Here is a 57,671-nt window from a genome sequence, read left to right as displayed (position 1 = left end):
GTGAAACATACACGCCAAGCTTTGCGTAAGCATTTTATTGAAACCGTGCTACATGAATTTGATGTGGACTGTATGGGACTAAGTGAGGCACAGCGGCAAGCAAAGTATGACAAGATGCAGGAGAGTGCGTACCGATTTTTTAGAGGGAGTGCCTATTTATTTTACTATGATGTGACGAAGATTCCATCGCTTTATCATACGCCTGAGCATAGACCCGTATGGATTCAAGGAGATATGCATATGGATAATTTCGGATGCTTCCAAAATGAAGCGGGACAAATCGTTTTTGATGCCAATGATTTTGATGAAGGCTATGTTGGCTCGTATTTATACGATATTTTGCGCATGAGTACGAGCATTGCGCTTTATGCCGATGAGCAAGGACGCACAGCTGAAGAGCAGCGGACATTCATTCGGACATTTACGGAAAGCTATTATAAGCAACTAGCACGTTTTGTGGCGAACGAACAAGATCCGCTAACGCTTGTATTCACAGTAGACAATACGAAAAAAACGATAAAAACAGTATTAAAGAAATTAGAAAAGCGTAAGCGCAATCATCTCTTAGCCGACATTACGTACAGTAATGAGCGAGGCGAACGCGTATTTCATTTTGACGAAGAGGTGCAGCCAGTAACGGGACATGAGGCGATGCAAATTGGGGCGGTTATGCAGGACTATATAAAGACGCTTGAGAAAAAACATGTGCCCAATGCACAGCATTTTCGCATTAAAGATATTGCGCGTAAATACGGCTCAGGGACGGCTTCTATTGGCCTAAGCCGCTATTATATTTTGATTGAGGGCGGGCTAGAAGCGGGAGGTCATGATGATTTGGTGCTTGAAATGAAAGAAGCACGTCCGCCAGTGCCAGCTTATTTTCTACCCTACAACGAAACATTTTGGCAGAAACATCCGCATCAAGGCGAACGCATTGTAGCGACACAAAAAGCGATGCATCATTTAAATGATCCGTATGTTGGCTATATGACTATTGGCGATAAGGAGTTTTATATTCGTGAACGGTCCCCATATAAAAAGAAAGTGAAGCCGAACGATTTAGTGACGGAGAAGGATTATAAGCGGACGGTTGAGACGATGGGCTGTGTCGCGGCGAAAATCCATACGCGTGCAGATATCGAAGGGGCATATCGTAGCGCAGAAGAAATTTTAGAGGCGATTACTGACAAAGAGCAGTTTATTCACTATGTATCGTATGCGACATTTATGTATAAGGAGCAAGTGAAGAGAGATTATGAAACATTTAAGACGGCCATAATTCTCCGATAAAGGAATGAGGGGGGATTATATGCCAATACCATTTGAAAAAGAAGTACGTTGTAAAAAATGTGGAGTAGTCATTAAAACAATAAGACTTGGGGATGCGATAAAGCCAGAGGAACTGCTTATTTTAGTAAATAGCTATTGTAAAAAATGTCGTCATCAAAAATAAATAACCGGGAGATTTCAATTTCCTGCTTGTTCAATTTTTAAGCGCTATTGTAGGATTGAAATCAATATTTTAAAAGCAGTATGATAAGTGTAGAAAAGGGGCGTGAACAAATATGATTAATACGGATATTTATACGATGTGTATTGTGAAGAAAGAAGAGCGTATTTTATTACTAAATCGTCCACCAGAACGAGGCTTTCCAGGGTATCTAGGGCCGGGTGGTAAAGTGGATTTTCCCGAGAGCATTGCAGAAGGTGCAGCTCGTGAAGTTTTTGAAGAAACAGGGCTCAAGGTGAAAAATCTCATCTATAAAGGTGTGGATGGCTATGCGGATACGAAAAATAATTATCGCTATATGGTATTTAATTATGTCGCAACAGATTTTGAAGGTACATTACTCGAACATCCACCAGAAGGCGAATTGTGCTGGGTTACATTAGATGAAGCAATGTCATTACCAATGCAGCCATGGTTTAAACGTCGATTTCCATTGTTTTTTGAAGAGGGGGTGTTTGAAATTCACGGAGAATGGAACGAAAGTAGGCAAGAGGTGGAAGGATATAGAATCCATAAAATGTAATTTTGTGTAAAAACCAATTCCTTTTGGCGCCTTTTTTAAAGTACGCGAAATTTCTCTCGAAAATTCATTTATTTTGTCGCTAAATTAGATGTTGGCAATCTTGAAGGAGGAATTTTTGTGGGAGTAGACGAAGAACGTTTAGTTATTGAAGAAACGTTTCACATCCCAGTAACTGTTGTGCATAATGCAACAAAAGAAATTTTACATACAATGGCTTATATAGGGGCTCAACCTTTTATTGCACAAGTTATTAAAAAAACATTTCCTAAAGAATGGGCATCTTATCAAAAATGGCGTGTTAATAATATCGAATGCTATTATCTTTTTAAGCGACAGACAACTACGATTATTGTTTGACCTGTCGTACATTTTCGCTTTTCATTAGCACATTTTACTGATGAAATACGCGTTACATATGCAATGATTGATGAAGGAAAGGTCAATCACTCTATTGCGAAGTTGCTTCACTTTCATGATCAAAGCCATTTTACAAAAGTTTTAAAAAAATTCACAAACTGTACACCAAAGCAGTTTCGCAGTATTTATAGTTAGCGGCATCCTGTTTTCTTTAAAAACTTAAGTATTCATTTCGGCGATTTATAACGATTTATGTTATGATAGTGAAGGTGTTAAATATTTTAACGTTAAAATATTTAAAGATTCATAGAAGTTTTGAAAAAATTCTATGAAAAAAAGTTATTGAAAGAATTTTCAGTTAATCACTATAGGAATTATCGTTAGACAGGTGTATAATCCTTTGTGAAAGGCTTCACGAAATCGTAAAAAGAAAGTTTTCCGAATGCGTGCAAATCTCGATAAACAACTGTTTTTCAAAGTAATCTATGTTAAAATTGATTTGAGATTTGTTGACAACACCTATTTGAACAGTCTTGAACATTCGCATTATGTTACTTGTTATTTGTCGTTTCTTCACTTCATTGAATGGAAGTTTGATGAAGTAATGGAAAGTTGCACCGCGACGATGGGCGATGCCTGAAAGATCATTTAGAAGCGCATTACACTAGAGCAAAATGCTCTTAGACACAAATTTCACGTTTGTGAAGTCACAGAAATAGTTATTGTAAAGGAGAATTGGATATGTCAGAACAGACTACTCAATCACAACAACCAGCAGTAAACCAACAACAATTAGACGTACTTGACCAATTATTAGATCCACAAGTACAAGCTTCATTAACAGCTTTAGTGAACGAATTACCAAAACTTGCAGAAATGGTGACAACTCTTACACAAGTGTATGATGTGGCACAAGGTCTTGCTACAGATACGGTATTCAAAAATGATATGGTCAACGCGACTTCTGAAATCGTAGGACCCGTCGTAAAATCTGCAAAAGGTTTAGCTGCAACTGCAATTGAAGCAAAAGACCGCGCAGATGTAAGCCACGAACAAATCGGCTTATTCGGCATTTTAAAATTAATGAAAGACCCACAAGTACAAAGCGTATTCCGTTTTGCAAATGCTTTCTTAGAAGTTTCAAAAGAAAAACAAAACCACTAATATTCCACAACACTTAGTAACATGGAGGTTTAACCAATGAAAAAAATCGTCATTTTAGGTGCAGGTTACGGCGGCGTATTATCTGCATTAACAGTTCGTCAATATTTAGATGGCAACGAAGCCGAAGTAACTGTTGTTAACAAATACCCAACACACCAAATCATCACGGAATTACACCGTCTAGCAGGTGGCACAGTAAACGAAAAAGCAGTTGCTTTTGACTTAGGAAAATTATTCCGCGGCAAAGACATCAAGCTAAAAATCGCGACTGTTGAATCATTCTCAGTAGACAACAAATCAGTAAAATTAGATAACGGTGAAAACTTATCATACGACGCATTAGTTGTCGCATTAGGTTCAAAAACAGGCTACTTCGGTATTCCGGGACTTGAAGAAAATTCATTCGTTCTAAAATCAGTTGAAGATGCGAACACAATCCGTGAACACATCATCTCTAAAATCAAATCATTCGCTGAAACAGGCAACAAAGCTGATGCCACAATCGTTATCGGTGGCGGTGGTCTAACAGGTGTTGAACTTGTTGGTGAAATCGTTGATAATATGCCGAAAATCGCAGCAAAATACGGCGTAAAAGCATCTGATTTAGACATTAAATTAGTGGAAGCTGGCCCACGTATTTTACCAGTACTTCCTCAAGAATTAATCGAACGCGCGACAAAATCACTTGCAGACCGCGGCGTTGAATTCTTAACGGGTCTTCCTGTAACAGGCGTTGAAGGCAATGTTGTGTCACTTAAAGATGGCCAAAAAATCGAAGCGAACACAGTCGTTTGGACAGGTGGCGTAGCCCAATATCCAATCGTAGAAGAATCAGGTTTAGTTTGTAACCGCGGGAAAGCCGTAGTAAATGACTTCTTACAATCAGATTCTCACCAAGATGTATTCGTTGTAGGGGATGCAGCAGCAGCTTACGCACCAGGTGCAAACAAAGAAACAGATCGTCCATATGCGCCAACAGCTCAAAATGCTTGGCAAATGGGTGAATTAGTTGGGTACAACTTATTCGCTTACTTAACAGGCAAAGAAATGAACGAATTCGCACCAGTAGATTCTGGTACACTTGCGTCACTAGGTCGTAAAGACGGCGTCGCAACAGTTGGTGGCAACAGCACACAACTAAAAGGTTTACCAGCATCATTAATGAAAGAAGCGTCTAACATTCGCTACTTATCTCACATTAAAGCACTTTACGGTTTAGCTTACTAAGCCATATAGATTTTGAAGAGGCTTTGCATAGTGCAAAGCCTTTTTTTAATGCACACAAAAAAGGTGTTAAAATTTGTAATCAAAAAGTAATATAAATTTGTTATTGTTTGCACCTATAATAAAACGAGAGAGGGGCGAATGACGTGAATAAAATGAAACGTGTATCGTTCGCAAGTGCTTTAGCAGGGCTATTTCTATTTAGTCCCGTTATGGAATCACAGGCGGCAACAACTAATACGACACAAAAAGAAATTTTAACAAATTCGACAATAAAAACATTAAATAAAACATTAGAAGCTTCAACATTAACAACAGGTATTAGCGTACGAGATGCAAAAACGGGTAAAAGTTTGTATACATATAATGCCAAAAATTTAATGTCGACGGCATCGAATATGAAATTATTAACAGGTTCTGCAGCACTTAGTACATTAGGTGAAAATTATCGCTTTACAACAACGGTAAAAACGACCGGGAAATTAAAGGAAAATGGCACACTAATGGGGGACATTTATTTAGTTGGACAAGGGGACCCGACGCTGCATAAATCAGATTTGACGCATTTCGCGAAAGTATTAAAAGCAAAAGGAATCAAAAAAATTAGTGGTCATGTGTACGGTGATGAGAGCTGGTTTGATAATAAATATTTAGCGCCAGGCATTAATAAAGCCGATTCATTAACGTATTACGGTGCACCCGTATCTGCACTCGCAACATCACCAAACAAAGAATATGATACCGGCACAGTCGTTGTTTATGTGAAGGGCGATAAAGAGGGGAAGGAACCAAAAGTAGCCTTTAGCGCAAAAGGTCACTTAAAAGTTGTGAATAAAGCAAAGACCGTCAAAAAAGGCGATACAACAGCAATTAAAATTTCACGTAAATATGGAACAAATAAAGTATATGTAATAGGGAAAATTGCAGAAGGTTCAAAAACCGATAAATGGATTTCAGTGGATGATCCATCCAAACATACGATGACAATTTTTACGACGGAATTAACAAAAGCCGGCATTACACTAAAAAATCCTGCGTATAAATTAGCAGTTACACCGAAAAAAGGTACGACTACACGTATTACAGATAAATCTGTCCCACTTAAATCGATTATGGTGCCATTTATGAAATTAAGTAATAATGGGATTGCAGATACATTAACAAAAACAATGGGTAAAAAAGTATTCAATAAAGGGACAAATGCAAGCGGCGTGAAAGCAATTCAAACATATGCGACAGCGCATTCTGTGTCAGCGGCAAATTGGACGTATATTGATGGTTCGGGCTTATCACATCAAGATAAAGTAACCGCAAATCAAATGACGAAATTTTTATACCATGCACAAAAGGAAAAATACTATAAAACATTGTACACAAGCTTACCAGTCGCAGGAAATGATGAACGTATGGTAGGCGGCACATTACGTTACCGCTTTACAACAGCTGATATGGCCAATCGTATTGTGGCAAAAACAGGTTCAATTAATAATGTACGCACACTAAGTGGCTATATGACCCAAAAAGACGGGGATCCACTAATTGTGAGTGTCTTAACAAGCGGGTCATCTTCAACGGCCTTGATTGACTCCGTTGTTACAACAATTATTAATGATGATGTAGTTGTCACAGCTAAGAAAACAAAGTAGTAGGCTAAATAAAGCAGGAATCCTCGTCATATAGAGGGTTTCTGCTTTTTATTTTGCTTTTGTTGCAAGCATTTTGTTCTCTCGTCAGAATGTGTATACTTAGAAGTAACGAAACTATCAACGAATGAGGGAATGTTATGAACGGGTTAATCGTCATGCAAGGTGAAACATATGAAGAGGAGCGCAAACAATCGCTTCTTCAAACAGCTATTTTTGACCGATCAGGCGCGCGCAATTTTTCATGGGAATATATGAATGATTTAGTGCCGGGGGATTTAGTGATGCATTATGTGAAAGGGCAAATTAAAGCACTTAGTGTTGTAAAAGAGCCGACGCATATTGTGACAGATGAGGCAGGGCAAAAAAAATACCGGGCAAAGGTGACGTATACTGATTTAGAACGACCACTAGACATTGCGCCTTTATTTGAAAACATTCGTCCATTGTTACCTGAAAAATATGCGCCATTCCAACAAGATGGTAGTGGCAATAGCGGCTATTTATTTCCGATTCATGTAGAATTAACGCTTTATTTAATTAAGCAATTGCGAATTGTTGTCGAGGATCAATTGATTCAGCCGACTTTATTAGAGGAAACAAGTAATTTGACGGTGTCGTTGTTAGGAAAACTCCGTGATTGGCAAACAGCATTTATCGCACAACGTGATGAATTCTTACAACAACGACGTCTTGATGCACTAACAGAGCATACGAACTGTGCCATTTGTGGGGCGGCATTTGCACCTTTATTAGATGTGCCGTTTATAAAAGCACCTGAAAAATGTACACAAGAAGAGCGACTTGATAAATATAATGCGCTTGTACTTTGTCATAATCATCATATGTTGTTTAAGGAAGGGCTTGTGACGATGAATGATAAAGGGCAGCTACTCGTATCCGAGCGTTTAGTGGATGAGCAGTATGCACTTGGTTTGTATGAGGGACAACAAGTTATGCTTGTAAAAGAGCAGAAAAAGTATGTGAAATGGCATAGGAATCAAGTGTTTCAGTCAATATAATATGATATGATTTTGCAAAAGGAGCGTCCGAGCATGCCAAAGAAAAAATACATTACAAAAGAGAACGTTATTATGTTTCCAGGTACGCTGGAACGTTTTAAGACGCAAGCGCATCATTATGCGGAAAATTATCAATATGACTTAGCTATTGAAGCGTTTGAAAAAGTGTTGGCGTATGAAGAGGGTGATGAGCAATTACTCAGTGCCTATGCTTTTTCATTATTTGAAGTGAAGCGTTTTGAAGAAGCCCGTGCCATTTGCGAAGAATTATTCGCGATGGGTACAGATATGTATATTGAAGTGATGGAGCTTTATTTATCAACTTGTATGGAATTACGTGAATTTCAACATGTGGAAGCTATTATTTCACAATTGATGACGGAAAATGTTATTCCACCGCAATCATTCGAGCAATTTGAACATATTCGTGCCTTGAATGGTCGCATCGCGGCTTCTGAGCGTAACAAAGAAGAGCAAACGCATGTTGAAGAGCAACTAGATGAATCTAATTATTTACTCGATGCTTTTTTTGAACAATCTTTATTAAAACAAGTTCAATTACTACGTACACTGCAACAAACGAATGTGCGTCCGATTGCGAAACGTTTAAAAAACATTATTGAATCAGAAGATGTTCATCCGATGGTGCAATCGATTGCGCTTTATATTTTGGTAGAGCAAGAAGTATCGATTTATGTAGAAGTATCAAAATTTGGTCACACAGAACTTGTTAATACGGCGACGCTTGTACTGCCTGAAAATATGGAAATTGTCGCTCGTGTACTAGAACTTGTCGAAAATAAGCTAGAACAAGAAGTTTCAACGTGTGACATGGTACAATATTTAATAGCGCGTCACGTGCTTGTTACGTATCCGTTTGCATGGTTTGACTATGAGGCGGAAGAGCTCGTAGAAGGCTATATTGATTATGTACATCAGATGTTTGGCCACCCTGCACAAAGCAATTCCGAATTGCAAAACTTTTTTGCAGAACTCGAAAAATTTTCAGAGCTCCCTGAAGCGTGAAAATGAGTTGAAAGTGAACGGAACTATGATATACTAAAACAGTTATCAAATGAGCGGTAAAACACAATTTTAAGCTCTTTGAATTTAATTTTGGAGGTTATACACATGTCAGCAAAATGGGAAAAACAAGAAGGCAACAACGGTTTATTAACAGTTGAAGTGCCAGCTGAAGAAGTAAATGCAGCATTAGATGCAGCATTCAAAAAAGTAGTAAAACAAATCAACGTACCAGGCTTCCGTAAAGGTAAAATGCCTCGCCAATTATTCGAGAAAAAATTCGGCGTAGAATCTTTATACCAAGATGCACTTGATATCTTACTACAAGCTAACTACACAAAAGCAATCGATGAAACAGGTATCTCTCCAGTAGATCAACCAGAAATCGACTTCGCTCCAGATGCTCTAGGCAAAAACCAACCTTTCACTTTCACAGCGAAAGTTGTTGTTATTCCTGAAGTAAAACTAGGCGACTACAAAGGCTTAGAAGTTTCTAAAGAATCTGTAGAAGTAACAGACGAAGAAGTTGAAGCAATCCTTGTTGAAAACCAAAAACGTCTTGCTGAATTAGTAGTAAAAGAAGATGGCGCTGTTGAAAACGGTGACACTGCTGTAATCGACTTCGAAGGCTTCCAAGATGGCGAAGCATTCGACGGTGGTAAAGGCGAAGATTACGCTTTAGAAATCGGTTCTAACTCATTCATCCCAGGCTTCGAAGAACAATTAATCGGTGCTAAAACTGGCGAAGAAAAAGAAGTAGAAGTTACTTTCCCAGAAGAATACCACGCTGCTGAATTAGCTGGTAAACCTGCTGTATTCAAAGTAACAGTTAAAGAAATCAAAGCTAAAGAACTTCCAGAATTAAACGATGACTTAGCTTCTGAAATCGATAGCGAAGTTGACACTTTAGACGCTTTACGCGCTAAATTAAAAGAAACTACTGCTAAACAAAAAGAAGAAGCTGTAGAAGGCAAATTACGTGACGATTTAGTAGAAGCTGCTGCTGCAAACGCTACAATCGACGTACCAGAAGCTATGGTTGAAACTGAATTAAACCGTATGTTACAAGAGTTCAACCAACAACTTCAAATGCAAGGTTTAAACCTTGACTTCTACTACCAAATCTCAGGTACTGATGAAGCTTCATTCCGCGCTGAACGTAAAGAAGAAGCTGCACAACGCGTAAGCGTATCATTAGTATTAGATGCAATCGCTGAAGCTGAAGGCATCGAAGCTACTGAAGCTGACATTGAAGCAGAACTTGCTAAAATGGCTGAACAATTCAAAATGACAGCTGACCAAATCACAGCTGCTCTAGGTGGTACTTCAATCATCACGCATGATGTAAAAGTACAAAAAACTGTTGAGTTCTTAGTTGAAAACGCTAAAATTGCTTAATCTTTCTTCTATAGAAGAATAAACATCAAAGACAAGGTGCGGTTTTTTTCCGTACCTTGTTTTGTCATACATAGACGTATAAAGAGGAGTCATGGGCATTATAGTTGCTAAAACAGTAACTATCTTGTAACATTGGCTTGAATAGGGGTGAAATAATTGTTCAAATTTAATGATGAAACAGGCAATTTAAAATGTTCTTTCTGTGGGAAACCGCAAGAACAAGTGCGCAAGCTTGTGGCAGGTCCTGGTGTTTACATTTGTGATGAATGTATCGATCTTTGCTCTGAAATCGTAGTAGAAGAACTAGGCACAGAAGAAGAAGTAGAAATCAAAGATGTTCCAAAACCACAAGAAATTCGTACCATTTTGGATGATTATGTCATCGGTCAAGATCGTGCGAAAAAAGCCCTTTCTGTAGCAGTATATAACCACTACAAACGTGTTAATTCAAATAGTAAAATTGATGATGTCGAATTGGCAAAATCAAACATCGTTTTAATCGGACCAACAGGTAGCGGTAAAACGTTATTAGCACAAACATTGGCTCGCATTATTGATGTACCGTTCGCTATCGCAGACGCCACTTCATTAACTGAAGCTGGGTATGTTGGTGAAGACGTAGAAAATATTTTATTAAAATTAATTCAATCAGCTGATTATGATATTGAACGTGCACAAAAAGGGATTATCTATATTGATGAAATCGATAAAGTCGCACGTAAGTCTGAGAACCCATCCATTACACGTGATGTTTCTGGTGAAGGTGTACAACAAGCACTTCTAAAAATCTTAGAAGGTACAACAGCAAGCGTTCCACCACAAGGCGGCCGTAAGCATCCACATCAAGAATTTTTACAAATTGATACGACGAATATTTTATTCATCGTTGGTGGTGCATTTGATGGTATTGAACAAATCATCAAACGCCGCTTAGGTTCAAAAGTAATTGGCTTTGGTTCTGAACAGAAAAAAGTAGATGACGATAAGTTCATGCAATACTTGATTCCAGAAGACTTATTAAAATTCGGTTTAATTCCTGAATTTATTGGTCGTCTACCAGTATTGGCTAGTCTTGAACAACTTGACGAGGCAGCGCTTGTTCAAATTTTAACAGAGCCTAAAAACTCGCTAACGAAGCAATATGTCAAAATGCTTGAGTTAGATGGTGTTGAGCTTGTATTTGAAAAAGAAGCGTTATTTGAAATCGCCAAAGAAGCAATCGAACGTAAAACAGGTGCTCGTGGTCTTCGTTCAATTATTGAAGATACGATGCTTGATGTCATGTTCGAATTACCTTCTCGTGAAGATGTTGTAAAATGCATTATCACAAAAGAAACACTACAAGATAAAGCACGTCCGAAACTTATTTTAGAAGACGGAACTGAAGTTCAAGACGATGAAAAAACATCGGCATAAACTTTAACAGCTTTTGCTGGCTTCGATTGTCTCAATGAACGGTCGCAGCCAGCTTTTTTTCTGTTTATATAACAAAAATGCAGTTCGATTTGCGGGTAAATTGAATATGCAATGATGGAGGTGGGCCCCGCATGGTAGTTACACAACATATCCCAATGATTCCGCTACGTGGTCTCGTTGTATTCCCAAAAATGTCTTTACATATTGATGTAGGTCGTGAACGTTCGATGGCTGCTGTTGATGATGCAATGAAAGCAGATCAACTTGTTTTTTTAGTAACGCAAAAGCAAGCAGCTACTGAAAACCCAACACGCGAAGATTTTTACGCGATGGGCGTTGTTGCATACGTGAAGCAACTCGTAAAATTGCCCAATGATTCAATGCGTTTAATCGTTGAGGCAAAGTACCGTGCTTCTGTCACAGAAATGATTGAAGAGAATAGCGCAACTTTTGTAAATGTCGAAGCTTTTGAAGATGACGCACAAGTAGATGTATTAGTCGAATCTTTTATGCGTCTTGTAACCGATCAATTTTCTCGTTATGTGAAAATGAACGGTCGTATGTCTCCAGATTTAATCGATCATGCACAAGAGATTGATGAGCCGGGCCATTTAGCCGATTACATCGCGACACAATTACCATTGAAAATGAAGGCGAAACAAGAGATTTTACGTATTGCAGATGTGCGTGAACGCTTAGAGACGTTAATGAATCGTTTGCAAAATGAGCAAGAAATTTTAGTTGTTGAAAAACGGATTAATAGTACGGTGAAGCGCGCGATGGAAAAAACACAAAAAGAGTTTTATCTACGTGAGCAAATGAAGGCAATTCAAAAAGAACTTGGCGATAAAGACGGCAAACAAAAAGATAGTGAAGCATTACGCGAAAAAATTCTTAATGCGGGTATGCCAGACGAAACTTTGAAAGTGGTTTTAAAGGAACTAGCACGCTATGAGGCGGTTCCTGTCCAAGCTGCAGAGAGCAGTGTTATCCGAAATTATTTAGATTGGATGGTTGCAATTCCGTGGTCAAAAGCAACGAAAGACCGCCACAACCTGAAAAAAGCGGAGCAAATTTTGAATAAAGATCATGAAGGTCTTGAAAAAGTAAAAGAGCGTATTTTAGAATTCTTAGCGGTACAGCAATTAAAAGGCTCCTTAAAAGGCCCGATTCTATGCTTAGTTGGTCCACCCGGTGTTGGTAAAACATCACTAGCACAATCAATTGCAAAATCATTAAATCGTGAATTTGTCCGCATGTCACTAGGTGGTGTACGTGATGAATCTGAAATTCGTGGTCATCGCCGTACGTATGTAGGCGCGATGCCGGGACGTATTATTCAAGGTATGAAAAAAGCTGGCACAACAAATCCTGTCTTCTTATTAGATGAAATTGATAAAATGGCGAATGACTTCCGCGGCGATCCTGCGGCGGCAATGCTTGAAGTATTAGATCCCGAGCAAAATGGTACATTTAGTGATCACTTCATTGAAGAACCATACAATTTATCAAATGTGTTATTCGTTGCGACAGCAAATGATTTAGGTGGCATTCCTGGTCCTTTACGTGACCGTATGGAAATCATTCAAATTGCTGGCTATACGGAGCTTGAAAAATTGGCGATTGCGAAAAATCATTTAACACCTCGTCAAATCGAGGACCATGGTTTAACAAAATCACAAGTCCAAGTAAAAGAAGATGTGTTAAAAGATTTAATTCGTTATTATACACGCGAGGCAGGTGTAAGGGGCTTGAACCGCGTCATTGCAACGCTTTGTCGTAAGGCAGCAGGTACCATTGTGCGCGGCGATAAGAAAAAAGTCGTCTTTACAGCGAAAACATTAGAGGATATACTCGGAAAGCACCGTTTCCATTACGGACAAGCGAACGAAGAAAACCTTGTTGGTGTTGCAACAGGTCTTGCGTATACAACAGCTGGTGGCGATACGCTTCAAATTGAAGTGTCGATTTCACCAGGAGCAGGGAAAATTCAGTTAACAGGGAAACTTGGCGACGTTATGAAAGAGTCTGCACAAACGGCGTTATCGTATGTGCGTTCACAACAAGAAAAGTATGATATTGCCGACGATTTCTTTGCGAAGCATGATGTGCATATTCACGTTCCAGAAGGTGCCGTACCAAAAGATGGTCCATCTGCTGGGGTGACGATGGTAACAGCATTAACATCTGCTATCACAAACACACCGATTCGTAAGGAAGTTGGTATGACCGGGGAAGTAACACTTCGCGGTCGCGTGCTACCAATTGGTGGCTTAAAGGAAAAATCGTTAAGTGCACACCGCGCTGGTTTAACAACGATTATTATTCCAAAACAAAACGAACGCGATTTAGACGATATTCCACAAAGCGTGCGTGATGAATTAACATTCCACGCCGTATCGAACGTGGAGGACGTACTAGCAATCGCTTTAGACGGAGGAAACAATTAAATGAAAGTCCATAATGTAGATATGATAATGAGTGCGGTTCGACCTGAGCAGTACCCAGAGGAAGGCTACCCAGAATTTGCGCTAGCAGGACGTTCAAATGTAGGGAAATCTTCATTTATTAACCGCATGATTGGTCGTAAAGCATTGGCGCGTATTTCAGCGAAACCTGGTAAAACGCAAACGCTTAATTTCTATAAAATCGAAGAGCAATTATTTTTTGTCGATGTACCAGGATATGGCTATGCGAAAGTATCAAAAAGCGAGCGTGAAGCATGGGGTAAAATGATTGAGACGTATTTAACAGCGCGTCGTCAATTAAAAGCCGTTGTGCAAATCATTGACTTGCGCCATGAACCAACAGATGATGACTGTATGATGTATGATTTCTTAAAACATTATGAAATCCCAACAATTATCATTGCCACAAAAGCGGATAAAGTGAAAAAAGGGAAATGGGAACACAATAAAAAAGTGATCAAAGAAGTACTTGATATGGACCCACGTGACCCAATTATCTTATTCTCTTCTGAAACAGGTAAAGGGTATGACCAAGCATGGGAAGAAATTGAAAAATATCTAGGTGAAGATTTAGAAGATGTTGATTTAGATACAACAAATATGAAAAAGTAACAAAGAGCAGGGGTATCCAATAAGGATGCATCCTGCTTTTTTGTTGTCAAATGTTTTTTGAAAGTGGAATTGGGAAGTGAAGGGAAGAGAGGTATAATTGTGACGGCTTCGTGAAGTTCCCTTCATTTCAAGACAATAAGGTTGAAATTTTAGGTGATAACGAGTATATTCTTAATTAGAATAATTATAATTAAACAATAGAACAATGCACATAGGACATAAAAAAAGAAGCAGTTTCTCAAGATGGACTATGCTATAATAGAGAAGTTAATTTGAACGTGAGAGGTGTATTATTCATGCATACCCTAGTAGTAGGCTTGAACTATAAAACAGCTCCCGTCGAAATCCGTGAAAAATTTTCGTTTGCTGATGGTACGTTAGCGGATGCGATGAGAGCATTACAAGGACAAAAAAGCATTTTAGAAAACGTAATCGTATCGACATGCAATCGCACAGAAATCTATGCAGTTGTCGACCAAGTACATACAGGTCGCCATTTTGTGAAGCAATTTTTAGCTACGTGGTTCCGTATGCCAGTGGAAAGCTTCGAACCACATTTATATATTCGCGAAGACGATGCATCGCTAAATCATTTATTTAAAGTGACAGCGGGAATTGATTCGATGGTACTTGGCGAAACACAAATTTTAGGCCAAGTAAAAAGCAGCTTTTTAGAAGCGCAACAAATTGGTACAACAGGTACGATTTTTAATCATGTCTTCAAACAGAGCGTGACATTTGCGAAGAAAGCGCATGACGAAACAAGCATTGGTGAAAATGCTGTGTCTGTATCGTATGCAGCAGTAGAGCTTGCAAAAAAAATCTTCGGTTCATTAAAGAAAAAACATATCGCGATTTTAGGCGCTGGTAAAATGGGCGAGCTTGCGATGGAAAACTTATATGGCAGTGGTGTCGGTCAAGTAACGGTTATTAACCGTACATTTGAAAAAGCAGAATCACTTGCAGCAAAGTTCCATGGTGAAGCGAAATCGATGCAGGAATTACAATGTACGCTATTAGATGCGGATATTTTAATTACTTCAACAGGTGCTACGAGCTATGTTATTGACCGTGAGTTAATGGAATTTGTGGATAGTATGCGTAAAGGTAAACCGCTATTTATGGTAGATATCGCCGTACCACGTGATATCGATCCAACTGTAGGCGAGCTTGAAAATATTTTCTTATACGACATTGATGATTTACATGGTATCGTAGAGGCGAACTTAGCAGAGCGTGAACGTGCAGCTATGCAAATTACAAACATGATTGATGGCGAGCTAGATGAAATTAATGAATGGGTTGGTCAACTTGGTGTTGTACCAGTCATTTCAGCATTGCGTGCAAAGGCGAATATCATTCAACAAGAAACGATGAAGAGCATTGAAAATAAAATGCCTGATTTAACAGATCGCGAGCGTAAAGTATTGAGCAAACATACAAAATCAATCGTCAATCAGTTGTTGAAAGAACCAATTCTTCAAGCAAAAGAGCTTGCAGGTGAAGCAAATGCAAAAGAGCAATTGGCATTATTCGAGCGTATTTTTGGGATTGAAGAGGCTGTCGAACTAGAAAAAGAAAAGCATCAATTAGCGGAAAAAGAACGCTGTGTTAAAGCGACAATTGACCAAACAAATTTACTATTTAATTAAATCTTTTTGCGAGCGTTTTCGTATCTATATGTTAAACTTGTAGATATGAGGGCGCTTTTTTGTGCAATTTAGTTAAGTAGCAGAAGGAGATCTTATGACGGATATGACGATGACAAGGCTACATGAAATAATGGTCATCATCTATGCCATTAGCCTTGTCTTTTATTTCATTGATTATTGGAAAAAGAACAGGCGGTTATACCGTTATGCCTTTTGGGGTGTCTCAATTGTGTGGTTGCTGCAAACTGCTTTTTTAGCGCTTTATATTTGGGAAACACATCGCTTCCCCGTACTGACGTTATTTGAGGGCATTTATTTTTATGCTTGGTTGCTTGTAGCTATCTCCATTGCGATGCATTGTATATTTAAATTAGATTTACCGGTTATTTTAATTAATGTCGTTGGTTTTTGCTTTATGGTTGTGCATACATTTGCACCAAACGAACTTGCACCGTCACCTGTAAGTGACACACTTGTGTCAGAACTACTTGTGATTCATATTATGTTTGCGATTATGTCATATGGTGCTTTTACAATTGGTTTTGTTTTTGCGATGTTGTATATTGTTTTGCATAATGTATTAAAAAGTAAAAAATGGCCAAAACAATTTTCACGCTTACCATCGTTAGCGCAGGCAGAGAGCGGTATGAGCTACACGATTTATTGTGGCATTCCATTGCTTGGCATCAGTCTGATTTTAGGGATGATGTGGGCATATATTGCATTACCAGATTTGAAGTTCTGGGATATTAAAATTCTAGGCTCTTTCATTTCATTATTTATGTATTCGATTATTATTTATAGAAACCAAAAAGGAAAGCTATATGCGACGAAATATGCGTGGGCAAATGTGTATGCGTTTTTATTTATACTCATCAATTTCTTCCTGGGCAGTCGTTTTTCAGCATTCCATTTTTGGTATTAAGAGAGGTTGAATTATTTTGCGTAAAATTATCGTAGGTTCAAGAAGAAGTAAATTAGCATTAACTCAAACAAATTGGTTTATCGAGCAATTGAAACAAGCAGGTGTGCCATTTGAATTTGAAGTGAAAGAAATTGTCACAAAAGGGGATCGCATTTTAGATGTGCAATTATCTAAAGTAGGCGGCAAAGGCTTATTCGTAAAAGAAATCGAACAAGCTTTATACGACAAAGAAATTGACTTTGCTGTACACAGCATGAAAGATATGCCGGCTGTATTGCCAGAAGGCTTAGTCATTGGTTGTATTCCAAAACGTGAAGATCCACGCGATGCATTTATTTCTGTCGGTCACGTAAAATTCGCAGACTTACCACAAGGAGCGGTAGTCGGAACGTCAAGCTTACGTCGTAGTTCACAGCTTTTAAAAGCACGTCCTGACTTAAAGATTAAATGGATTCGTGGGAATGTTGATACTCGTTTACAAAAGCTTGAAACAGAAGAGTACGATGCGATTATTTTAGCGGCCTCTGGTTTAAACCGTCTAGGCTGGTCAAATGATGTTGTTACAGAATATTTAGAGCCAGAAATTTGTCTTCCAGCAGTCGCACAGGGCTCACTTGGTATTGAGTGCCGTGGGGATGATACGGAATTATTACAAGAGCTTGCGAAATTAACCGACAAAGCAACATGGGAAACAGCACACGCTGAACGCGCCTTCCTTGCAGCAATGGATGGCGGCTGCCAAGTGCCAATCGCTGGCTATGCAACGTATGAAAATGAAGAGATTCATTTTACAGGTCTTGTAGCGGCACCGGATGCTTCTGAGTTTTACGAGGATTCTGCGACATCTAAAAATGCAGAAGAAGCAGGAAAAGCAGTAGCGAAAATTTTAACAGAGCAAGGTGCTTACGAGTTAATTGAACGCGTAAAGGCTGAGCAAAATGAACAACACTAATCCTCTTGCTGGCGACACGCTTGTACTCACGGGGACAAGTGTGACAAAAGCGATTGCTGAGTATATTCAAAAACTCGGTGGTCAAGCAGTACATCTACCGCTCATTGAAGTTGTAGAGCGTACGGCAGAGGATCATGAAAAATTTATTGCAAGTATGGATGCAGAGTGGCTTATTTTTACGAGTCAGTCTGCTGTCCGTTTTTTTAAGCAAAAATTGATTCGTTACGGCTATACAGCAGCACATTGGCACGGCAAGGTAGCTGTTGTCGGAGAAAAGACAGCAGCAGCTCTTAGCGCAATCGGTTTTACAATTGATTTTATGCCAAGCATTTATAGCGCAGATGTTTTCATTAAGGAATTTCAGCCAGCAATTGTGGAGAAATGTGTGTTTTTCCGTGGTAATTTAGCGAAATCTACAATCCCCGATGGTCTCAACTGTGATGTAGAGTGCTATACTGTGTATGACACAGTTCAGACTGCTCGGCATATGCCAGCACTTAATGAACTGTTAACGGAGCGAGTCACGATTATTTTTGCCAGTCCATCTGCGGTCGAGGTGTTTGAAGCACATAAAGCATCAAAACCTTATCATGTCGCAGCAATTGGACATATTACAAAAACGGCACTCGAAAATGCGGGAGAAATGAATATTATCATGCCTCATACGTATACGATGCGCGCCGTAATTGATGAACTCGTCAAACAGAAAGGAACGAATTAAACATGACACAATTAACATTCAAACGCCACCGTCGCTTACGTCAAACAGCCGTACTGCGCAAAATGGTTCAAGAAACACATTTACACAAGGAAGATTTCATTTACCCAATCTTTGTTCAAGATGGTGAAAACATTAAAAATGAAGTGTCTTCAATGCCAGGTGTGTTCCAATTTTCAATTGACCGCTTAGGTGAAGAAATGGATGAAGTTGTTGCGCTAGGCATTCCAGCTGTTATTTTATTCGGTTTACCGGCTGAAAAAGATGAAACAGGCTCACAAGCTTATCACGATCATGGCATCGTTCAAGAAGCGACACGCTTTATTAAAAAGAATTATCCAAACGTTTTAGTTATAGCAGATACATGCTTATGTGAATTCACCTCTCATGGTCACTGCGGCGTTGTATCGGCTGATGAAAAAATATTAAATGACCCATCTCTTGATTTATTAGCAAAAACAGCGGTATCTCAAGCAGAAGCGGGCGCAGACATTATCGCGCCATCAAATATGATGGACGGCTTTGTTGCAGCAATCCGCGAAGGCTTAGATGCAGCAGGCTTTGAAGATGTGCCAATCATGTCCTATGCAGTAAAATACGCTTCAGCTTACTATGGACCATTCCGCGATGCAGCAGACGGCGCACCACAGTTTGGTGACCGTAAAACGTATCAAATGGACCCAGCAAATCGTATGGAAGCAATGCGTGAAGCAACATCTGATATTGAAGAGGGTGCAGACTTCTTAATCGTTAAACCCGCATTAGCTTATTTAGATATCGTACGCGATATGCGTAATAATTATGATGTACCTGTTGTTGCGTACAATGTATCTGGTGAGTATGCGATGGTTAAAGCAGCTGCGCTAAATGGATGGATTGATGAAAAACAAGTAGTACTTGAAACATTATTAGGAATGAAACGCGCAGGCGCTGATTTAATTATTACGTATCATGCAAAAGATGCGATTCGTTTTATGGAGGGTAAATAAACATGACTCGTTCGTTCGATAAATCAAAAGCTATTTATGAAGAAGCCGTTAATTTAATGCCAGGTGGCGTTAACTCACCTGTCCGTGCTTTTAAAGCTGTAAACCAAGCACCAATCGTTATGGACCATGGTAAAGGCGCTATCATCACAGACGTTGATGGCAATGACTATATCGACTATGTATTATCATGGGGCCCGCTTATTTTAGGCCACGCAGAACCAAATGTTATTAAAGCTATTCAAGACGTTGCGTTGCAAGGTACAAGCTTTGGTGCATCAACTGCTGTTGAAAATGAATTAGCAAAAAAAGTAATCAAACGTGTACCATCTGTTGAAATGGTGCGTATGGTGAACTCTGGTACAGAGGCAACCTTATCAGCGATTCGTCTAGCGCGTGGTTTCACAGGTCGCGATAAAATCTTGAAATTTGAAGGTTCTTACCACGGTCACAGTGATTCATTATTAATTAAAGCAGGCTCAGGTGTTGCGACACTTGGCTTACCAGATAGCCCTGGGGTACCAATGGGAATTGCTCAAAATACATTAACGGTGCCATATAATGATTTAGAATCGGTTAAATTAGTATTCGAACATTACGGTGAAGACATCGCAGCGATTATCGTTGAACCTGTAGCAGGGAATATGGGCTGTGTGCCACCACTACCTGGTTTTTTAGAAGGTTTACGTGATATTACAACGAAAGCGGGCACATTATTAATCTTTGATGAAGTAATGACAGGCTTCCGTGTAGGCTTTAACTCAGCGCAAGGTTACTACGGTGTGACACCAGACCTTACTTGTTTAGGCAAAGTAATCGGTGGTGGTCTACCAGTTGGTGCGTTCGGTGGCCGTCGTGACATTATGGAGCAAATTGCGCCAGCAGGTCCAGTTTACCAAGCAGGTACTTTGTCAGGGAATCCATTAGCGATGACAGCTGGTTTAGAAACAATTAATCACCTAACACCTGAATCCTATGCTTACTTTGAAAAATTAGGCGACCGTTTAGAGCAAGGTTTCCGTGAAGCGGCAGAAACATACAATATTCCGCACACTGTAAACCGCGCAGGCTCAATGATTGGTTACTTCTTAACAAATGAACAAGTTATTAACTTTGATACAGCAAAAACAGCGGATCTTGATTTATTCGCTGAATACTACGGCTTAATGGCACAAGAAGGCGTATTCCTTCCACCATCACAATTTGAAGGGGTTTTCATGTCAACAGCTCATACAGAAGCGCATATTGACCAAACGGTTGCTGCATTCCAAAAAGTATTTAAACAATTACGTCGCTAAGACGAAAAAAGAGGACTTCGTACAATTTGTACGGAGTCCTCTTTTATTTAAAATGAATCACGTAATTCAATAATTGTTCCTTCTGGGGCAACAACTTTTGCTAGATGGCTACCTTCAACGTCATAGAGTACTTGACCGTTCTTTTTCGCAAATGGTAGTCCGAGCACTTGTAAGCGAGCCACTTCTTTTTGTAAGTCTTCGATATAGAGACAGAAGTGCACAGGTCCGGCAGAATGCTTCGAAAAATCACGAAGTAACTCACCTTGCTTTGCTGTTTGTAGCTCGATATAAAAGTGGTCCATCTTCAACCAGCTATTATAATCGCGCGAATGAAAGCCCTGCGATTCCTTGGCAAGCGTGAAGCCGAGTGTCTCATAGAAATTTTTCGATGCTGCATAATCATTTGTCTGAATACAAATATGATGAATAAATCGTTTCATGCTTATCACCTCTTGATTCCAACATAACAGAAATACTTGAAAAAGGGAAATAAATTAGATACAATGAGTTGAAGCTAAATACAATGCGATGAAGGGGAGGATTAGAGCACTCCTACTTGTTTAGAGAGGGAACGGTTGGTGAAAGTTCCTCGAGTAGATGCTTGAAGGTAGCCCCAGAGCAGTTTTTGTGAACTAATAGTAGCAAGAACCGGTGCCGACCCGTTATGTCGAATGAAGCTGCTAGCAAGTTGCTAGAAGTAAGGTGGTACCGCGAAGTTCTCTCGTCCTTATGTTAAGGATTGATGGGGATTTTTTTTATGCACAAAATTAGGAGGCGTACTCATGACAGAACAACAAAACATTTCAATGCCAACGAAATACGACCCAAAAGCTATCGAAGACGGTCGTTATGAATGGTGGCTACAAAAAGATTGTTTTAAAGCACAACCAGAAAGTGGTAAAGAGCCTTATTCAATCGTCATTCCACCACCAAACGTAACTGGTAAATTACACTTAGGTCACGCTTGGGATACAACATTACAAGATATTTTAATTCGTATGAAACGTATGCAAGGTTACGATGCATTATGGTTACCAGGTATGGACCATGCTGGTATCGCAACACAAGCAAAAGTTGAAGCGAAATTACGCGAACAAGGCATTTCACGTTATGACCTTGGACGTGAAAAATTCCTAGAAAAAACATGGGAATGGAAAGAAGAATATGCGTCTACAATCCGTTCACAATGGTCTAAATTAGGCTTAGCACTTGATTACTCACGTGAACGCTTCACATTAGATGATGGGTTATCAGATGCGGTTAAAGAAGTATTCGTAAAACTTTACGAAAAAGGCTTAATCTACCGCGGCGAACGCATCATCAACTGGGACCCAGCAGCACAAACAGCATTATCTGACATCGAAGTAATTTACAAAGATGTTCAAGGTGCTTTCTACCACATGGAATATCAAATTAAAGATAGCGACGAAAAAGTTGAAATCGCGACAACTCGTCCAGAAACAATGCTTGGTGACTCAGGTATCGCTGTAAACCCTAACGACGAACGCTATGCACACTTAGTTGGTAAAACAGCTATCCTACCAATCGTAGGCCGCGAATTACCAATCGTTGCAGATGACTATGTAGATATGGAATTCGGTACAGGTGTTGTAAAAATGACACCAGCGCATGACCCGAATGACTTTGAAGTAGGTAACCGCCATGACTTAGAACGCATCATGGTTATGAATGGCGACGGTACAATGAATGAAAAAGCGGGCAAATATGCTGGTATGGATCGTTTTGAATGCCGTAAAGAAATCGTAAAAGATTTACAAGAACAAGGCGTATTAATTAAAATCGTAGACCACTTACACTCAGTAGGTCACTCAGAACGTTCTGGCGCAGTAGTTGAGCCTTATCTTTCTAAACAATGGTTCGTAAAAATGGAACCACTTGCGAAAGAAGCATTAGCGCTTCAACAAAAAGAAAATGAAAAAGTAAACTTCGTACCACAACGTTTTGAAAACACGTATACACGTTGGATGGAAAATGTTCATGACTGGTGTATTTCTCGTCAATTATGGTGGGGTCACCAAATTCCAGCTTGGTATCATAACGAAACAGGCGAATTGTATGTAGGGAAAGAAGCACCTGCAGACGAAGAAAACTGGACACGCGACCAAGACGTATTAGATACATGGTTCTCATCTGCATTATGGCCATTCTCTACAATGGGCTGGCCTGATGAGGAAGCAGATGATTTCAAACGCTACTTCCCAACAGGTGCACTTGTAACAGGTTATGACATTATTTTCTTCTGGGTTTCTCGTATGATTTTCCAATCACTTGAATTCACAGGCGAACGTCCATTTGAAGATGTGTTAATCCACGGTTTAGTACGTGATGGCGAAGGACGCAAAATGTCAAAATCACTTGGTAACGGTGTTGACCCAATGGACGTTATTGCTGAGTACGGTGCGGATTCATTACGTTTCTTCTTAGCAACTGGTTCATCTCCAGGTCAAGATTTACGTTACACAACTGAAAAAGTAGAAGCTATTTGGAACTTCTCAAATAAAATTTGGAATGCCTCTCGTTTCGCATTAATGAACATGGATGGCATGACTTATGACGAAATCGATTTAACAGGTGAAAAATCAGTAGCAGATAAATGGATTTTAACACGCTTAAATGACACAATCGAAAAAGTAACAGAGCTTGCTGATAAATACGAATTTGGTGAAGTAGGCCGTTACTTAAACAACTTCATCTGGGATGACTTCTGTTCATGGTACATCGAAATGGCGAAATTACCATTATACGGTGAAGATGAAGCAGCGAAGAAAACAACGCGTTCCGTATTAGCATACGTATTAGACAATACAATGCGTCTATTACACCCATTAATGCCATTTATCACAGAAGAAATTTGGCAACACTTACCACACGAAGGCGAAACAATCGTCAATGCAGCATGGCCAACAGTTCGTGAAGATCTTCACTTCGAAGAAGAAGCGAAAAACATGCAACTGCTAATGGACATTATCCACGCAGTACGTAACATTCGTGCGGAAGTAAATACACCAATGAGCAAACAAGTACCAATGTTCATCTCTGCTAAAACAGAAGCAGAGCTTGCTGTACTTGAAGCGAATAAATCGTATATTGAAAAATTCTGTAACCCAGAAACATTAACAGTAGGCTTAAATGTAGAGCCAGAAGGTAAAACAATGTCAGCTGTTGTTTCAGGCGCAGAGCTATTCTTACCATTAAAAGGTTTAATTAATATTGAAGATGAGGTTGCTCGTCTTGAAAAAGAATTAGACAAATGGAATAAAGAAGTAAAACGTGTTCAAGGTAAATTAAACAATGAAAAATTCGTAGCAAGTGCACCAGATGCAGTTGTGGCGAAAGAGCGCGAAAAAGAAGCTGATTACTTGGAAAAACAAGCAACGGTTCAAAAACGTATCGCTGAATTAAAAGAAATGTAAGACAAAAAAAGCGGGCACCCGTTAAAGGTGTCCGCTTTTTTTATTTTAATAAATGTTGCCATAACAGCTCAGTTAAATCTTTATCAAAGAGCTCGTAGTATGACCTTGCACCAACAGGGTCTTCCATTTCATTGAATAATAACTGATCATGCGTCACATGTAAAAAGTCGATGCCGATATAATCACTCTTAATCGCTTTTTGAATACGCTGCACGTACGTACGCTGTTCAGCTGTTAAGTCAAATTTTTCAATCGAGCCGCCAAGTGTATAGTTCGAACGAAAATCCCCTGGGGCACCGATGCGCTTTACAGCACCAATAATATCTTCGCCAATCATCCAAACACGTACATCACTAGCATTTGTTTCGATATAAGGTTCAATTAAATAGGTTGTCAGCTTTTCTTTTGCCGTTTTAAATTGTTCCAGGGTATCGCATTTAAAGACCTCGTTACCACCATGACCACCGGTTGATTTGACGATAATAGGGAAGTCATCTGCTGTCAGACGTTGCTCAAGAACACGTGGTACGGTCGGAATACCTTGTAAGATGGCTAGTTGCATCGCGCGTAGCTTATCATTTGCAATATGGTTGACCTCGCTACGATTGACGACACGACGCCCAAGCTGCTCTAATTGCTTTGCAAGCTCAGCATTTCGTGTGCGGTTCCAAATAAATAAGGCATCCTTTGTAGCTTTGATAATATCATGCTGTTCTTCAATTAGTAATGTGAGCGTTACATCATGTTGCAATCCAGTTTGTTGCAGATGTTCAATAAACGACTGATTTTTTGCTGCATCAGATTCACTATAAAGAAGATACGCCTGCTTCATGGCTAGCCTCCAGTTCATGTAAGATGTATTCAACGAAGCGGTCACCTACATTGATGCCCGTTACGTTGTAAATATTGCGGATATGACTTGCGGCATTTACTTCACAAACAATCGGTTCTTCGTGTGGACCGAATAATAAATCGACCCCAGCGAAGGCTGCACCAACGGCTTTTGCAGCACGTAATGCAAGGTCTTTTTGCGCAGTAGTTAAGACGACCGTTTCTGCGGTGCCACCGTTTGTAACATTTGCACGGAAATCCGTTTCAGAATGACGATACATTGCGGCTACGACCTCATTTCCAATCGTATTGACACGAATGTCGCGTCCTTTACTTGATGCAATAAATTCTTGGAATACGAAATCAACACCGCGCAGGCTCTCGACTTTTTCAAAAAATTGCTCGGCCGTTTCAATTAAATAAACCTTCATGCCAAATGAGCCATGACCTTCTTTAATAATCATTGGTAGACCAAGTGTATTAAGTACGCCTTCAAAATAACCACTATCACGGATTGTGAATTTAGGATACACTTTTGGCGCCACGATTGTTTTTGGCATCGGGATATGTGCCTGTGCTAATTGAATGTATTGTTTGGCTTTGTTGTCGCATGTTTCAATCACATCCGGGTCATTAAATATCGGGATACCCTGATTTTTCAAATAAGTAGCTAATAAAATGTCCTTATCTAAAAAAATAACAAAATCAGGTTTGACCTCCAGTGGCGCATGTAACGTCATCGGGATTTCATAGTTTTTATAAATAATGGGTTCGACATTGTGGTGTGTACAAGCTTCTGCCATTAAGCGAGCTTGGTCAAGAAATTTATCGGCCACAAGACTACCATTGTAAATAATCCAGCAAGTTTTTTTCACGATTAAAGCCTCCAACGAGAAATGGTATATAATAGAGTGTAGCATGAATAAATTGAATTGAATAGCAAGGGGGAGAGCTTATGATACCAGCTTTTGATAGCTATAAAGAACGTTTTAATGTAGAGAGTAGTGACGAGATTAAACCGGGGCTCGAAGCAATTGAACAGGCGATGGAGATGCTCGGTCATCCAGAACTAAGTGTGCCAGTAGTCCATGTGGCAGGGACGAATGGGAAAGGTTCAACAATTGCGATGCTAGAAGCGATTTGCCGTGCACATGATTTGAAAACGATGACGTTTACATCACCTTGCATAGAAGATGTACATGACCAAATTAAAATTAATAATGGCCCACTTGCGCCGTTTCAAATGGATGCTATTTTTAAGGAATTAAAAGCAGCAGGTGTTAGTGGATTGCTCACAGACTTTGAATTATTGACAGCAGCTGCTTTTATAGCGTGTAAAATGTACAAGCCAGATATTGCGATTATTGAAGCGGGTATGGGTGGCCGCTTTGATAGTACAAATGTGGTTCGTCCGATTGTTTCGATCATTCCAAGCATTGCGCTTGAACATACGAATTTCCTCGGGGATACGCTCGCAAAAATTGCGTACCATAAAGCCGGCATTTTGAAACCAAATGCCGTCGCAGTCATCGGTGAATTGCCACAAGAGGCTTTTAATGTTGTACAAGAAGAAGCCATTAAGCAAGAGGTGATACTGCGTGTCGATGGAGAAGATTTTGAAGCGCTGATTGGCGACACATATGTACAAGGCTTATTAGAAATAAATGATTTAACACGTAATTTAAAAGGGGCACATCAACGTCATAATATGGCATTAGCGATTACAGCCTTTATCGAAATCGCGCAAAAATTATCACGCACGATTCATGAAGACTTAGTGCGCCAAGCGATTGCGAAAGCAACCGTGGCTGGACGTTTCGAGCAATTAAGTAAAAATGTATTTTTAGACGGCGCACATAACCCAGCAAGTGCAGCGTCCCTGCGTAAAACAATTACTGATTTATATCCAAATACACCAATTCACATTGTTATGGGGATTTTAAGAGATAAAGATGTAGACGGAGTATTACGTGAGCTCGAGCAAGTATGTGATGACTTTACGTTTGTTGAAGTAGAACGTGAACAACATCGTCTAATGCCTGCTGAGCAACTTTTAGCACATAGCCAAGCAACGAATAAGCATGTATCCGGCAATGCACTCGAAGCAGTACTTGAGAAACGTAAAGAGCCAGGCATTGTCATTATGACGGGCTCACTTTATTTATTAGCACAGTGGCGACATACACTGCAAGAAGTATTTCGTGCACAGTAAATCAATATCAAAAAGACATAGCCAATTGGGGAAATGAGCATAAAAAAAGAGGGAGTCGTGTTTTAGCACGATTCCCTCTTTTTGTTGCGAACTTTATTTTGTGGCTACATTGCCAACTTGTACAAGCTGAATTGGTGTATCAAATTGTTCAACTGCTAATGGAATGGGAATCTGATCTTCCGGTTTGGCAAAAATCAGTGTGGATTCCTCCATATAAACATTTTTTGCAATAATGGCGCCGTTAAACACCGTATTATTTTTTAATGACACGGTTGCTTTAGGTGCTAAAATAAGTTGTTTTGTTTTATTGTCGACACCATTTAATGTTAAGCGTTTCGCACCTGTAATAATATTACCTTCAAATCCACCAGTTGTAGGTAATGTTACGTGAGCTGCGCGCACATACAATAAACCAGGCGCTTTGAATGTATCGTCAAAGGTAATGGCTTCTTTGCCATCAAGATATGTTTCAATCGACGCTTTATCCGCTGCGGTGATTTCACCGTTTGTCATGCCGAAGTTTTTCGTATACAGCTTGAATGAACCAGCACCTTTAATTGTTAGCGTTGCACCGTTTTGAAGATTTACACGATCTGCGCGAACAACTTGGTCACTATCACCAATATCAATGACTGCATTAATACCGTCCACTGTTAGTTCGCGAATATGCACTTCTGATTCACTAAAACTAAATGGTTCAGTTGGTGTAAACATTTCTTGTGTCATGCTATTCATCGTTAACACGCCATCTTTATAATAATATTTCTTCAGTAGCTCTAACTCAGCCTCGGTTTTCTTCACTTTACGAATCGTTCCATCCTCTTCTGTCACTTCATTGTATTGATCTGCTTCAGGAATTGGTAAGTATAAGTTTTCAGCTGGAATTGGAAGTGCGTCAAATGCTTCTAAATCTTTTTTAGGGAATGATGGTAAATACGTTTTGAAGCTTTGTGCATTACGCATTTTCAGCGGGGAAGCATCTGTATTCCCGTCGTTATAACATTCATCATAATAGCCACTGCCATTTTGTAAGTATTGGCAGCTCGCGCTATCCACCGTAATATCACTTGTTTTAGCTGTTGCTAAATTGCCGACCACTTTTGACCCTTTTTGTACAACAATTTGATTTGTGGCATGTACGGCATATTGATAATGATAACGATCTGTCGTTTTAGAAACGGGTACTTTTAACGACAATGTGTAGTCTTGTGTAACGGTTGCGGTTGTTTGTGCAATTTTACCTGTAGCCGTTAATGTGTAGTGCTCGCCGTCTACATGACTTAAAATGGTTTCAGCTGTTGGTTGTTCACCGCGTACTAAATCAAAATCAGTAGATGTGATCGTTTGATTTACATGATCAGCTAATAATGCTTCTGCGCGTGCATAAAACATTTTATCGACTTCAAATCCTTTTTTATCTGTAGCGGATAAAGCGTCGTAGCGTGTCATCGTTTCATCATAGGCTTGTTCAACGAGCTGTTGCAGCTCTGCACGCGTTGTTTTAAGCCCAGCCTCTGCAATATTTCGTGAAGCCGTATCGAGAGCTTCCATTTTTTTTGCTTGTTCTTTCGCATTGGATTGCTCAATAAATAAAAAGGCAATAGCACAAATAATAATGGCGGTTGCCGCTATAAGCAAAGCGAGAGAACTTTTTTTCATATTCTTCATGTTCTTGTAGTCACCTCTTACCGCATATTAATAACCGTTTTTCCAAGAAATCACGGTTTCAATCTTTGTTTTTTCAGTTAATTTTGTTAGATTTAATGTGTTACTTTGGCCATCGTAAACCGTCACAATTGCACGAGATAACCCTTCAGCATTACTCGGTTTTAATGTTACGGCATATGTGCGGTCCTTTGCTGCTTCAATGCGCGCCATTGTCACTTCATTATTAGCATAATCAAGGACACGCTCATAACCAAGTGCCTGCAATGCTTCTAATTGGTAGACCGCGTGATACTGTGTTGCTTTTTTGTTCATAGTTGTAAGCTCACGGTCAGCATCAGCCGTTGCATCAGCATAGCTAGCCACTTCTTTATCGTGTGCCGAAATCGTTTGATTATGATGGACAACAACGAATACAAAGACCAGTGCTAGTAGGATAACCGCTAGTATTCTAGTCATTTTTCCTTCCATTTATGTACCCTTCTTTCTATTGCGAAAGTAGCCTGACGTTAACGCTTTAATGATAAGCGTTTTTAAAGCGTTAAACAACTTATTTTGTTATTTCTGAACCAACAAAACGATTCTAAACTACTATGATAAGTGATTAAGGTAAAATTTGAAAAGGAAAAATTTATTTTTTTGTTGTGAGATAGTGTATAAAGCAGTATTATCAAAGTTGGCAATTATCTCGTGGAAACCTAAACGTAAACAGGAAAACATTTGAAAAACGGCTGTGTTATTTGTATTATTAACAAATGTAGTTAACGTATGTGTAACACGCCTGAGAAGAATATTGAAAAGGAAGGGATTCGTCATGGCTCAAGAAGAAGCACAGCAAAGAGCTGAGAAGCCGAAAAAGAAAAATCCGGTACTCGGTCTGAGTATTTTTGTTGTAGTAGTAATCGCATTGTTCTTTGGTATCAATTATTTTTTAGTACATAATGATATTCAAGATGCCGAAAAACAAAGTCAAAAGCTTGCAACAGAAATCGATCATGCATCAGAAAAAATTGAAGAAGAACAACGCAAATCAGAAGTTATCTTAAAAGAAGCAGTAGCATTTGCGAAAGAAGAAAAATTATCATTAACACCAGTATTTACCGCTTTGCTAAAAGACGGTGGTAGCAGTGCAGCACTTACTGGTATCACATACGATGAAAAGGGTATGCAACTAAAAATGAACTTTTCAACTTTACAAGATGCTACAAAATATCAAAAAACATTAGCACAAAACACAGATGTATTTACTGCTGTTGACATGGAAAAAGTAGCAGCTTATACACCAGTAGCAGAAGATGATTTAGCATCAAAACCCGAAATTTCATCTACTGCACGCTATCAAGCAGTGTTTAATATCACGCTTAATAAAGAAAAGCTACAACAAGCACAACAAAATAAGGAGGGGTCTAACTAATGGAAAATACAAAGACATCTAAACAACCCCTACTTTATGCACTTATCGTTATCGTAGCTGCTGTTATCGCATTGTCGTTATATTACTACATGTTAAAGCCACAAATGGATAAACGTGATGCAATAAATGAGAAGGTTGCTGTTCAAAAAACCGAATTACAAACAGCTAAAACACAATTAGCAGATTTACAACAACCTATCAAACCATCTGATACAACAGAAGCAGGTAAAAAAATTCCGAATGGTGCCAATATGGATACATTAGTTGATGATTTACAAGCTGCTGAATCAGCAAGTGCAACACAAATTACGAACTTTAACTTCAATGCCTATGATGCACAAAGTGAAGTAGCTAAACAAGCGCAAGTAACAACAGCGCTAACAGAAGCAGAGGAAAAATCAGCTTATGCAGTGGAAGAAAAACCTGTATCTTCAGTTCCTGAGAGCACATTACCAAAATATACGAAAATGATTACGATGCAATTAGCAGTTAGTGGCTACTCAGAATCAGATGTCCGCAATTTTATCGATCAACTTGAAAATGCAAACCGTGTTTATAATGTTGAAAAAGTAAAATTTGAAGCACCTGATACAGAAGATGCAACATCTGAAGATATTGTTGCAGCTAAAATTCAAGTAACAACATTTTATTATGAAGTGCCTGTTGATGAAGCGGCACAAACAACAAATGAAGAACCGAAAGATGAAGCAACAGAAGATACAACAAAAGATACAACAAAATAAATATCACCAAAAGGAATCATTCAAATGGACGATTCCTTTTTTTATGGAATTTTATAGAACAGCTGAACAACTTGTTTTTTTAGTAGATTTTTAAGAAATGTTTTGAAATCGCTGTCTTTATTGACTGATGACGCACTTTTAAAAGCGATTGATTAGTATAAGGTTTTTTCATGACAGCCAATCTTTTCGTATGATAACGAAAAGGAGGCGTTAAATATGTTGTACTTAATCAATCCCCAGCCATTTAGTGAAACCATATTACGTACACTAGCTTATCGATTTGAACCAGTATATGGACGCTATATTCGATTTTCGGATATTACATTTGAGGATGCTTATACGAGAGCTGTGCATCAACTTGTACAGCTTGCACCAACAAGGAAAAAAGGAGAGGTTGCTTTGTCGATCATTTCAGCGGTAGAGCAATCCGTGAAATGCAATAAAATCACAGTCGCCTTAGCTATTTGGAGTGCAGAAATATTCAAAACTGTTGAATTAATATTCTATACACAAGAAGATTCAAAAAATATTACAAAATATATTCGTTATCGGAAACCTTTTTTATATAATATTGGTTATAATATATTAGGAGAATCAACGTCATTTATAATTGATGGAGTGCAAGATATAAATGAAGTGTTAAAACATACGCAATATTACGTGAAGAACTTGCTTGATGTGGGGGTTACGCAATGATGATTCGTGATGCTCATGCAATCGATCGTCCGCGCGAACGGCTACGTCAAAATGGCGCGCAACAGCTTACAAATCAAGAGCTGTTAGCGATTATTTTTCGCGTAGGTATTAAAAATCTTTCGGTAACTCAGCTTGCGGCCAATGTGTTGACACATTTTGAACACCTTCACGATATAAAAGAGGCAACAATTGAAGAATTAATTGAAATCAATGGTATTGGAGAAGTAAAAGCAATCGAACTTTTAGCGGCGATTGAACTGGGAAGACGTGTTTCGGCAAAGCAAGTACAGAATCGCTGGACGATTCGTACACCCGATGATGCGGCCACACTTTTAATGTCCGATATGACGAATTTAAAGCAGGAACACTTTGTGGTGCTTTATTTAAACGTTAAAAATCAGGTGATTCATAAACAAACAATTTTTATGGGCAGCTTAAATGCGAGTATTGTCCATCCACGTGAAATTTTTCGTGAAGCAGTGAAACGTTCCGCAGCATCGATTATTTGTGCGCACAATCATCCATCAGGAAACCCAACTCCTAGCTCCGAAGACATCGACGTTACCAAAAGGATTCAGCATGCCGGCGAAGTGTTAGGAATTGAGCTTTTAGACCACGTGATTATAGGTGATCATCAATTTATTAGCTTAAAAGAGAAAGGTTTTATGTAAAGACTGTAATTTTTCAGCATTTTTCGTTATAATGAAACGTATGATTTTAAGATAGCTAGTTAAAAGTAACAGCTTTAGAGAAAGGAAGAACAAAAGTGTTTGGATTAGGTGGAAAAGATGTCGGTATTGACCTCGGCACAGCGAATACATTGGTATTTATTAAAGGAAAAGGGATCGTTTTACGCGAACCATCAGTAGTAGCAAAGAATACACAAACAGGTGAAATCGTAGCAGTTGGTAACGATGCAAAAAATATGATTGGTCGTACACCAGGATCAATCGTAGCAATTCGCCCAATGAAAGATGGCGTTATTGCAGATTTTGAAATTACAACAACAATGATTAGTTATTATTTAAAAGAGGCAATGAAAGCTTCAGGTAGTAACTTCAAAAAACCAAATGTAATGATTTGTGTACCTTATGGAATTACATCAGTTGAACAACGTGCGGTTATCGATGCAGCTCGTCAAGCGGGTGCAAAAGATGCATTCACAATCGAAGAGCCATTTGCAGCGTCAATTGGTGCGAACTTACCCGTTTGGGAACCTACTGGCTCAATGGTAGTTGATATCGGTGGTGGTACGACAGAAGTAGCTGTTATTTCATTAGGTGGTATCGTAACAAGTGAATCTGTGCGTGTTGCTGGTGACGCAATGGACCAAGCAATCGTTGCATACATTCGCAAACAATATAACTTAACAATTGGTGAACGTACTTCTGAAGCTATCAAAATGGAAATCGGTTCTGCATCTTCAGAAGGTATGCCAGAAGAAAAAATGGATATCCGTGGTCGCGATTTAGTGACAGGTCTTCCAAAAACAATCGAAATTTCTTCAATTGAAATCGTTGATGCATTACGTGAATCAATTTTAGCAATTATTGATGGCGTTAAGAAAACATTAGAACAAACTCCACCAGAATTATCTGCTGACGTTATGGAACGTGGTATCGTCTTAACAGGCGGTGGCGCACTTCTTAAAAACTTAGATAAAGTCATTAGTGACGAAACAAACATGCCAGTATTTATCGCAGAAGATCCTTTAGATTGTGTAGCAACAGGTACAGGTATGGCATTAGAGCATATTGACTTAATGAAGCGTCATCAAACGAAATAAGGAGGTTTAAGTAATGCCACAATTTTTAAACAGAAAAAAAGTTATTTTTCTAATAATTGGTGTAATCTTACTCGTGGCATTAATCGGCTTATCCTTACGCGATCGACAAAACGCATCGCTACCTGAAAAAATCGTAAAAGATACTGTTGGCTTTGCGCAATCAATTGTTGCAAAGCCAACTAATTATGTTACAGGATTTATTAAAGATATCGATGCGATGATTAACACTTATGAAGAAAATAAACGTTTAAAATCGCGCTTGGAAGAATTCGGCTCATTACAAGCAGAGGTGAAAGAATTAAATGTTGAAAACAAGCGATTACAAAAGCTTGCTGGTAAACAAACGAGCCTCCGCAAATATGATCCAATTCAAGCAAATGTTATTGCTCGTAATCCGGACCAATGGGAAGAAAAATTGATTTTAAACCAAGGTTCTACGGATGGTGTTAAAGTAAACATGGCCGTTATTACTTCCCAAGGTTTAATTGGTAAAGTTGTTCAAACAACACCACAAACATCAGAAGTTGAGTTATTGTCTACAAGCAATACGAATTATCGTGTTTCAGCAACGATTGCAAATAAGAAAAAAGAAACAAATGGTTTAATTGAAGGCTATGATCGTAAGCGTGGCGAACTTATTTTAAAACGTGTTGATTCAGAGCTTTCAGTGAAAAAAGGCGATAAAGTCACAACATCTGGACTTGGTGGCATTTTCCCTAAAGGTGTTTTAATTGGGGAAGTAACAAAAGTAACAACAGATGACTTTGGCTTAACGAAATTAGCCTATGTTAAACCAGCTGCAGACTTCTCAATGATTGATCATGTTGTTATTGCGAAACGTGCTACAACTACTGTTGATGGTGTCGATGGTAACAATACAAACAAAGCAGAAGATGCAACAATAGATAACACAGCAGGAGCTGGGAACTAATGGTACGTTATCTCATTCCAGCTGTCGTTATCGTGCTTTTCTTTGCTGAAACCGAGTTTTCTCTATTTTCACCAATTGAGTGGCAAGGTCATTTGATTTATTTAGTGCCACGTTTTCTAATTTTGTTTTTAATTTTTATGGCTATTTATTATGACCGTAAAAAAGCGATGATTTACGGGCTCATTTTTGGTCTGATTAATGATATTGTTTATATCGATATCATAGGGCTTTATACGTTTTTATATCCATTTATTTGTTTTATTGCTGGTTCTACAGTAAAATATATACATCAACATCTAGTAGTGACAACAACTTTGTCATTGGTGTTAATTGCGATTATAGAAGTAGCGCTGTATCAATTCTTTGCATTGATTGGCTTTACAGATATATCATTTGCACAGTTTTTAAATACGCGTCTAATCCCAACGATGATTGCGAATGTAATCTTCCTTGCCTTATTAGGTGGCGGCTTTAAATATTTACTAGAATATCGTTCTTATCAGCGAGCAAATCGCTCCATTTTATAAATTATAAAATAAGAGGTGTATAAGTTTGGCAACAAAGCAACTAGTAACAATGAAGGGGACTAAAGAAGGCCTAGTGCTGAAACTGGATGACCAATGCGGATTTGCAGATTTACTAGATGCTTTACAGTCAACGAAAGTAGTAACGCAGCATGACGATGATGAACATTTAGATGTACAGATTCATCTAGGAAACCGCTATTGTACACATGAAAAACTCAAACAGTTATTGCAAGCTGTAGAAGAAACCCAGCATGTGACTGTTTCCAAAATCAAGAGTGATGTTTTAACTGTTGAAGAAAGCAATCAGCGAGTGTTAAAGCATCAATCTTCTACATATATTGGTATCGTGCGCTCCGGCCAAGTATTGAAGATTGAAGGAGATGTCGTTGTTATTGGCGACGTTAATCCGAACGGGCGCGTGGAAGCAACAGGTAGTATATTCGTACTAGGACGTGTGAAGGGCATTGTACATGCAGGTAAGGGGGGCAATCGCGAAGCAGTGATTGTTGCTTCTTGGCTCGAAGCAACGCATTTAATGGTCGATGATGTCATTGAAATTATGACGAATGAAACGACGATTTTATCGGAGCAACCAGAAATGGAATGTGCTTATTTACATGACAATGGACATATTGTCATTGATCGTCTACAAAATTTACGTAATATAAGACCGAATTTGGCAACGTTTAAAGGAGGAAGCTAATGTGGGGGAAGCTATTGTAATTACTTCTGGTAAAGGAGGCGTTGGTAAAACAACAACCTCTGCAAATTTAGGTACTGCATTGGCGCTTCAAGGGAAAAAAGTTTGCCTAGTCGATACAGATATTGGTTTACGAAACCTAGATGTTATTTTAGGTTTAGAAAACCGTATTATTTATGACTTAGTGGATGTTGTTGAAGGTCGTTGTAAAGTTCACCAGGCGCTTGTGAAAGACAAACGCTTTGATGAATTATTATTCCTATTACCAGCAGCTCAAACTTCCGATAAAACATCTGTGACACCGCAACAAATGAAAGAACTTATCGATGGTTTGAAACAAGAATTTGATTTTGTTTTAATCGATTGCCCAGCTGGCATTGAACAAGGCTATAAAAATGCTGTAGCAGGTGCTGACAAAGCGATTGTTGTGACAACACCAGAGATTTCTGCGGTTCGCGATGCTGACCGTATCATTGGTTTATTAGAACAAGAACCGAATGTTGAAGCACCGAAGTTAATTATTAACCGTATTCGTCCAGAAATGATGGAACGTGGTGAAACACTTGATGTGAATGAGATTACGACACATCTATCAATTGAATTGATTGGGATTATCCCAGATGATGAGCATGTTATTGCTTCATCAAACAAAGGGGAGCCAATTGTAATGGATCCTTCAAGTGGCGCTTCAAAAGCGTATCGTAATATTGTCCGTCGCGTTTTAGGTGAATCTGTGCCACTTATGACATTAGATAAACAAAAACCGGGATTCTTTGCGAAACTAAAATCAATGTTCAAAAAATAATGATATATTATTAAGAGAGGATCACTTTTATAGGCGATCCTTTTTCTGTTTAAATTGTTTGAATGTTATGTGACCAAAGTTATTTTGTAATTATTCTTGACGCAAATATAGTGGTGTGGTATGATTTGTAACGTTATGTAGCACCCGTGCTACAACCGCACTGAAACAGTTTTAAAGTTTTCGTTAAGAAACACTGCTTGAAGGCGAGTCTGAGTCAATTAAGGAGGTGCAGTTATGTACGCAATTATCGAAACTGGTGGTAAACAAATCAAAGTAGAAGCTGGCCAAGAAATCTACGTTGAGAAAATCAACGCAGAAGCTGGTGAAGTAGTAACTTTCGACAAAGTTCTTTTCGTTGGTGGTGACGCTGTTAAAGTGGGCGCTCCATTCGTAAAAGGCGCAACAGTTACAGCTAAAGTTGAAAAACAAGGTCGTCAAAAGAAAGTTACAGTTTTCAAACTTAAAGCTAAAAAGAACTACCGTCGTAAACAAGGTCACCGTCAACCATACACTAAATTAGTAGTTGAAGCTATCAACGCTTAATAAGTGAGGTGACAATATGATTACTGTTGAGATTCATTCTACTGAAGAACGCAAATCATATGGCTTTGAATTTTCAGGTCATGCCTACTCTGGCGATCCTGGTCGTGATTTAGTTTGTGCGGGTGCATCAGCTATTGCCTTTGGTACAGTCAATGCAATCAATCAACTATTACAAATCACACCTGGCATTGAACAAGGTGATGAGGGCGGCTTTTTATCCGTCGTTATCGATCCTTCTGATTTGGACACTGAAACCGATGCAAAACTGCAAATTATTCTTCAAACAATGGTAACCCAAGTGTATACAATGGTTGCTAGTTATGGAGATTTTATCGAGTTAAAATATAAAATGATGTAGGAGGTGGAACATATGTTACTAGTATCTTTAGATTTACAGTTCTTCTCATCTAAAAAAGGTGTAGGTTCTACTAAAAATGGTCGTGACTCTCAGTCAAAACGCTTAGGCGCTAAACGTGCTGATGGTCAATTTACATCTGCTGGTTCTATTTTATACCGTCAACGCGGTACTAAAATTTACCCAGGTGAAAACGTAGGCCGCGGTGGTGACGATACTTTATTCGCGAAAGTGGACGGCGTTGTTAAATTCGAACGTTTAGGCCGCGATAAGAAAAAAGTTAGCGTATACCCTGTAGCTCAAGAAGCTTAATTTAAGAGCACTCACTAAAGGACTGCATGTGTTGCAGTCCTTTTTTTGTGACAATGGAACGGCTTGCGTTATGCGGAGTCGTCCTTTTTTTGTTGAAACATCTCTTTTCAGCACATTTCATAACGCATTTCTGATAGAAAATTGGTATACTAAAAACATGAACATCTCATCGAAGGAGCGTGTACTTGTGACAGAACGGCCATTAACGATAAATGAGGTGTTGCGCTTTGTTCATCATGATTTTATGAATCAGCTGCAACTTGTGAAAATGAACCTTGATTTAGAACGGGTTGAGGCCGCTCAATCTGCGATGAGTGACATCGTAGAAGCGTCTCAAACTTTCTTTAATATAAATAGATTAGGTATTCAAAGAACAATTGAATGGCTCCACACGGCTTCGTGGCGCTTTCCATCATTAGAAATATTGATCGATTGCAATATAGAAGGTACGGCGCGAGAGTCATGGGACGAGCCTTTGCGCGATTGTTTAGAGCAATCTGTACAAGCAATTTACAAGGGACTTGATCCTTTAGTAGAACAACGACTTTCATTAAATGTTTTTGCGAATGAAATAGAATTTGAGATTTCATTTGATTTTATAGGGAAAACGTCAACGAAAACAATTTCGTTTGATTTGACAGGTACCGAGTTACAACTAGAGGAACCCTCTTTTTGTGAAGAACGTTGGTATTATAGTATTTACGCCCATAAGGAGGGACTTTAAACAATGTTTGTAGACCACGTAAAAGTTTATGTAAAAGGTGGTGACGGCGGGGACGGTATGGTAGCGTTCCGCCGCGAAAAATTTATTCCAAATGGTGGCCCAGCAGGTGGCGACGGCGGTAAAGGTGGCGACCTAGTCTTCAAAGTAGATGAAGGCTTACGTACATTAATGGATTTCCGTTTCAAACGCCATTTCAAAGCACAAAACGGTGAAAATGGGATGAGTAAAAACGCGCACGGTCGCGGTGCGAAACCATATGTTGTTCCTGTTCCACCAGGTACGGTTGTAACAGAAGAAGGCACTGGCCGAGTAATTGCCGATTTAGTTGAAGATGGCCAAGAAGCAATTATCGCTCGCGGTGGACGCGGTGGTCGTGGGAACTCTCGTTTCGCGACACCTGCAAATCCAGCGCCAGAATTATCTGAAAAAGGTGAGCCAGGACAAGAACTTAATGTTATATTAGAGTTAAAAGTTTTAGCAGATGTTGGTTTAGTTGGTTTCCCAAGCGTTGGTAAATCAACATTATTATCCGTTGTATCATCTGCAAAACCGAAGATTGGTGCTTATCACTTCACAACAATCGTTCCAAACTTAGGAATGGTACAAGTTGGCGAAGGTAAATCATTCGCAATGGCGGATTTACCAGGTCTAATTGAAGGTGCAGCACAAGGTGTCGGCTTAGGTCATCAGTTCCTACGTCATATCGAACGTACACGTGTTATCGTACATGTTATTGACATGAGTGGTATGGAAGGTCGCGACCCGTATGAAGACTACTTAACAATCAATAAAGAGTTAGAAGAATATAACTTACGCTTAACTGAGCGTCCTCAGCTGATTGTTGCTAACAAAATGGACATGCCAAATGCGGAAGAAAACTTAGAAGTATTCCGTAAAAAAATTGGTGATGAAGCGAAAGTTTTCGCAATTTCAGCTATTTCTCGTCAAGGATTACAAGAACTACTTTACGAAATTGATGCGCTATTAGATGTAACACCTGAGTTCTTACTTCATGATGTTGAAGAAGAAGAAACAGATGCTACTGTTCTATACAAACACGAAGCGAAAGGTCCAGACTTCGTCGTATCACGCGATGAAGATGGCGCATTCGTATTAAGTGGCGATACAATTGAACGTCTATTCAAAATGACAGACTTCAGCCGTGAAGAATCTGTACGTCGTTTCGCACGTCAAATGCGTGGTATGGGTGTTGATGAAGCACTTCGCGATAATGGCATCGAAAATGGCGATACGGTACGAATCCTGAAATTTGAATTCGAATTTGTCGATTAGTGATAAGGGGGGAAAGACATGAAAAATGTAGCGGATCAACGTTACTATTTAGTTCGTGAAGATGTATTAACAGATGCTATGCAAAAAACTTTGCAGGCAAAACATTTGCTTCAAACAGGCTCAGTATCTTCAATTTGGGATGCTGTAAAAGAAGTCGATTTATCTCGTAGTGCTTTTTATAAGTATCGAGATGCTGTTTTTCCCTTCCACTCTATTGTGCAAGAACGCATTTTAACGGTTTTCTTACAATTAGAGGATCGTAAAGGAACGTTAGCTCGTTTGCTCTCCACAGTGACGGAGACGCATTGTAATGTGTTAACGATTCACCAAACGATCCCTATCCAAGGAAGAGCGAATGTCACATTATCTCTTGATGTAACGGCAATGGACGTAGAATTAGATGATTTATTACAAAATCTTAAAAAATTAGATTTTGTGGAATCAGCTGAAGTTATTAGTTCAGGAGCGTTATAACGAGAGGGGAATTTTCGTGGCAGAAAAAGAATGGGAAAATCGTGTGGCCTATTTAGGCCCTGAAGGTACATTTACGCATTTAGCAACAAAACGTTTGTTTGAAAACGATTGGTTGATTCCAGTAAAAACGATTCCTGAGTGTATAGAGGCTGTTTCGGAAGGGCAGGTAGATTTAGCTGTCGTGCCGATTGAAAACGCCTTAGAAGGAATTGTGCCACTTACAATCGACTATTTATATCATGAAGCAAATTTATTTGTAGCTGCTGAGATGGCGATTCCAATTGCACAACATTTGATGGTTAACAAAGCACAGCTAGATAACTGGGAAAACGTTGAACATATTTATTCACACTCACATGCACTTGCGCAGTGTCATAAATATTTATACTATCGTTTCCGTACAGTGCCGCAGGAAGCGCATTCCTCTACAGCAGCAGCAGCCAAATATGTGTCAGAGCATCCAGAGGAATGTGTCGCAGCAATTGCCAATGAGGCAGCGGCTGCACAATATGATTTAGCGATTGTTGAATCCAATATTCATGATTTTCATTTCAACCATACGCGCTTTTTCGTGCTATCGAAAAGTAATATTCGTGTCGAATCACTTACACATGATGAACAAGTTAAAACAACATTAATGGTGAAATTACCAAATGATAATCCAGGGGCACTGCATCAATTATTATCTGTGTTCTCATGGAGACGTTTGAATTTGAGTAAAATCGAATCTCGTCCTCTTAAAACGAAACTAGGAGAATATTTCTTCATTGTTGATGTGTTAGAAGATGAACGTGTACCGATGATGCAAGGAGCAATGGAAGAGTTACGTGCTCTGGGTTGTTCTGTTAAATCACTCGGAAGCTATTATATGTTTGAATAAAAAAAGAGTTCGCCTTTAGCAATTTGCTAGGACGAACTCTTTTTTATTAGTCTTCGACGATAAAGCCATGTAGGCGTAACTGTTGTTCAGCAGCATCTAATTTCTCTTCAGAGTCGGCTGTCAATGTGTGTAGGTGAGCGCCCTCTGTCAATTCAAGTAGCGGGGAGGCAGCAGTTTCACTCATGCGTTTTAAAAATTGTGTGACATCAAAGCGGCTCGAAACCATGATGGATGCAGTTAAGTCACCGTAAACTGGATGAACAATTGTCACATCTTTAACGGTAACACCTGCATCAACTAATAAATTCAATTCTTCTTCCGTTTGATCAGCACGATGATGACTAGCAATTTGACGTTCAACTATTTCTTCATGCGGCTGCACAAAATATAAGTAGCCCTGACTTGTGGCAATAATGGGTTCATTACGTGCTTTCAGTAGTGCCATATCATTAACAATAACTTGGCGTGATACGTTTGAACGTTTTGCTAAATCTGTACCTGTAATTGCGGCATGCTCTGTTTTTAGTAAATCGATTAGAAAGGCGCGACGTTCTTCGCCTAATAATTTTTTCATAATAATCACCTCTAAATACGTTTCGCATAATGTGCATACATAGTGTACCATTAAATATTAGGGATTCGCATTAAAACTGATAATGCGAGTCGTTTATGATAAAATGAGAATATGTGTTTGGATATTTTATTTAAAGGAGCAAACAATCATGTATGATTACATAAAAGGTGTTGTGACACGTATTACACCAGAATATATTGTGATGGAGCAAGGTGGAATTGGCTATCAATTGAATACACCTAATCCATATGCTTTTCATCAAAGCGAAGAGCTTGTACAAGTTTTTACGCATTTACAAGTGCGCGAAGATGCGCATGTATTATTTGGCTTCACATCACTTGAACAGCGTGAGTTATTCCGTAAATTAATCCAAGTATCGGGTATTGGTCCAAAAGGCGCGCTTGCGATTGTCGGAAGCGGCACGCCAAATGCGGTTGTGACAGCAATTGAGCAAGAAGATGAAAAATTCCTTGTGAAATTCCCGGGTGTCGGTAAGAAAACAGCGCGTCAAATGATTTTAGATTTAAAAGGCAAGCTCGATCAATTCCTTGAAAATATTGACCTTAAAAGTGCTGAAGATGAATTGCCTTTATTCGGCGTTAATGCGTATCAACATGAATTAGACGAAGCCATGCTAGCACTTGCTGCATTAGGCTATTCAGAACGTGAGCTTGAAAAAGTAACGAAAATTTTAGCAGATGATGAAAATTTAACGACAACAGAAGCTTATATGAAACAAGCACTGAAATTATTATTAAAGCAACAATAAGAGAGGAGGACGTTCGATGGATGATCGCGTCGTAACAGGAAGCGCTACAAATTTTGATGAGTCATTTGAATTATCGTTACGTCCACAAAATTTACAACAATATATTGGACAACAAAAAGTAAAAAAGAATTTAAAAATCTTTATTGAAGCCGCAAAAATGCGCGAAGAGTCATTAGACCATGTATTATTATATGGCCCACCAGGACTTGGTAAAACGACATTAGCAGCCGTTATTGCCAATGAGATGGGGGTTAATATCCGCATGACAAGTGGCCCTGCTATTGAACGTCCAGGGGATTTAGCGGCCATTTTAAGTGACCTTGAGCCGGGTGATGTGTTATTTATTGATGAAATTCATCGCCTACCTCGTTCGATCGAAGAAGTACTCTATCCTGCAATGGAAGACTACTGTCTCGATATCGTTGTCGGAAAAGGGCCAACTGCTCGTTCTGTACGCCTAGATTTACCACCATTTACATTAGTTGGGGCAACTACAAGGTCCGGCGCGCTATCTGCTCCACTTCGAGACCGTTTTGGTGTATTATTACGGTTGGACTATTATGATGAGGAAGCATTAGCCGAAATTGTAAAACGTAGTTCATCTTTATTTGACGTGGCGATTGACGACCAAGCTTCTGTTGAATTAGCTCGTCGCTCACGTGGGACACCACGTATTGCCAATCGTCTATTAAAGCGTGTACGAGATTATGCGCAGGTCATTGGAGACGGGGCCATTACAATTGATTTATCCAAAACAGCATTAGAGCTCTTACAGGTCGATCCATTAGGGCTTGACCATATTGATCGTAAATTGATGGAGACGATGATTGAACGCTTCCGCGGAGGTCCTGTAGGGCTTGATACAATTGCGGCAAGTATCGGTGAAGAGTCAATGACGATCGAAGATGTATATGAGCCGTATTTAATGCAAATTGGCTTTATTCAACGTACACCACGCGGACGTATGGCAACAGCGCCAGCGTACGAGCATTTTGGCTATAGCTACCCATCTGAAACTTAAAGAAAAGAAGGAACAAACTGATGAAATTAGAAGATTTTGATTACTACCTACCAGAAGAATTAATCGCGCAAGTACCACTTGAAAATCGTGCAGCGAGTCGTTTAATGGTATTAAATAAAGAAACAGGTGAAGTGGAACATCACCATTTCCCACATATTGTCGACGAATTAGAAAAAGGCGATTGCCTTATTTTAAATGACACACGTGTATTACCAGCTCGTTTAATCGGTGAAAAGAAAGACACTGGTGCACATATCGAAGTATTATTAATTAAACAAACTGAAAACGATGAATGGGAAACACTTGTAAAACCAGCAAAACGTATTAAAGAAGGTACCGTTGTATCATTTGGTAATGGCTTATTAACTGCTACATGTACAAGTGAAATGGACCATGGTGGCCGTAAATTTAAATTTGACTATGAAGGAATTTTTATCGAAATTCTAGAAAAATTAGGTACAATGCCTCTTCCTCCATACATTCACGAGAAATTAGATGACCAAGAGCGCTATCAGACTGTATACTCTAAAGAGTTGGGTTCTGCGGCTGCACCAACAGCAGGTCTACATTTCACAGAAGAAATTCTAGATGCAATCCGCGCAAAGGGTGTAGAAGTTGCTTTCGTGACACTTCACGTTGGTATCGGTACATTCCGTCCTGTTAGTGTTGATAATATCGAAGAACATGATATGCACGCGGAATTTTACAATCTTCCAGAAGATACAGCGAAAATTATTAATGATACAAAAGCGAATGGTGGTCGTGTTATTACAGTTGGTACAACGTCAACACGTACACTTGAAACAGTCGCTCAAAATAATAATGGCGAAATTGTCGCTGAATCTGGTTGGTCAAAAATCTTTATTTACCCAGGTTTTGAATACAAAGCAATCGATGGTATGGTAACAAACTTCCACTTACCAAAATCTTCACTTGTGATGATGATTAGTGCATTATCAAGTCGTGAAAACGTCTTAAACGCATATAAAATCGCTGTAGAAAACAAATATCGCTTCTTCAGCTTTGGTGATGCAATGTTTATTCGCCCACAAAAGAAAGGAAATTAATACATGTCTCAACAACCAATTCGTTATGAACTGATTAAAAAATGTAAACAAACAGGCGCACGCTTAGGTATCGTGCATACGCCACACGGCTCATTTGAAACGCCTGCTTTTATGCCAGTAGGTACACAAGCAACAGTTAAAACAATGGCGCCAGAAGAAATTAAAGCAATGGGTGCCAATATAATCCTGTCAAATACGTATCATTTATGGTTACGCCCAGGTCACGAGCTAATTAAAGAAGCGGGTGGCTTACACAAATTTATGAACTGGGACGGTGCTATCTTAACAGACTCAGGTGGTTTCCAAGTATTCTCGCTATCTGATATGCGTAAAATCACAGAAGAAGGCGTGCATTTCCGTAACCACTTAAATGGTTCGAAAATGTTCTTAAGTCCTGAAAAAGCAATGGAAATTCAAAATGCATTAGGCTCAGACATTATGATGGCCTTTGATGAATGTCCACCATTCCCAGCAACATTTGAATATATGAAAGCGTCTGTTGAGCGTACAACACGCTGGGCAGAACGCTGTCTAAAAGCGCATGCACGTCCAGATGAACAAGGTTTATTTGGGATTATTCAAGGTGGCGAATTCGAAGAGCTACGTAAACAATCAGCACGTGATTTAGTAGCAATGGACTTCCCAGGCTATGCAATCGGTGGTTTATCTGTAGGGGAACCAAAACCAATCATGAACCGTATGCTTGAATATACAACACCATTAATGCCCGAAAACAAACCACGTTATTTAATGGGTGTTGGTTCACCAGACTCATTAATCGATGGTTCAATCCGCGGTATCGATATGTTTGACTGTGTACTACCAACACGTATTGCACGTAATGGTACATGTATGACAAGTCAAGGTCGTGTCGTTGTGAAAAATGCGAAATTTGCAAAAGACTTTACACCAATCGATCCTGAGTGCGATTGCTACACATGTAAAAACTACACAAAAGCATACATTCGTCACTTAATTAAAGCCGACGAAACATTTGGTATTCGTTTAACATCAACACATAACTTACATTTCTTGCAAAACTTAATGCGTCAAGTGCGTGAAGCAATCCGAGAAGACCGTCTAGGCGATTTCCGTGAAGAGTTCTTCGAAAAATATGGCTTCAACAAACCGAATGCAAAAAACTTCTAAGTCTTGTATAATTATTTCTTGTATAGATAGAAAGGGGGACTAGATAGAAATGGATTTAATGGGTTTATTACCAATGATCGTAATCATTGCATTAATGTACTTTATGTTAATTCGTCCGAGCCAAAAGCAACGTAAGAAACAACAAGAAATGCAAAATGCTTTATCACGTGGTAACAAAGTTGTCACAATTGGTGGCTTACACGGTACAGTTGAAGCAATTGACGATTCAACAGTTGTTTTATCAATTGAAGATGGTTCAAAAGTACGCTTTGAGCGCGCTGCGATTCAACGTGTGTTAGAAGGCGAAGGCGTATCATTAACAAAATAATAACGACGTTATAAGTCAAAAAGGATGTCCAAACGGGCGTCCTTTTCTTTTTTTGGCGAAATATTCCTACGTGAAGTGAGCGAGAGTTTCGAGTTCTTGGTATAATAACAATAGTATTCAAGTAAGAGGAGGTTGTTCAGCATGGTCGCATTTAATGAATTGTACCAACAAGTCGCGTTCGTCCTATCGATGAAATGCGAAGATTTTGCATTACAAGGGACACATCTTACACCAGAAGAGCTGTGGGAATTTTGCTTGAAGTATTTATGGCAGCATGAAAAACCAGAACAGCTTCATATCCATAGCTTAATTGCTGATTTATTTTCCTTATCGATGCAAGATTATTGGCGCCTGCATAGCGCGGAATCATCATAATTTTTTGACGTCATTTGACACAAACGCCAAGCTGTTTCATAATAAGGCTGTTATGTAGAAAATGGCAAAAGAGCATAGGTATATGTTCTTAATGCTTTATAAGAATAATATTTTCATGTTATTATTTTTATAACATATTGTGGCATTCGTTTGAGGAGGATTTTTGAATGAAATTAAGAAGCCGAATCGCGGCCTTTTTATTGATTGTGATCGCTTTATTCGCAACAATGGGCACGACGATTAACGGAGTCTTAAAAGACATCAACTTAGGTCTTGACCTACAGGGTGGCTTTGAGGTTCTGTATGAAGTACAACCGCTAAAAGATGGCGGTAAAGTAACGGAAGAGGATGTAAAGGCAACAGCAGATGCGATTTCTAGACGTGTTAACGTATTAGGTGTATCTGAGCCAAGCATTCAAATTGAAGGAAAAAATCGTATTCGCGTACAGCTTGCCGGTGTTAAAAACCAAGACCAAGCGCGTGAAGTGCTATCAAGTCAAGCGAACTTAACGTTCCGTGACTTCGATGATAAGCTATTACTTAACGGTAATGACTTAGTACAAGGTGGCGCAAAAGCGGCTTTCAATCAAGAGAATAAACCGATTGTTACCTTGAAATTAAAAGACGCACAAAAATTTGCAGATATTACTTCTGAAATTTCACAACGTCCCGCTCCACAAAATTTACTTGTAATTTGGTTGGATTATCAAAAAGGTGATTCCTACGTAAAAGAAGCACAAAAAGAGGAACCAGCATACGCTTCTGCAGCAACAGTTACTAAAGTTTTAAATACTACAGATGTTGAAATTTCAGGTAACTTCACTGTACAAGAAACAAAAGATTTAGCAGGTATTTTAAATGCCGGTGCACTTCCAGCGAAATTAGTTGAAATGTATTCAACATCTGTTGGGGCACAATTCGGTGATGACGCATTAAAAGCCACAGTATTTGCGAGTATCATCGGTGTTGCTGCTATCTTTATCTTTATGTTAGTTGTTTACCGTTTACCTGGTTTAGTAGCAGTCATTACATTAGCAATCTTCACATACATCGTATTATGGGTATTTGAAATGATTAATGCTGTACTGACGCTACCAGGTATCGCCGCGTTAGTATTAGGGATTGGGATGGCCGTCGATGCGAATATCCTCATGTATGAACGTATTAAAGAGGAATTACGTGTCGGTAAGTCTGTTAAAGCAGCTTTCAAATCGGGTTCTAAATCATCGTTCACAGCAATCTTTGATGCTAATATTACGACATTACTTGCAGCCGCTGTATTATTCTACTTCGGTACAAGTAGCGTAAAAGGTTTCGCCACAACATTAATCATTAGTATTGTTGTAACCTTTATTACAGCAATTGCAGGTACACGTATATTACTCGGCTTACTTGTTCAATCAGGTTATTTAGATAATAAACCTTGGTTATTTGGTGTAAATAAGAAAAAAGTACACAAGCTATCAGAAGGTATTGATACACTTGATTTAAAAACACACTTTGACCGCTTTGACTTTGTGCATAATCGTAAGAAATTCTTTGCGCTTTCAGCAGTGTTAATTTTAGCTGGTATGATCGTGCTAGGTATTTTTAAATTAAACTTAGGTATCGACTTTACAGCTGGTTCTCGTGTGGAAGTTCAAACAACACAAACGTTAAATTCGGAAGAAGTTCAAAAAGTAGTTGAAAAAGAAGGTTTAACACCAAAAGATATTTCAATCGCAGGTGATAAATCAGAAACAGCTGTACTACGTTTTGTAGAGGATTTCTCAAAAGACGAAGTGAAACAATTCCGTGATCATATGAAAGCGCAATACGGTGATGATACGGAAGTTGTCATTTCAACTGTATCGACAACAATTGGTGCAGAGCTTGTTTCAAATGCGATTAAAGCATTAGTCTACGCTGCAATTGGTATTATTATTTATGTTGCGGTTCGTTTCGAATGGCGCATGGGTGTCGGTACGATTATTTCATTACTACATGACGTATTCTTTATGATTGCGATCTTTAGTTTATTCCGTATCGAAGTTGACATTACCTTTATCGCTGCAGTCTTAACGATTGTCGGTTACTCGATAAATGATACGATTGTTACATTTGACCGTATTCGAGAAAATCTTCACCGCGTTGGTGTTATTAAAAATGCAGAAGATTTAGCGCATATTGTCAATAAATCATTACGTCAAACATTAACACGTTCTGTGAATACCGTCGTAACGGTGTTAGTTGTTGTTATTGCCCTAATGATTTTCGGTGCAACATCAATTCAAACATTCTCACTTGCATTATTAATCGGTTTAGTTACCGGTGTTTACTCATCAATCTATATCGCAGCTCAAATTTGGTATGTGCTTAAAGTACGCCAAATGAAAAAGCAAGGCGGCAAACTTGACGTTAGTAAAAAAGAAAGCAAATGGGGTTCAGATGAGCCAATGGTTTAAGGCTTCATTAAAAAGCACTCTAGCATATAGCTAGGGTGCTTTTTTTACTAGAAATGTAATTGAAATGACATATGAAAGTAACGTAGAATATGACGCTCTATGATACAATATGAACAATTCAGATGTAATAAATGGACGTGTTGGCCAATTTTCAGTGAGTAGGAGAGAAGAAAGATGAATTGGAAAAAATGGTGTTTAACAATTGGAGCTTCCGCTTGGTTAGCAGTAGCTGCACCACAATTTGCCCATGCAGCAGAGCATGAGGATGTTTTTATTATTTATAAAAATGATGCCGGTAAACAAGCAATTGAGGAGAATGCAACGGCTATTGTAAAAGATTTCGAAGCCTTTAAAACAATCGAAGGAACATTTAGTGATGATGCACTGCGCATATTAAAATCAGATACAAATATTCAAGTAATCGAAAAAAATGCAACTACATACGAAACTTCTGCTCGCTATACAACGGCTGATTTATTATCGATTACCAATTTATCATGGAGTTCGAAAATGACGGGGATAACACGCCCTTGGACATTAGGTTTAACCGGCAATGGTGTAAAAGTGGGAGTCATTGATACAGGTGTTGCTAAGGTCTCAGGTATGGATCATGTGACACGTTTATCCTTTGTACAAGACAATCCAGCGACTTCAGTAGACGAGAGTACAGTTTATGACACAGAAAACCATGGTACGGGAGTAGCTGGTATCATCACAGCGAATTCTGTAAAAGATGGTACGAATACAGTTGTGGGACTGGCACCTAATGCCGATGTTTATAGTCTAAAGGTTTTCGAAGGAGACAACGCTGAAATGTCGACAATTTTATCGGCAGTAGAATGGAGTATTGAAAACAATCTTACTGTGCTAAATATGTCGCTCGGCTCTGCAGAACCCGATGCTATTTTAGAGCGTGCTATTAAAGCAGCAAATGCAGCAGGTGTCACCATTATTGCTGCTAGCGGCAATGAAAGTTCGTTATCTGCATTGGCACCGGTTGATTATCCTGCAGCCTATTCAGGTGTGATTGGTGTCGGAGCGGTAGATCAACAAAAAGTGCGCTCGTATTTTTCAAATGTAGGTGATACCGTTGATTTTGTAGCGCCAGGAGAGTCTCTTCGATTGCTATCAAAATCCGGCGGTATAAGAGTGGATTCAGGTACGTCATTTGCGGCACCTCATATTACAGCAATGATTACTTTACTAAAAGAAAAATACCCAACAGCAACTACAGCACAGCTTCAAGCTTTATTAAAAAAATATAGTGAAGATTTAGGTGTGTCAGGGCGTGATGATTTATATGGTAACGGCTTACCGAATTTGGCTGCGTTTGTGACAGATGAAAAATTACCAACAGTTGAAAATGAACCGATAACACCTTCACCAGACGACTCAGATGGCTCTAGTTTACCAATCGATACAGATGATGAAGCGATTGAAACGAAGAGTGATGCACAGCAGTTTATTAGTAATAATCAATATAAAATTACAACGTGGCTTTCAGCAATTCAAGAAGGTAGAAAAATTGGCTTACGCACAAAATTCACGCCATTGTATTCACTTTATAGTGACTTAGCATCTCCCGAAAAGAAATTAGTGAAGGCTTACAATAAAAAAATTAAAACGGTTGTAACGTCTCCTACGACAAAATCGACAAAAATCAGTGCGACAAATTTAACAAAAATGGCGTCTGCGAAAACGACACAGATTCGCTTTACAACGCCGATTAAGTCTTCTACGCTCACAGAGAATCGTGTTGTCATTTACCGCGCTGGCAAAGAGGTATCGGGTTTTAAATTGACGAAGGCTTCAAGCGGGAAAGCTATTCGTTTAACGACAACCAAAACATTAGCAAAAGGGAATTATGTGATTATGATTGATCCTACTAAATTAAAAACAAAAACATCAAAAGCAATTACTACACCATTTGCGATTAAATTTACGGTGAAATAAATAATAGGACGTGTATTTGAATGATTATTTTCAAATGCACGTTTTTTTTAATGGGTTTTTAAATAATAACTTCTTTTTCGTCATTATTGTAAAAAAATAAATTCGCTAAAATAAAGGATGCCACGTACACTGTCAAAAAGGAGCTGATTAGATGCCCGTATTACTTTTTATAATTACTGCCTGTTTTGCGTCGTTTTGTCATGTGGTAGGCTATCGTTTACCGAAAAAGCAATCTTTTATCGTTGGACGTTCTTGCTGTGAACAGTGTCACACTGTCTTAAAGCCAGTAGAATTGATTCCGATTTTATCTTATATTTTATTACGAGGGCGCTGTCGACATTGTCAGAAATCGATTCCGTTATTATCACCATTCCTTGAAGTACTTAGTGGCTTTTTAGTTGTCGCATTATATAGTGTTTATGGTCTATCGAATGCTTTTTTTCTAGGCTTTGTTCTTGTCTTATTATTTGTCACAATTTCAGTGAGTGACATGTACTATCAACTGATTCCCAATCGTATTTTATTGTTTTTTTGGAGTGTTATTTTTATCATTTGCTTATTTGAACCTGAGCTATTATTCATGCGAATAGTCGGAAGTGCAAGCATTTTTTTATTTTTAGCATTATTTGCATGGCTATCACATGGTGGAATCGGTGGTGGCGATGTGAAATTATATGCAATTATTGGTGCAGTACTTGGCTTACCTTTAGCGTTCGTATCGTTATTTTTAGCGACATTATGTGGATTTGTGTGGTTTTTCGTAGGTCGAGCATCTACAACGAGAGAAATTCCTTTTGCGCCCTCGATTGCTATTGCAACAATGGTTACCTATTTTTACGGAGAAGCGTTTTTAAACTGGTATACTCATTAAGCTTTTTTATGTGCCAAACGAATGTTTGTCGTTATAATGAAAGATAGTGAGGAAGTGAGCATATGGGAACTATGGAGAAAAAATGGCGTATTCATACGCCCGATGAGCAAGCAGTGGAAGCCGTTGCACAAGGGACGGGTTTATCTGCACTTGCAGCGAAAATTTTAGTGACACGCGGGTATACAACTACAGATGAGGCACTTGATTTCTTGCGTACAGATGAGGAAGTTATTCATGATCCGTATTTATTGCATGATTTAGAGGGAGCGGTTGCGCGGATTCAACGTGCCATTGAGCAACAGGAAAATATTGTGGTCTACGGTGATTATGATACAGATGGTATTACAAGTTCAACGGTTATGAAGACAGCGCTACAGCAGCTTGGTGCAGTTGTAGAACACGTTATTCCAAATCGCTTCGAGCATGGTTATGGACCGAATGAAGCGCTATTCCGTGAAATTGCAGAAGCAGGCGCCAACTTATTGATTACAGTCGATAATGGCATTGCAGGCAATGGTCCAATTGATGTTATCAAGTCACTTGGTGTAGATGTAATTGTTACAGATCACCATGAGCCAGGAAAAGAATTACCGAATGCAGACTTTATTATTCACCCACGTCACCCAGAGGGGAATTATCCATTTGGTGAGTTGGCCGGTGTTGGGGTGGCGTTTAAAGTAGCTCAAGCACTATTAGGTCGCGTACCTGAGGAATTAATAGATGTCGTTGCGATTGGGACAGTAGCTGATTTAGTTCCGTTAGTAGATGAAAATCGTTATTTCGTTATCAAAGGATTAGAACGTATGCGTCATCATGCGCGACCGGCAATCCAAGCATTAGCAACCGTTGCGGGTACAGAGTTAAGTGATATTGATGAACAAACGATCGGCTTTGGCTTTGGTCCTCGTTTAAATGCACTAGGACGCTTAGGAGATGCCGCACCTGGTGTTGACTTTTTAATGATGGAACAACAAACAGAGGCCATGCATATGGCGAATTATTTAAACGAACGTAATAAAGAGCGTCAAGATTTAGTTGCAGCCATTACAGAGGAAGCCATTGATATGGTTGAAACTATTCCGGAAGTAGGAAATTCTCGTGTGTTAGTCGTTGCAGGTGAGGGGTGGAATGCGGGTGTTGTCGGAATAGTTGCATCACGTCTGGTAGAAAAATACTATCGTCCAACAATCGTCCTGGCGACAGATAGCGAAAAAGGCATTGCAAAAGGCTCGGCACGTAGTATTGAAGGCTTTAATATGTATGTGGAACTTGATAAAAATCGTGATATTTTACCAGCATTTGGGGGACACCCAATGGCCGCAGGTATGACGTTGCAACAAGCCGATGTGGATGAGCTACGCAGTCGTCTACATACACAAGCACTTGATTGTTTAAGTGAAGAAGATTTGGTGCCGGTTTTAAATATTGATATTCCACTTAATGTAGAAGAAATTGATTTAGACGCACTGGATGATTTGAAAAAATTAGCGCCATTTGGAGTGGAGTTTGAAAAACCATTATACGGTTTACGAGACTTATCCATTAAAACGATGCGTAAAATTGGTGCCAATGAAGACCATATTAAAATGGAAATCGGGAAAAATGGCCATTATTTAGATGCTGTTGGTTTTCATAAAGGGTATTTAGCCGATGAACTGACACCAGGCATCGATATTTCATTTGCTGGGGATATTCAAATTAATGAGTGGAATGGTCGTCGTAAACCACAATTCATGCTACAAGACGTGCATACCGATGCTTGGCAGCTTTTTGATATTCGTGGCGGACATAAAATTTCACAATGGTTAGCGAAAATTGATGCAGACCAAACAACATTTTTAGCATTTCGTAAAGATACAATTGCGCATTATACGAGTGTTATTCCACGGGAAATTAAATATTATGACGAAGAAGATACTGCAGAAGCATACGAGAAATTTATTGTTTTACTCGACTTGCCACAGAATGTTCAACAATTAGAACACGTTATTTCGTTGGAAAAATTGGAAAGAATTTATGCGCATTTCTACGTATCAGACCCACATTTATTCGATGGAATGCCGACACGTGAACAATTTGTCTGGTACTACGCATTTTTACGAAAACGTCGCGAATTCCATTTACACCAAAATTTGAATACATTAGCGAAGCATAAAGGTTGGAGTCGAGCAATGCTAATTTTCATGACACAGGTGTTTTTTGAACTTGAATTTGTTACAATAGAGAATGGACTTGCTAAAATTGTAGATAACCCACCAAAGCGAGACTTAACATCTGCTGCTATTTACAAAGAGCGCACGCAGCAACTCGCGTTAGAAAAGACGCTGTTGTATGCACCATATAAAGATTTAAGACAGTGGTTTGATGAACGAATACATCAAACAGTTTCTGAGGAGGAACAATAATGGATTTAAAACAATACGTATCGATCGTACAAGATTGGCCTAAAGAAGGCATTTCTTTCAAAGATATCACAACAATTATGGACAATGGTAAAGCATACCGATATGCTACTGACCAAATTGTGGAATATGCTAAAAAAGTAGGCGCAGAGCTTATCGTCGGACCTGAAGCGCGTGGCTTCATTACAGGATGTCCTGTAGCATACGCATTAGAAATCGGATTTGCTCCGGTACGTAAACCTGGTAAATTACCTCGTGAAGTCATCTCAGCTGATTACGGCTTAGAATACGGTAAAGACACATTAACAATGCACAAAGATGCTATCAAACCAGGCCAAAAAGTATTAATCGTTGATGATTTACTTGCTACTGGTGGTACAGTTGCTGCAACGATTCAATTAATCGAAGAATTAGGCGGCGAAGTAGTCGGCTGTGCATTCTTAATTGAATTAGAAGAATTACACGGTCGCGATAAAATTGAAGGCTATGATATCTTCACATTAATGCAATACCCATACTAATCATTGAGTGATGAATGAAGCACAAAAGCTGCGCATTGGCGTAGCTTTTGTGTTTTTCTTCAATTAAAAGTTTATTTTACGAATAAATCAATAGTAGTAGCTTTACAAAGGTAGGCATTGTTTTATAAAATGGAACTTATATCTAATCGGAAAAATTATGAATAGGGTGGGCTTAACATGGCGAAGGATCAAGTAATGACATCAGAAGAAGTGTTTGACATACTTTCTTCTTATATGAATGAGGAACACGTCGAGTTTGTGCGACGCGCATATGAGCTAGCAAGAGAGGCGCATAAGGAGCAGTTCCGTAGTTCGGGAGAGCCGTATATTGTGCATCCTGTACAAGTAGCAGGTATTTTGGCAGATTTACAAATGGATCCAGAAACGGTTTCTGCGGGCTTTTTACACGATGTTGTAGAAGACACAGAAGTGACACGTGAAGATTTAGTAGCGCAATTTGGTGAAGAAGTAGCCATGTTAGTTGATGGCGTCACAAAATTAGGGAAAATCAAATATAAATCGAAAAAAGAACAACAAGCAGAAAACCATCGTAAAATGTTTGTTGCGATGGCCCAAGATATTCGTGTTATTTTAATTAAATTAGCAGACCGCTTACATAATATGCGTACGCTAAAACATTTGCCTGTAGAAAAACAACGTCGAATTTCAAAAGAAACACTTGAAATTTTTGCGCCATTAGCACATCGTTTAGGGATTTCAGCAATCAAATGGGAACTCGAAGATACGGCATTACGTTATTTAAACCCACAACAATATTATCGTATTGTTAATTTAATGAAACGTAAGCGTACAGAACGTGAAGCTTATTTGAAAAATGTGATGGACGAAATTCATGGCCAATTGGATGATGTTGAAATTCATGCAGACCTATCGGGACGTCCAAAGCATATTTATAGTATTTATAAAAAAATGCAGTCTCAGCATAAACAATTTAATGAAATCTATGACTTATTAGCGATTCGCGTACTTGTAGATAGCATTAAAGATTGTTATGCCGTATTAGGGATTGTCCATACATTATGGAAACCAATGCCAGGACGTTTTAAAGATTATATTGCCATGCCAAAACAAAATTTATATCAATCGTTACATACGACGGTTATTGGACCTTACGGGGACCCTTTAGAAGTACAAATTCGTACAAAAGATATGCATAATATTGCAGAGTACGGTGTTGCGGCGCATTGGGCGTATAAAGAAGGTAAAAACGCAGCGACTGAAAAATCTGATATTGATAGCAAATTAACGTGGTTCCGTGAGATTTTAGAATTCCAAAATGTATCCAATGATGCTGAGGAATTTATGGAATCATTAAAATTCGATTTATTCTCAGATATGGTTTACGTCTTTTCACCAAAAGGCGACGTACTTGAGCTTCCCGCAGGCTCTGTACCAATTGACTTTGCCTATCGTGTGCACTCTGAGATTGGGAACCGTACCATTGGTGCAAAAGTGAATGGCAAAATGGTGCCGCTTGATACACCACTGCATACAGGCGATATTGTTGAAGTGATTACATCAAAACAATCATTTGGCCCAAGCCGTGATTGGCTGAGCCTAGCACAATCTTCACAAGCAAAACATAAAATTAAGCAATTCTTTAAAAAGCAAGCACGTGAAGATAATGTGAATAAAGGGCGCGAAATGATTGAAAAAGAGATTGAAGAACAAGGCTTTAATCGTGATGAAGTATTAACTACGGAAAACTTCAAGCGTGCTTGTGAAAAATTTAATTACCAATCTGCCGATGATTTAATTGCTGCAGTTGGTTTTAATGGCATGACTGCTTTACAAGTGGTTAATCGATTAGCAGAAAAAATTCGTAAAGAACGTGATTCACAAGAAGCGCTTCAAAAAATCACGAAGGAAATGAATAAACCTGAAGATACAAAACCAACAGAAACCGGTGTTGTTGTTAGAGGGTTAGAAAATCTATTAATTCGTTTATCACGTTGTTGTCGCCCGGTTCCTGGCGATGATATCGTAGGCTTTATTACAAAAGGGCGTGGGGTATCGGTTCACCGTGCAGATTGTCCAAACGTACAAGCTGCATCTGAAAAAGAACGATTAATTGATGTTGAATGGGAATTTGCTGACAATAATACTAAATTATATGCCGTTGATATTGAAGTGACTGGTTTTGATCGTCCGGCTTTAATTACAGATGTTATGCAAGTTGTAAATGAAACAAAAACGCAAATTAGTGCAGTAAATGGCCGTGCAGATCGTGATAAAATTGCGACGGTTCATTTAACATTACAAATTCGTGATATTCAACATTTATATAAAGTGGTAGATCGTATTAAACAAATTCCAGATATATATTCTGTACAACGTGTCAACAACTAAGGGGAGTTAGAACAAGTGAGAGTCGTATTACAACGTAGTCGAGAGGCTTCGGTTACCGTAGAAGGAAAAATTACAGGTCAAATCAACAAAGGGTATGTATTACTTGTAGGTATTACACATGACGATACAAAATCAGATGCCGATTATTTAGCAGCCAAAATTGCTAAAACACGTATTTGGGAAGATGACGAAGGAAAAATGAATTTGTCAATTTCTCAACATGGCGGTGCGATTTTATCTATTTCGCAGTTTACGCTTTACGCTGATACAAAAAAGGGGAACCGTCCTAGTTTTACTGGTGCATCGCGTCCAGAACACGCCGAACCGCTATGGGAGTACTTTAATGAAGCACTTCGTAAAGAAGGCCTAGAAGTCCACACAGGTATCTTTGGCGCGATGATGGATGTCGAGCTCATAAATGATGGCCCTGTGACGATTATTTTTGATTCACCTACGAAATAATAAACAAAAAGGAGTTGCCTAAATGGTAACTCCTTTTTGTTTACATAAGATAGATTGTCAAATTAACTGCACCACTTCACATTCAAATGCATCCTGTGTGGTATTCCAGTTGAGGCACTTTCTTGGTCGATTGTTGATCAATGAAAGTG

General features: G+C 39.0%; 56 protein-coding genes, 1 pseudogene and 2 other annotated features (1 of these 59 running past the window's edge). Of the genes and pseudogenes, 51 read left to right on the top strand and 6 right to left on the bottom strand.

Going from position 1 to position 57,671, the window contains the following annotated elements; translation table 11 throughout:
• The 20 genes and pseudogenes from ACFSY7_RS17640 to hemL form a co-directional block, all read left to right on the top strand.
• Nucleotides 1–1,290: the 3' portion of a DUF2252 domain-containing protein gene (locus ACFSY7_RS17640; protein ID WP_380148928.1), read on the top strand. 21 nt of this gene lie to the left of the window's left edge; the window shows 1,290 of its 1,311 coding nt (coding positions 22–1,311); its start codon lies off the left edge, out of view; its stop codon occupies nucleotides 1,288–1,290.
• Nucleotides 1,291–1,309: 19 nt separating this feature from the next.
• Complete coding sequence (locus tag ACFSY7_RS17635; RefSeq protein ID WP_158621036.1) at nucleotides 1,310–1,453, top strand: hypothetical protein; 144 nt, start codon at nucleotides 1,310–1,312, stop codon at nucleotides 1,451–1,453.
• Between the two features lie 112 nt (nucleotides 1,454–1,565).
• Nucleotides 1,566–2,033 (top strand): 8-oxo-dGTP diphosphatase, encoded by a 468-nt coding sequence (locus tag ACFSY7_RS17630; protein WP_126991050.1) that lies wholly within the window; start codon nucleotides 1,566–1,568, stop codon nucleotides 2,031–2,033.
• Between the two features lie 117 nt (nucleotides 2,034–2,150).
• Nucleotides 2,151–2,390: a hypothetical protein gene (locus tag ACFSY7_RS17625; protein ID WP_139992540.1), complete on the top strand. Its 240-nt coding sequence runs from the start codon at nucleotides 2,151–2,153 to the stop codon at nucleotides 2,388–2,390.
• Between the two features lie 60 nt (nucleotides 2,391–2,450).
• Nucleotides 2,451–2,585, top strand: a pseudogene (locus ACFSY7_RS17620) (AraC family transcriptional regulator); the annotation flags it as partial.
• Between the two features lie 546 nt (nucleotides 2,586–3,131).
• Complete coding sequence (locus tag ACFSY7_RS17615) at nucleotides 3,132–3,554, top strand: DUF1641 domain-containing protein (RefSeq protein ID WP_126991054.1); 423 nt, start codon at nucleotides 3,132–3,134, stop codon at nucleotides 3,552–3,554.
• A 36-nt stretch (nucleotides 3,555–3,590) separates the two neighbouring features.
• The gene (locus ACFSY7_RS17610; protein WP_126991055.1) at nucleotides 3,591–4,781 is read left to right on the top strand and encodes an NAD(P)/FAD-dependent oxidoreductase; all 1,191 of its coding nucleotides are present in this window, start codon (nucleotides 3,591–3,593) and stop codon (nucleotides 4,779–4,781) included.
• Nucleotides 4,782–4,933: 152 nt separating this feature from the next.
• Entirely contained in the window at nucleotides 4,934–6,424 is a 1,491-nt protein-coding gene (dacB, locus tag ACFSY7_RS17605) for a D-alanyl-D-alanine carboxypeptidase/D-alanyl-D-alanine endopeptidase (RefSeq protein ID WP_380148944.1), read from the top strand.
• Between the two features lie 137 nt (nucleotides 6,425–6,561).
• Nucleotides 6,562–7,443 carry an HNH endonuclease gene (locus tag ACFSY7_RS17600; RefSeq protein WP_380148927.1) on the top strand — a complete coding sequence of 294 codons (882 nt, stop codon included), beginning with the start codon at nucleotides 6,562–6,564 and terminating at the stop codon, nucleotides 7,441–7,443.
• Between the two features lie 33 nt (nucleotides 7,444–7,476).
• Entirely contained in the window at nucleotides 7,477–8,469 is a 993-nt protein-coding gene (locus ACFSY7_RS17595) for a tetratricopeptide repeat protein (protein WP_380148926.1), read from the top strand.
• Between the two features lie 105 nt (nucleotides 8,470–8,574).
• A complete protein-coding gene (tig, locus tag ACFSY7_RS17590; protein WP_126991059.1) occupies nucleotides 8,575–9,864 on the top strand; it encodes a trigger factor in 1,290 nt (429 codons plus the stop codon).
• A gap of 156 nt (nucleotides 9,865–10,020) precedes the next feature.
• Nucleotides 10,021–11,280, top strand: a complete 1,260-nt coding sequence (gene clpX / locus ACFSY7_RS17585; RefSeq protein ID WP_126991060.1) for an ATP-dependent protease ATP-binding subunit ClpX — start codon at nucleotides 10,021–10,023, stop codon at nucleotides 11,278–11,280.
• Nucleotides 11,281–11,411: 131 nt separating this feature from the next.
• Nucleotides 11,412–13,730: an endopeptidase La gene (lon, locus tag ACFSY7_RS17580; RefSeq protein WP_380148925.1), complete on the top strand. Its 2,319-nt coding sequence runs from the start codon at nucleotides 11,412–11,414 to the stop codon at nucleotides 13,728–13,730.
• Nucleotides 13,731–14,360: a ribosome biogenesis GTP-binding protein YihA/YsxC gene (gene yihA / locus ACFSY7_RS17575; protein ID WP_126991062.1), complete on the top strand. Its 630-nt coding sequence runs from the start codon at nucleotides 13,731–13,733 to the stop codon at nucleotides 14,358–14,360.
• A 296-nt stretch (nucleotides 14,361–14,656) separates the two neighbouring features.
• Nucleotides 14,657–16,012 (top strand): glutamyl-tRNA reductase, encoded by a 1,356-nt coding sequence (hemA, locus tag ACFSY7_RS17570; RefSeq protein ID WP_380148923.1) that lies wholly within the window; start codon nucleotides 14,657–14,659, stop codon nucleotides 16,010–16,012.
• A gap of 94 nt (nucleotides 16,013–16,106) precedes the next feature.
• The gene (locus ACFSY7_RS17565) at nucleotides 16,107–16,937 is read left to right on the top strand and encodes a cytochrome C assembly family protein (RefSeq protein WP_139992522.1); all 831 of its coding nucleotides are present in this window, start codon (nucleotides 16,107–16,109) and stop codon (nucleotides 16,935–16,937) included.
• A 16-nt stretch (nucleotides 16,938–16,953) separates the two neighbouring features.
• Complete coding sequence (gene hemC, locus ACFSY7_RS17560) at nucleotides 16,954–17,889, top strand: hydroxymethylbilane synthase (protein ID WP_126991065.1); 936 nt, start codon at nucleotides 16,954–16,956, stop codon at nucleotides 17,887–17,889.
• Nucleotides 17,876–18,610, top strand: a complete 735-nt coding sequence (locus tag ACFSY7_RS17555) for a uroporphyrinogen-III synthase (protein WP_126991066.1) — start codon at nucleotides 17,876–17,878, stop codon at nucleotides 18,608–18,610. Before hemC ends, ACFSY7_RS17555 begins: the two co-directional genes overlap by 14 nt.
• Before the next feature lie 2 nt (nucleotides 18,611–18,612).
• Complete coding sequence (gene hemB, locus ACFSY7_RS17550) at nucleotides 18,613–19,596, top strand: porphobilinogen synthase (protein ID WP_380148920.1); 984 nt, start codon at nucleotides 18,613–18,615, stop codon at nucleotides 19,594–19,596.
• Nucleotides 19,597–19,598: 2 nt separating this feature from the next.
• Nucleotides 19,599–20,891: a glutamate-1-semialdehyde 2,1-aminomutase gene (gene hemL, locus ACFSY7_RS17545; RefSeq protein ID WP_380148918.1), complete on the top strand. Its 1,293-nt coding sequence runs from the start codon at nucleotides 19,599–19,601 to the stop codon at nucleotides 20,889–20,891.
• A 47-nt stretch (nucleotides 20,892–20,938) separates the two neighbouring features.
• Here the strand turns inward: hemL and ACFSY7_RS17540 are convergent, their stop codons facing one another.
• Complete coding sequence (locus tag ACFSY7_RS17540; protein WP_126991069.1) at nucleotides 20,939–21,331, bottom strand: VOC family protein; 393 nt, start codon at nucleotides 21,329–21,331, stop codon at nucleotides 20,939–20,941.
• 79 nt (nucleotides 21,332–21,410) lie between these two features.
• Nucleotides 21,411–21,623, top strand: a binding site (T-box leader).
• A 50-nt stretch (nucleotides 21,624–21,673) separates the two neighbouring features.
• Here ACFSY7_RS17540 and ACFSY7_RS17535 point away from each other — a divergent pair.
• Nucleotides 21,674–24,325, top strand: coding sequence for a valine--tRNA ligase (locus ACFSY7_RS17535; RefSeq protein WP_380148915.1), 2,652 nt, complete (start codon nucleotides 21,674–21,676; stop codon nucleotides 24,323–24,325).
• A gap of 40 nt (nucleotides 24,326–24,365) precedes the next feature.
• Here the strand turns inward: ACFSY7_RS17535 and ACFSY7_RS17530 are convergent, their stop codons facing one another.
• Together ACFSY7_RS17530 and ACFSY7_RS17525 are read right to left on the bottom strand one after the other, a co-directional pair.
• A complete protein-coding gene (locus ACFSY7_RS17530; RefSeq protein ID WP_380148913.1) occupies nucleotides 24,366–25,157 on the bottom strand; it encodes an ATP-grasp domain-containing protein in 792 nt (263 codons plus the stop codon).
• Complete coding sequence (locus ACFSY7_RS17525) at nucleotides 25,132–26,031, bottom strand: ATP-grasp domain-containing protein (RefSeq protein WP_233600587.1); 900 nt, start codon at nucleotides 26,029–26,031, stop codon at nucleotides 25,132–25,134. The genes ACFSY7_RS17530 and ACFSY7_RS17525 overlap by 26 nt, the downstream gene beginning before the upstream one ends.
• Nucleotides 26,032–26,111: 80 nt before the next feature.
• Between ACFSY7_RS17525 and ACFSY7_RS17520 the strand changes: the two genes are divergently transcribed.
• Complete coding sequence (locus tag ACFSY7_RS17520; protein WP_380148912.1) at nucleotides 26,112–27,368, top strand: bifunctional folylpolyglutamate synthase/dihydrofolate synthase; 1,257 nt, start codon at nucleotides 26,112–26,114, stop codon at nucleotides 27,366–27,368.
• 93 nt (nucleotides 27,369–27,461) lie between these two features.
• On the opposite strand, the gene ACFSY7_RS17515 is transcribed toward ACFSY7_RS17520, so the two are convergent.
• Nucleotides 27,462–29,036 (bottom strand): hypothetical protein, encoded by a 1,575-nt coding sequence (locus ACFSY7_RS17515; protein ID WP_380148911.1) that lies wholly within the window; start codon nucleotides 29,034–29,036, stop codon nucleotides 27,462–27,464.
• Nucleotides 29,037–29,063: 27 nt separating this feature from the next.
• Entirely contained in the window at nucleotides 29,064–29,504 is a 441-nt protein-coding gene (locus tag ACFSY7_RS17510) for a hypothetical protein (protein WP_380148910.1), read from the bottom strand.
• 343 nt (nucleotides 29,505–29,847) lie between these two features.
• Here ACFSY7_RS17510 and ACFSY7_RS17505 point away from each other — a divergent pair, with 343 nt between their 5' ends.
• The 16 genes from ACFSY7_RS17505 to pheA all read left to right on the top strand — a co-directional run bounded on the left by ACFSY7_RS17505 (nucleotide 29,848) and on the right by pheA (nucleotide 41,216).
• The gene (locus ACFSY7_RS17505; RefSeq protein ID WP_380148909.1) at nucleotides 29,848–30,447 is read left to right on the top strand and encodes a hypothetical protein; all 600 of its coding nucleotides are present in this window, start codon (nucleotides 29,848–29,850) and stop codon (nucleotides 30,445–30,447) included.
• On the top strand, nucleotides 30,447–31,190 hold the full coding sequence (locus tag ACFSY7_RS17500; protein ID WP_380148908.1) for a hypothetical protein: 744 nt from the start codon (nucleotides 30,447–30,449) through the stop codon (nucleotides 31,188–31,190). The genes ACFSY7_RS17505 and ACFSY7_RS17500 overlap by 1 nt, the downstream gene beginning before the upstream one ends.
• A 216-nt stretch (nucleotides 31,191–31,406) precedes the next feature.
• On the top strand, nucleotides 31,407–31,886 hold the full coding sequence (locus tag ACFSY7_RS17495) for a hypothetical protein (protein ID WP_139992506.1): 480 nt from the start codon (nucleotides 31,407–31,409) through the stop codon (nucleotides 31,884–31,886).
• Nucleotides 31,886–32,557, top strand: coding sequence for a RadC family protein (gene radC / locus ACFSY7_RS17490; RefSeq protein WP_380148942.1), 672 nt, complete (start codon nucleotides 31,886–31,888; stop codon nucleotides 32,555–32,557). Before ACFSY7_RS17495 ends, radC begins: the two co-directional genes overlap by 1 nt.
• A gap of 95 nt (nucleotides 32,558–32,652) precedes the next feature.
• A complete protein-coding gene (locus tag ACFSY7_RS17485; protein WP_126991079.1) occupies nucleotides 32,653–33,672 on the top strand; it encodes a rod shape-determining protein in 1,020 nt (339 codons plus the stop codon).
• A 13-nt stretch (nucleotides 33,673–33,685) separates the two neighbouring features.
• Nucleotides 33,686–34,603 (top strand): rod shape-determining protein MreC, encoded by a 918-nt coding sequence (mreC, locus tag ACFSY7_RS17480; protein ID WP_126991080.1) that lies wholly within the window; start codon nucleotides 33,686–33,688, stop codon nucleotides 34,601–34,603.
• Nucleotides 34,603–35,130, top strand: a complete 528-nt coding sequence (gene mreD, locus ACFSY7_RS17475) for a rod shape-determining protein MreD (protein WP_126991081.1) — start codon at nucleotides 34,603–34,605, stop codon at nucleotides 35,128–35,130. The genes mreC and mreD overlap by 1 nt, the downstream gene beginning before the upstream one ends.
• Nucleotides 35,131–35,155: 25 nt before the next feature.
• On the top strand, nucleotides 35,156–35,833 hold the full coding sequence (locus ACFSY7_RS17470) for a septum site-determining protein MinC (protein WP_126991082.1): 678 nt from the start codon (nucleotides 35,156–35,158) through the stop codon (nucleotides 35,831–35,833).
• Nucleotide 35,834: 1 nt separating this feature from the next.
• Nucleotides 35,835–36,635 carry a septum site-determining protein MinD gene (gene minD / locus ACFSY7_RS17465; protein WP_126991083.1) on the top strand — a complete coding sequence of 267 codons (801 nt, stop codon included), beginning with the start codon at nucleotides 35,835–35,837 and terminating at the stop codon, nucleotides 36,633–36,635.
• Nucleotides 36,636–36,778: 143 nt separating this feature from the next.
• Nucleotides 36,779–36,856, top strand: a sequence feature (ribosomal protein L21 leader region).
• Nucleotides 36,857–36,869: 13 nt separating this feature from the next.
• A complete protein-coding gene (gene rplU / locus ACFSY7_RS17460; RefSeq protein WP_380148907.1) occupies nucleotides 36,870–37,178 on the top strand; it encodes a 50S ribosomal protein L21 in 309 nt (102 codons plus the stop codon).
• Between the two features lie 16 nt (nucleotides 37,179–37,194).
• The gene (locus tag ACFSY7_RS17455) at nucleotides 37,195–37,536 is read left to right on the top strand and encodes a ribosomal-processing cysteine protease Prp (RefSeq protein ID WP_126991084.1); all 342 of its coding nucleotides are present in this window, start codon (nucleotides 37,195–37,197) and stop codon (nucleotides 37,534–37,536) included.
• A gap of 12 nt (nucleotides 37,537–37,548) precedes the next feature.
• Nucleotides 37,549–37,845: a 50S ribosomal protein L27 gene (gene rpmA, locus ACFSY7_RS17450; RefSeq protein WP_126991085.1), complete on the top strand. Its 297-nt coding sequence runs from the start codon at nucleotides 37,549–37,551 to the stop codon at nucleotides 37,843–37,845.
• 187 nt (nucleotides 37,846–38,032) lie between these two features.
• Nucleotides 38,033–38,569: a Spo0B domain-containing protein gene (locus ACFSY7_RS17445; protein ID WP_126991086.1), complete on the top strand. Its 537-nt coding sequence runs from the start codon at nucleotides 38,033–38,035 to the stop codon at nucleotides 38,567–38,569.
• A gap of 3 nt (nucleotides 38,570–38,572) precedes the next feature.
• Nucleotides 38,573–39,862 carry a GTPase ObgE gene (gene obgE, locus ACFSY7_RS17440; protein WP_126991087.1) on the top strand — a complete coding sequence of 430 codons (1,290 nt, stop codon included), beginning with the start codon at nucleotides 38,573–38,575 and terminating at the stop codon, nucleotides 39,860–39,862.
• A gap of 18 nt (nucleotides 39,863–39,880) precedes the next feature.
• Nucleotides 39,881–40,336 carry an ACT domain-containing protein gene (locus ACFSY7_RS17435; protein WP_126991088.1) on the top strand — a complete coding sequence of 152 codons (456 nt, stop codon included), beginning with the start codon at nucleotides 39,881–39,883 and terminating at the stop codon, nucleotides 40,334–40,336.
• 16 nt (nucleotides 40,337–40,352) lie between these two features.
• Entirely contained in the window at nucleotides 40,353–41,216 is an 864-nt protein-coding gene (gene pheA, locus ACFSY7_RS17430; RefSeq protein WP_139992498.1) for a prephenate dehydratase, read from the top strand.
• A 46-nt stretch (nucleotides 41,217–41,262) separates the two neighbouring features.
• On the opposite strand, the gene ACFSY7_RS17425 is transcribed toward pheA, so the two are convergent.
• A complete protein-coding gene (locus tag ACFSY7_RS17425; RefSeq protein WP_380148902.1) occupies nucleotides 41,263–41,790 on the bottom strand; it encodes a transcription repressor NadR in 528 nt (175 codons plus the stop codon).
• Nucleotides 41,791–41,938: 148 nt separating this feature from the next.
• Here ACFSY7_RS17425 and ruvA point away from each other — a divergent pair, with 148 nt between their 5' ends.
• From ruvA to dtd, 13 genes are all read left to right on the top strand, one after another.
• Entirely contained in the window at nucleotides 41,939–42,559 is a 621-nt protein-coding gene (gene ruvA / locus ACFSY7_RS17420) for a Holliday junction branch migration protein RuvA (protein ID WP_126991090.1), read from the top strand.
• A 16-nt stretch (nucleotides 42,560–42,575) separates the two neighbouring features.
• Entirely contained in the window at nucleotides 42,576–43,580 is a 1,005-nt protein-coding gene (ruvB, locus tag ACFSY7_RS17415) for a Holliday junction branch migration DNA helicase RuvB (RefSeq protein ID WP_380148900.1), read from the top strand.
• A gap of 20 nt (nucleotides 43,581–43,600) precedes the next feature.
• Nucleotides 43,601–44,647 (top strand): tRNA preQ1(34) S-adenosylmethionine ribosyltransferase-isomerase QueA, encoded by a 1,047-nt coding sequence (gene queA / locus ACFSY7_RS17410; RefSeq protein WP_126991092.1) that lies wholly within the window; start codon nucleotides 43,601–43,603, stop codon nucleotides 44,645–44,647.
• Nucleotides 44,648–44,650: 3 nt separating this feature from the next.
• Nucleotides 44,651–45,796, top strand: a complete 1,146-nt coding sequence (tgt, locus tag ACFSY7_RS17405; protein WP_126991093.1) for a tRNA guanosine(34) transglycosylase Tgt — start codon at nucleotides 44,651–44,653, stop codon at nucleotides 45,794–45,796.
• A gap of 49 nt (nucleotides 45,797–45,845) precedes the next feature.
• The gene (gene yajC / locus ACFSY7_RS17400) at nucleotides 45,846–46,124 is read left to right on the top strand and encodes a preprotein translocase subunit YajC (protein WP_126991094.1); all 279 of its coding nucleotides are present in this window, start codon (nucleotides 45,846–45,848) and stop codon (nucleotides 46,122–46,124) included.
• 141 nt (nucleotides 46,125–46,265) lie between these two features.
• Nucleotides 46,266–46,499 (top strand): post-transcriptional regulator, encoded by a 234-nt coding sequence (locus ACFSY7_RS17395; protein WP_126991095.1) that lies wholly within the window; start codon nucleotides 46,266–46,268, stop codon nucleotides 46,497–46,499.
• Between the two features lie 167 nt (nucleotides 46,500–46,666).
• Nucleotides 46,667–48,943 (top strand): protein translocase subunit SecDF, encoded by a 2,277-nt coding sequence (gene secDF / locus ACFSY7_RS17390; RefSeq protein ID WP_380148898.1) that lies wholly within the window; start codon nucleotides 46,667–46,669, stop codon nucleotides 48,941–48,943.
• 174 nt (nucleotides 48,944–49,117) lie between these two features.
• A complete protein-coding gene (locus tag ACFSY7_RS17385; RefSeq protein ID WP_380148897.1) occupies nucleotides 49,118–50,896 on the top strand; it encodes a S8 family peptidase in 1,779 nt (592 codons plus the stop codon).
• A gap of 151 nt (nucleotides 50,897–51,047) precedes the next feature.
• On the top strand, nucleotides 51,048–51,767 hold the full coding sequence (locus ACFSY7_RS17380; RefSeq protein ID WP_380148895.1) for a prepilin peptidase: 720 nt from the start codon (nucleotides 51,048–51,050) through the stop codon (nucleotides 51,765–51,767).
• A 62-nt stretch (nucleotides 51,768–51,829) separates the two neighbouring features.
• The gene (recJ, locus tag ACFSY7_RS17375) at nucleotides 51,830–54,172 is read left to right on the top strand and encodes a single-stranded-DNA-specific exonuclease RecJ (protein WP_380148894.1); all 2,343 of its coding nucleotides are present in this window, start codon (nucleotides 51,830–51,832) and stop codon (nucleotides 54,170–54,172) included.
• Complete coding sequence (locus ACFSY7_RS17370) at nucleotides 54,172–54,690, top strand: adenine phosphoribosyltransferase (protein WP_126991100.1); 519 nt, start codon at nucleotides 54,172–54,174, stop codon at nucleotides 54,688–54,690. The genes recJ and ACFSY7_RS17370 overlap by 1 nt, the downstream gene beginning before the upstream one ends.
• A gap of 177 nt (nucleotides 54,691–54,867) precedes the next feature.
• On the top strand, nucleotides 54,868–57,060 hold the full coding sequence (locus ACFSY7_RS17365; RefSeq protein ID WP_126991101.1) for a RelA/SpoT family protein: 2,193 nt from the start codon (nucleotides 54,868–54,870) through the stop codon (nucleotides 57,058–57,060).
• A gap of 15 nt (nucleotides 57,061–57,075) precedes the next feature.
• Complete coding sequence (gene dtd, locus ACFSY7_RS17360) at nucleotides 57,076–57,522, top strand: D-aminoacyl-tRNA deacylase (protein WP_380148893.1); 447 nt, start codon at nucleotides 57,076–57,078, stop codon at nucleotides 57,520–57,522.
• Nucleotides 57,523–57,671: the final 149 nt, after the last annotated feature.

The organism is Kurthia populi (assembly GCF_042686175.1).
Lineage (GTDB): Bacteria > Bacillota > Bacilli > Bacillales_A > Planococcaceae > Kurthia > Kurthia populi.
This window is presented reverse-complemented; position numbering and strand designations above follow the sequence as displayed.

What these genes read in the sequence shown, in the direction of transcription:
- ACFSY7_RS17635 (WP_158621036.1), top strand. Translation starts at nt 1,310, where the DNA reads ATGCCAATACCATTTGAAAAAGAAGTACGTTGTAAAAAATGTGGAGTA.
- ACFSY7_RS17630 (WP_126991050.1), top strand. Translation starts at nt 1,566, where the DNA reads ATGATTAATACGGATATTTATACGATGTGTATTGTGAAGAAAGAAGAG.
- ACFSY7_RS17615 (WP_126991054.1), top strand. Translation starts at nt 3,132, where the DNA reads ATGTCAGAACAGACTACTCAATCACAACAACCAGCAGTAAACCAACAA.
- ACFSY7_RS17610 (WP_126991055.1), top strand. Translation starts at nt 3,591, where the DNA reads ATGAAAAAAATCGTCATTTTAGGTGCAGGTTACGGCGGCGTATTATCT.
- dacB (WP_380148944.1), top strand. Translation starts at nt 4,934, where the DNA reads ATGAAACGTGTATCGTTCGCAAGTGCTTTAGCAGGGCTATTTCTATTT.
- ACFSY7_RS17600 (WP_380148927.1), top strand. Translation starts at nt 6,562, where the DNA reads ATGAACGGGTTAATCGTCATGCAAGGTGAAACATATGAAGAGGAGCGC.
- ACFSY7_RS17595 (WP_380148926.1), top strand. Translation starts at nt 7,477, where the DNA reads ATGCCAAAGAAAAAATACATTACAAAAGAGAACGTTATTATGTTTCCA.
- tig (WP_126991059.1), top strand. Translation starts at nt 8,575, where the DNA reads ATGTCAGCAAAATGGGAAAAACAAGAAGGCAACAACGGTTTATTAACA.
- lon (WP_380148925.1), top strand. Translation starts at nt 11,412, where the DNA reads ATGGTAGTTACACAACATATCCCAATGATTCCGCTACGTGGTCTCGTT.
- yihA (WP_126991062.1), top strand. Translation starts at nt 13,731, where the DNA reads ATGAAAGTCCATAATGTAGATATGATAATGAGTGCGGTTCGACCTGAG.
- hemA (WP_380148923.1), top strand. Translation starts at nt 14,657, where the DNA reads ATGCATACCCTAGTAGTAGGCTTGAACTATAAAACAGCTCCCGTCGAA.
- ACFSY7_RS17565 (WP_139992522.1), top strand. Translation starts at nt 16,107, where the DNA reads ATGACGGATATGACGATGACAAGGCTACATGAAATAATGGTCATCATC.
- ACFSY7_RS17555 (WP_126991066.1), top strand. Translation starts at nt 17,876, where the DNA reads ATGAACAACACTAATCCTCTTGCTGGCGACACGCTTGTACTCACGGGG.
- hemB (WP_380148920.1), top strand. Translation starts at nt 18,613, where the DNA reads ATGACACAATTAACATTCAAACGCCACCGTCGCTTACGTCAAACAGCC.
- hemL (WP_380148918.1), top strand. Translation starts at nt 19,599, where the DNA reads ATGACTCGTTCGTTCGATAAATCAAAAGCTATTTATGAAGAAGCCGTT.
- ACFSY7_RS17540 (WP_126991069.1), bottom strand. Translation starts at nt 21,331, where the DNA reads ATGAAACGATTTATTCATCATATTTGTATTCAGACAAATGATTATGCA.
- ACFSY7_RS17535 (WP_380148915.1), top strand. Translation starts at nt 21,674, where the DNA reads ATGACAGAACAACAAAACATTTCAATGCCAACGAAATACGACCCAAAA.
- ACFSY7_RS17530 (WP_380148913.1), bottom strand. Translation starts at nt 25,157, where the DNA reads ATGAAGCAGGCGTATCTTCTTTATAGTGAATCTGATGCAGCAAAAAAT.
- ACFSY7_RS17520 (WP_380148912.1), top strand. Translation starts at nt 26,112, where the DNA reads ATGATACCAGCTTTTGATAGCTATAAAGAACGTTTTAATGTAGAGAGT.
- ACFSY7_RS17515 (WP_380148911.1), bottom strand. Translation starts at nt 29,036, where the DNA reads ATGAAGAATATGAAAAAAAGTTCTCTCGCTTTGCTTATAGCGGCAACC.
- ACFSY7_RS17510 (WP_380148910.1), bottom strand. Translation starts at nt 29,504, where the DNA reads ATGGAAGGAAAAATGACTAGAATACTAGCGGTTATCCTACTAGCACTG.
- ACFSY7_RS17505 (WP_380148909.1), top strand. Translation starts at nt 29,848, where the DNA reads ATGGCTCAAGAAGAAGCACAGCAAAGAGCTGAGAAGCCGAAAAAGAAA.
- ACFSY7_RS17500 (WP_380148908.1), top strand. Translation starts at nt 30,447, where the DNA reads ATGGAAAATACAAAGACATCTAAACAACCCCTACTTTATGCACTTATC.
- ACFSY7_RS17495 (WP_139992506.1), top strand. Translation starts at nt 31,407, where the DNA reads ATGTTGTACTTAATCAATCCCCAGCCATTTAGTGAAACCATATTACGT.
- radC (WP_380148942.1), top strand. Translation starts at nt 31,886, where the DNA reads ATGATTCGTGATGCTCATGCAATCGATCGTCCGCGCGAACGGCTACGT.
- mreC (WP_126991080.1), top strand. Translation starts at nt 33,686, where the DNA reads ATGCCACAATTTTTAAACAGAAAAAAAGTTATTTTTCTAATAATTGGT.
- mreD (WP_126991081.1), top strand. Translation starts at nt 34,603, where the DNA reads ATGGTACGTTATCTCATTCCAGCTGTCGTTATCGTGCTTTTCTTTGCT.
- rplU (WP_380148907.1), top strand. Translation starts at nt 36,870, where the DNA reads ATGTACGCAATTATCGAAACTGGTGGTAAACAAATCAAAGTAGAAGCT.
- ACFSY7_RS17455 (WP_126991084.1), top strand. Translation starts at nt 37,195, where the DNA reads ATGATTACTGTTGAGATTCATTCTACTGAAGAACGCAAATCATATGGC.
- rpmA (WP_126991085.1), top strand. Translation starts at nt 37,549, where the DNA reads ATGTTACTAGTATCTTTAGATTTACAGTTCTTCTCATCTAAAAAAGGT.
- obgE (WP_126991087.1), top strand. Translation starts at nt 38,573, where the DNA reads ATGTTTGTAGACCACGTAAAAGTTTATGTAAAAGGTGGTGACGGCGGG.
- ACFSY7_RS17435 (WP_126991088.1), top strand. Translation starts at nt 39,881, where the DNA reads ATGAAAAATGTAGCGGATCAACGTTACTATTTAGTTCGTGAAGATGTA.
- ACFSY7_RS17425 (WP_380148902.1), bottom strand. Translation starts at nt 41,790, where the DNA reads ATGAAAAAATTATTAGGCGAAGAACGTCGCGCCTTTCTAATCGATTTA.
- ruvA (WP_126991090.1), top strand. Translation starts at nt 41,939, where the DNA reads ATGTATGATTACATAAAAGGTGTTGTGACACGTATTACACCAGAATAT.
- ruvB (WP_380148900.1), top strand. Translation starts at nt 42,576, where the DNA reads ATGGATGATCGCGTCGTAACAGGAAGCGCTACAAATTTTGATGAGTCA.
- queA (WP_126991092.1), top strand. Translation starts at nt 43,601, where the DNA reads ATGAAATTAGAAGATTTTGATTACTACCTACCAGAAGAATTAATCGCG.
- tgt (WP_126991093.1), top strand. Translation starts at nt 44,651, where the DNA reads ATGTCTCAACAACCAATTCGTTATGAACTGATTAAAAAATGTAAACAA.
- yajC (WP_126991094.1), top strand. Translation starts at nt 45,846, where the DNA reads ATGGATTTAATGGGTTTATTACCAATGATCGTAATCATTGCATTAATG.
- ACFSY7_RS17395 (WP_126991095.1), top strand. Translation starts at nt 46,266, where the DNA reads ATGGTCGCATTTAATGAATTGTACCAACAAGTCGCGTTCGTCCTATCG.
- secDF (WP_380148898.1), top strand. Translation starts at nt 46,667, where the DNA reads ATGAAATTAAGAAGCCGAATCGCGGCCTTTTTATTGATTGTGATCGCT.
- ACFSY7_RS17385 (WP_380148897.1), top strand. Translation starts at nt 49,118, where the DNA reads ATGAATTGGAAAAAATGGTGTTTAACAATTGGAGCTTCCGCTTGGTTA.
- ACFSY7_RS17380 (WP_380148895.1), top strand. Translation starts at nt 51,048, where the DNA reads ATGCCCGTATTACTTTTTATAATTACTGCCTGTTTTGCGTCGTTTTGT.
- recJ (WP_380148894.1), top strand. Translation starts at nt 51,830, where the DNA reads ATGGGAACTATGGAGAAAAAATGGCGTATTCATACGCCCGATGAGCAA.
- ACFSY7_RS17370 (WP_126991100.1), top strand. Translation starts at nt 54,172, where the DNA reads ATGGATTTAAAACAATACGTATCGATCGTACAAGATTGGCCTAAAGAA.
- ACFSY7_RS17365 (WP_126991101.1), top strand. Translation starts at nt 54,868, where the DNA reads ATGGCGAAGGATCAAGTAATGACATCAGAAGAAGTGTTTGACATACTT.